Annotated in this window: 49 protein-coding genes and 2 tRNA genes (1 of these 51 running past the window's edge); 27 read left to right on the top strand and 24 right to left on the bottom strand. The window is 43.3% G+C overall.

What is annotated here, in order from left to right:
• The 16 genes from ftsH to LG003_RS06195 form a co-directional block, all read left to right on the top strand.
• Positions 1 to 1,021 carry the 3' portion of an ATP-dependent zinc metalloprotease FtsH gene (ftsH, locus tag LG003_RS06265; RefSeq protein WP_192881002.1) on the top strand. 941 nt of this gene lie to the left of the window's left edge, so the window shows 1,021 of its 1,962 coding nt (coding positions 942-1,962); its start codon lies off the left edge, out of view; its stop codon occupies positions 1,019 to 1,021.
• An 83-nt stretch (positions 1,022 to 1,104) separates the two neighbouring features.
• Positions 1,105 to 1,950, top strand: coding sequence for a dihydropteroate synthase (gene folP, locus LG003_RS06260; RefSeq protein WP_112877188.1), 846 nt, complete (start codon positions 1,105 to 1,107; stop codon positions 1,948 to 1,950).
• Complete coding sequence (gene glmM / locus LG003_RS06255; protein ID WP_262980388.1) at positions 1,947 to 3,284, top strand: phosphoglucosamine mutase; 1,338 nt, start codon at positions 1,947 to 1,949, stop codon at positions 3,282 to 3,284. Before folP ends, glmM begins: the two co-directional genes overlap by 4 nt.
• Before the next feature lie 176 nt (positions 3,285 to 3,460).
• Positions 3,461 to 3,799, top strand: coding sequence for a preprotein translocase subunit SecG (gene secG, locus LG003_RS06250; protein ID WP_112877190.1), 339 nt, complete (start codon positions 3,461 to 3,463; stop codon positions 3,797 to 3,799).
• Positions 3,800 to 3,856: 57 nt separating this feature from the next.
• Positions 3,857 to 3,945 (top strand) — tRNA-Leu (locus tag LG003_RS06245).
• Positions 3,946 to 4,003: 58 nt separating this feature from the next.
• A tRNA-Met gene (locus LG003_RS06240) sits at positions 4,004 to 4,080 on the top strand.
• Between the two features lie 211 nt (positions 4,081 to 4,291).
• Positions 4,292 to 4,744, top strand: a complete 453-nt coding sequence (gene rimP / locus LG003_RS06235) for a ribosome maturation factor RimP (RefSeq protein WP_146747889.1) — start codon at positions 4,292 to 4,294, stop codon at positions 4,742 to 4,744.
• A gap of 21 nt (positions 4,745 to 4,765) precedes the next feature.
• Positions 4,766 to 6,274, top strand: a complete 1,509-nt coding sequence (nusA, locus tag LG003_RS06230; RefSeq protein WP_112877192.1) for a transcription termination factor NusA — start codon at positions 4,766 to 4,768, stop codon at positions 6,272 to 6,274.
• Positions 6,275 to 6,298: 24 nt separating this feature from the next.
• The gene (infB, locus tag LG003_RS06225; protein WP_112877193.1) at positions 6,299 to 9,028 is read left to right on the top strand and encodes a translation initiation factor IF-2; all 2,730 of its coding nucleotides are present in this window, start codon (positions 6,299 to 6,301) and stop codon (positions 9,026 to 9,028) included.
• Positions 9,029 to 9,093: 65 nt separating this feature from the next.
• On the top strand, positions 9,094 to 9,504 hold the full coding sequence (rbfA, locus tag LG003_RS06220) for a 30S ribosome-binding factor RbfA (protein WP_262980387.1): 411 nt from the start codon (positions 9,094 to 9,096) through the stop codon (positions 9,502 to 9,504).
• The gene (truB, locus tag LG003_RS06215) at positions 9,504 to 10,451 is read left to right on the top strand and encodes a tRNA pseudouridine(55) synthase TruB (protein WP_112877194.1); all 948 of its coding nucleotides are present in this window, start codon (positions 9,504 to 9,506) and stop codon (positions 10,449 to 10,451) included. Before rbfA ends, truB begins: the two co-directional genes overlap by 1 nt.
• Before the next feature lie 122 nt (positions 10,452 to 10,573).
• Complete coding sequence (rpsO, locus tag LG003_RS06210; RefSeq protein ID WP_015836102.1) at positions 10,574 to 10,843, top strand: 30S ribosomal protein S15; 270 nt, start codon at positions 10,574 to 10,576, stop codon at positions 10,841 to 10,843.
• Between the two features lie 245 nt (positions 10,844 to 11,088).
• Positions 11,089 to 13,218: a polyribonucleotide nucleotidyltransferase gene (gene pnp, locus LG003_RS06205; RefSeq protein WP_112877195.1), complete on the top strand. Its 2,130-nt coding sequence runs from the start codon at positions 11,089 to 11,091 to the stop codon at positions 13,216 to 13,218.
• A 124-nt stretch (positions 13,219 to 13,342) separates the two neighbouring features.
• Positions 13,343 to 14,227 carry a lipoprotein NlpI gene (nlpI, locus tag LG003_RS06200; RefSeq protein ID WP_112877196.1) on the top strand — a complete coding sequence of 295 codons (885 nt, stop codon included), beginning with the start codon at positions 13,343 to 13,345 and terminating at the stop codon, positions 14,225 to 14,227.
• A 101-nt stretch (positions 14,228 to 14,328) separates the two neighbouring features.
• Positions 14,329 to 14,409, top strand: a complete 81-nt coding sequence (gene yrbN, locus LG003_RS23385; RefSeq protein ID WP_105394837.1) for a protein YrbN — start codon at positions 14,329 to 14,331, stop codon at positions 14,407 to 14,409.
• Entirely contained in the window at positions 14,399 to 16,312 is a 1,914-nt protein-coding gene (locus LG003_RS06195) for a DEAD/DEAH family ATP-dependent RNA helicase (protein ID WP_112877197.1), read from the top strand. The genes yrbN and LG003_RS06195 overlap by 11 nt, the downstream gene beginning before the upstream one ends.
• 139 nt (positions 16,313 to 16,451) lie before the next feature.
• On the opposite strand, the gene LG003_RS06190 is transcribed toward LG003_RS06195, so the two are convergent.
• From LG003_RS06190 to LG003_RS06180, 3 genes are all read right to left on the bottom strand, one after another.
• Positions 16,452 to 18,254: a carbon starvation CstA family protein gene (locus LG003_RS06190; protein ID WP_112877198.1), complete on the bottom strand. Its 1,803-nt coding sequence runs from the start codon at positions 18,252 to 18,254 to the stop codon at positions 16,452 to 16,454.
• A gap of 170 nt (positions 18,255 to 18,424) precedes the next feature.
• Positions 18,425 to 19,141 carry a two-component system response regulator BtsR gene (btsR, locus tag LG003_RS06185; protein WP_112877199.1) on the bottom strand — a complete coding sequence of 239 codons (717 nt, stop codon included), beginning with the start codon at positions 19,139 to 19,141 and terminating at the stop codon, positions 18,425 to 18,427.
• 2 nt (positions 19,142 to 19,143) lie between these two features.
• Positions 19,144 to 20,841: a sensor histidine kinase gene (locus tag LG003_RS06180; RefSeq protein WP_262980386.1), complete on the bottom strand. Its 1,698-nt coding sequence runs from the start codon at positions 20,839 to 20,841 to the stop codon at positions 19,144 to 19,146.
• A 237-nt stretch (positions 20,842 to 21,078) separates the two neighbouring features.
• Between LG003_RS06180 and LG003_RS06175 the strand changes: the two genes are divergently transcribed.
• From LG003_RS06175 to LG003_RS06165, 3 genes are read left to right on the top strand one after another with little or no spacing between them, the layout of a single operon-like run.
• Positions 21,079 to 22,050 carry an HlyD family secretion protein gene (locus LG003_RS06175; protein WP_262980385.1) on the top strand — a complete coding sequence of 324 codons (972 nt, stop codon included), beginning with the start codon at positions 21,079 to 21,081 and terminating at the stop codon, positions 22,048 to 22,050.
• A 7-nt stretch (positions 22,051 to 22,057) separates the two neighbouring features.
• Positions 22,058 to 23,203, top strand: coding sequence for an ABC transporter permease (locus LG003_RS06170; protein WP_112877202.1), 1,146 nt, complete (start codon positions 22,058 to 22,060; stop codon positions 23,201 to 23,203).
• On the top strand, positions 23,203 to 24,318 hold the full coding sequence (locus tag LG003_RS06165; RefSeq protein WP_112877203.1) for an ABC transporter permease: 1,116 nt from the start codon (positions 23,203 to 23,205) through the stop codon (positions 24,316 to 24,318). The genes LG003_RS06170 and LG003_RS06165 overlap by 1 nt, the downstream gene beginning before the upstream one ends.
• A gap of 436 nt (positions 24,319 to 24,754) precedes the next feature.
• On the opposite strand, the gene LG003_RS06160 is transcribed toward LG003_RS06165, so the two are convergent.
• The 7 genes from LG003_RS06160 to LG003_RS06130 form a co-directional block, all read right to left on the bottom strand.
• Entirely contained in the window at positions 24,755 to 25,297 is a 543-nt protein-coding gene (locus tag LG003_RS06160) for a CDP-archaeol synthase (protein WP_262980384.1), read from the bottom strand.
• A complete protein-coding gene (locus LG003_RS06155; RefSeq protein ID WP_262980383.1) occupies positions 25,287 to 25,910 on the bottom strand; it encodes a CDP-alcohol phosphatidyltransferase family protein in 624 nt (207 codons plus the stop codon). Before LG003_RS06155 ends, LG003_RS06160 begins: the two co-directional genes overlap by 11 nt.
• Positions 25,907 to 27,493 carry a fatty acid CoA ligase family protein gene (locus LG003_RS06150; protein WP_112877206.1) on the bottom strand — a complete coding sequence of 529 codons (1,587 nt, stop codon included), beginning with the start codon at positions 27,491 to 27,493 and terminating at the stop codon, positions 25,907 to 25,909. The genes LG003_RS06155 and LG003_RS06150 overlap by 4 nt, the downstream gene beginning before the upstream one ends.
• On the bottom strand, positions 27,490 to 28,545 hold the full coding sequence (locus LG003_RS06145; protein WP_112877207.1) for a hypothetical protein: 1,056 nt from the start codon (positions 28,543 to 28,545) through the stop codon (positions 27,490 to 27,492). Before LG003_RS06145 ends, LG003_RS06150 begins: the two co-directional genes overlap by 4 nt.
• On the bottom strand, positions 28,538 to 31,282 hold the full coding sequence (locus tag LG003_RS06140) for a phosphoenolpyruvate synthase (protein ID WP_262980382.1): 2,745 nt from the start codon (positions 31,280 to 31,282) through the stop codon (positions 28,538 to 28,540). The genes LG003_RS06145 and LG003_RS06140 overlap by 8 nt, the downstream gene beginning before the upstream one ends.
• A gap of 165 nt (positions 31,283 to 31,447) precedes the next feature.
• The gene (locus tag LG003_RS06135) at positions 31,448 to 33,973 is read right to left on the bottom strand and encodes a phosphotransferase (protein WP_262980381.1); all 2,526 of its coding nucleotides are present in this window, start codon (positions 33,971 to 33,973) and stop codon (positions 31,448 to 31,450) included.
• A gap of 20 nt (positions 33,974 to 33,993) precedes the next feature.
• On the bottom strand, positions 33,994 to 34,938 hold the full coding sequence (locus tag LG003_RS06130; protein WP_112877210.1) for a prenyltransferase: 945 nt from the start codon (positions 34,936 to 34,938) through the stop codon (positions 33,994 to 33,996).
• 621 nt (positions 34,939 to 35,559) lie between these two features.
• On the opposite strand from LG003_RS06130, the gene LG003_RS06125 reads away from it, so the two are divergent.
• Positions 35,560 to 35,856, top strand: a complete 297-nt coding sequence (locus LG003_RS06125; RefSeq protein ID WP_112877211.1) for a hypothetical protein — start codon at positions 35,560 to 35,562, stop codon at positions 35,854 to 35,856.
• Entirely contained in the window at positions 35,850 to 36,353 is a 504-nt protein-coding gene (locus LG003_RS06120) for a GNAT family N-acetyltransferase (RefSeq protein WP_112877212.1), read from the top strand. Before LG003_RS06125 ends, LG003_RS06120 begins: the two co-directional genes overlap by 7 nt.
• Here LG003_RS06120 and LG003_RS06115 read toward each other — a convergent pair.
• Positions 36,322 to 36,636 carry a GIY-YIG nuclease family protein gene (locus LG003_RS06115; RefSeq protein ID WP_112877213.1) on the bottom strand — a complete coding sequence of 105 codons (315 nt, stop codon included), beginning with the start codon at positions 36,634 to 36,636 and terminating at the stop codon, positions 36,322 to 36,324. The two genes, LG003_RS06120 and LG003_RS06115, sit on opposite strands and share 32 nt — an antisense overlap.
• A gap of 274 nt (positions 36,637 to 36,910) precedes the next feature.
• On the opposite strand from LG003_RS06115, the gene bhsA reads away from it, so the two are divergent.
• Positions 36,911 to 37,162: a multiple stress resistance protein BhsA gene (gene bhsA, locus LG003_RS06110; protein ID WP_112877214.1), complete on the top strand. Its 252-nt coding sequence runs from the start codon at positions 36,911 to 36,913 to the stop codon at positions 37,160 to 37,162.
• 123 nt (positions 37,163 to 37,285) lie between these two features.
• On the top strand, positions 37,286 to 37,717 hold the full coding sequence (locus tag LG003_RS06105) for a YhbP family protein (protein ID WP_112877215.1): 432 nt from the start codon (positions 37,286 to 37,288) through the stop codon (positions 37,715 to 37,717).
• A 2-nt stretch (positions 37,718 to 37,719) separates the two neighbouring features.
• Here LG003_RS06105 and nrdG read toward each other — a convergent pair whose 3' ends face one another.
• The 4 genes from nrdG to pyrI form a co-directional block, all read right to left on the bottom strand.
• Positions 37,720 to 38,184 carry an anaerobic ribonucleoside-triphosphate reductase-activating protein gene (gene nrdG, locus LG003_RS06100; RefSeq protein ID WP_112877216.1) on the bottom strand — a complete coding sequence of 155 codons (465 nt, stop codon included), beginning with the start codon at positions 38,182 to 38,184 and terminating at the stop codon, positions 37,720 to 37,722.
• A gap of 19 nt (positions 38,185 to 38,203) precedes the next feature.
• The gene (nrdD, locus tag LG003_RS06095; RefSeq protein ID WP_112877217.1) at positions 38,204 to 40,342 is read right to left on the bottom strand and encodes an anaerobic ribonucleoside-triphosphate reductase; all 2,139 of its coding nucleotides are present in this window, start codon (positions 40,340 to 40,342) and stop codon (positions 38,204 to 38,206) included.
• A gap of 250 nt (positions 40,343 to 40,592) precedes the next feature.
• Positions 40,593 to 40,979 carry a 2-iminobutanoate/2-iminopropanoate deaminase gene (gene ridA, locus LG003_RS06090; RefSeq protein ID WP_036810177.1) on the bottom strand — a complete coding sequence of 129 codons (387 nt, stop codon included), beginning with the start codon at positions 40,977 to 40,979 and terminating at the stop codon, positions 40,593 to 40,595.
• A 217-nt stretch (positions 40,980 to 41,196) separates the two neighbouring features.
• Positions 41,197 to 41,661, bottom strand: a complete 465-nt coding sequence (pyrI, locus tag LG003_RS06085; RefSeq protein ID WP_112877234.1) for an aspartate carbamoyltransferase regulatory subunit — start codon at positions 41,659 to 41,661, stop codon at positions 41,197 to 41,199.
• Between the two features lie 614 nt (positions 41,662 to 42,275).
• On the opposite strand from pyrI, the gene LG003_RS23380 reads away from it, so the two are divergent.
• A complete protein-coding gene (locus LG003_RS23380) occupies positions 42,276 to 42,473 on the top strand; it encodes a DUF819 family protein (protein ID WP_205068653.1) in 198 nt (65 codons plus the stop codon).
• 263 nt (positions 42,474 to 42,736) lie between these two features.
• Here the strand turns inward: LG003_RS23380 and pyrB are convergent, their stop codons facing one another.
• Positions 42,737 to 43,660 (bottom strand): aspartate carbamoyltransferase, encoded by a 924-nt coding sequence (pyrB, locus tag LG003_RS06080; RefSeq protein ID WP_112877218.1) that lies wholly within the window; start codon positions 43,658 to 43,660, stop codon positions 42,737 to 42,739.
• Between the two features lie 306 nt (positions 43,661 to 43,966).
• Positions 43,967 to 44,983 carry an ornithine carbamoyltransferase gene (argF, locus tag LG003_RS06075; protein ID WP_112877220.1) on the bottom strand — a complete coding sequence of 339 codons (1,017 nt, stop codon included), beginning with the start codon at positions 44,981 to 44,983 and terminating at the stop codon, positions 43,967 to 43,969.
• A gap of 164 nt (positions 44,984 to 45,147) precedes the next feature.
• On the opposite strand from argF, the gene rraB reads away from it, so the two are divergent.
• Positions 45,148 to 45,555: a ribonuclease E inhibitor RraB gene (gene rraB / locus LG003_RS06070; protein ID WP_011148570.1), complete on the top strand. Its 408-nt coding sequence runs from the start codon at positions 45,148 to 45,150 to the stop codon at positions 45,553 to 45,555.
• A gap of 834 nt (positions 45,556 to 46,389) precedes the next feature.
• Here the strand turns inward: rraB and LG003_RS06065 are convergent.
• From LG003_RS06065 to pepA, 7 genes are all read right to left on the bottom strand, one after another.
• On the bottom strand, positions 46,390 to 47,163 hold the full coding sequence (locus tag LG003_RS06065) for an amino acid ABC transporter substrate-binding protein (protein WP_112877221.1): 774 nt from the start codon (positions 47,161 to 47,163) through the stop codon (positions 46,390 to 46,392).
• An 87-nt stretch (positions 47,164 to 47,250) separates the two neighbouring features.
• Complete coding sequence (locus tag LG003_RS06060; RefSeq protein ID WP_112877222.1) at positions 47,251 to 48,015, bottom strand: amino acid ABC transporter ATP-binding protein; 765 nt, start codon at positions 48,013 to 48,015, stop codon at positions 47,251 to 47,253.
• Positions 47,993 to 48,694 (bottom strand): amino acid ABC transporter permease, encoded by a 702-nt coding sequence (locus tag LG003_RS06055; protein WP_112877223.1) that lies wholly within the window; start codon positions 48,692 to 48,694, stop codon positions 47,993 to 47,995. Before LG003_RS06055 ends, LG003_RS06060 begins: the two co-directional genes overlap by 23 nt.
• Positions 48,695 to 48,965: 271 nt before the next feature.
• Positions 48,966 to 49,739 (bottom strand): amino acid ABC transporter substrate-binding protein, encoded by a 774-nt coding sequence (locus tag LG003_RS06050; RefSeq protein WP_112877224.1) that lies wholly within the window; start codon positions 49,737 to 49,739, stop codon positions 48,966 to 48,968.
• 437 nt (positions 49,740 to 50,176) lie between these two features.
• Positions 50,177 to 53,074, bottom strand: a complete 2,898-nt coding sequence (locus LG003_RS06045; RefSeq protein WP_112877225.1) for a valine--tRNA ligase — start codon at positions 53,072 to 53,074, stop codon at positions 50,177 to 50,179.
• Positions 53,075 to 53,087: 13 nt separating this feature from the next.
• Positions 53,088 to 53,537, bottom strand: a complete 450-nt coding sequence (locus tag LG003_RS06040; protein WP_011148563.1) for a DNA polymerase III subunit chi — start codon at positions 53,535 to 53,537, stop codon at positions 53,088 to 53,090.
• A gap of 66 nt (positions 53,538 to 53,603) precedes the next feature.
• Positions 53,604 to 55,124 (bottom strand): leucyl aminopeptidase, encoded by a 1,521-nt coding sequence (pepA, locus tag LG003_RS06035; RefSeq protein ID WP_112877226.1) that lies wholly within the window; start codon positions 55,122 to 55,124, stop codon positions 53,604 to 53,606.
• 286 nt (positions 55,125 to 55,410) lie between these two features.
• On the opposite strand from pepA, the gene lptF reads away from it, so the two are divergent.
• Both lptF and lptG read left to right on the top strand, forming a co-directional pair.
• Positions 55,411 to 56,511, top strand: coding sequence for an LPS export ABC transporter permease LptF (gene lptF, locus LG003_RS06030; protein WP_011148561.1), 1,101 nt, complete (start codon positions 55,411 to 55,413; stop codon positions 56,509 to 56,511).
• Positions 56,511 to 57,587 carry an LPS export ABC transporter permease LptG gene (lptG, locus tag LG003_RS06025; RefSeq protein WP_262980380.1) on the top strand — a complete coding sequence of 359 codons (1,077 nt, stop codon included), beginning with the start codon at positions 56,511 to 56,513 and terminating at the stop codon, positions 57,585 to 57,587. The genes lptF and lptG overlap by 1 nt, the downstream gene beginning before the upstream one ends.
• Positions 57,588 to 57,671: the final 84 nt, after the last annotated feature.

The following is a 57,671-nucleotide window of genomic DNA, read 5'->3' as shown; positions in this document are numbered from 1 at the left end:
TCGTTTTGACCGTCAGGTTGTTGTTGGTTTGCCAGACGTACGTGGTCGCGAGCAGATTCTGAAGGTTCATATGCGCCGGGTTCCTCTGGATACTGATGTTGATGCTTCTGTCATTGCTCGCGGTACTCCTGGATTCTCTGGTGCTGATTTGGCTAACCTAGTGAACGAAGCTGCTTTGTTTGCTGCCCGTGGTAACAGACGCGTAGTTTCTATGGTTGAATTCGAAAAAGCGAAAGACAAAATCATGATGGGCGCAGAACGCCGCTCTATGGTGATGACGGAAGAGCAAAAAGAATCAACTGCTTATCATGAAGCAGGCCATGCCATTATTGGCCGTCTGGTTCCTGAGCATGATCCTGTTCATAAAGTTACCATTATTCCGCGAGGTCGCGCTTTGGGTGTGACTTTTTTCCTACCGGAAGGCGATCAGATCAGCGCTAGTCGCCAGAAGTTGGAAAGCCAGATTTCAACCTTATATGGAGGTCGTCTGGCGGAAGAGATTATTTATGGCCCAGACAGCGTTTCTACTGGTGCATCTAACGATATCAAAGTGGCGACATCAATTGCCCGTAACATGGTAACTCAGTGGGGGTTCTCGGAAAAACTTGGCCCATTACTCTATGCAGAGGAAGAAGGAGAAGTGTTCCTTGGCCGTTCAGTTGCTAAAGCTAAACACATGTCTGATGAAACTGCTCGTCTTATTGATCAGGAAGTTAAGGCAATTATCGATCATAACTATCAACGTGCTCGTCAGATTCTGATGAACAACCTTGATATTCTGCATTCGATGAAAGATGCATTGATGAAGTACGAGACTATTGATGCTCCCCAGATTGATGACTTAATGAATCGTACAAATGTTCGTCCACCAGCAGGATGGGAAAGTGATAGCGGCAGCAGTAATAGCAGTCGCTCAACAGGTAATACACCTCCTCCACAGGCTGCAAAACCAACTGATGATATCAATACATTGGCGCAAGGTGGTGAGCAAGTAGGGCAGTCAGGAAATAAAGATCAGTAATTGTTCCATTGTTTCGTAGTCTGATTTGATATTCATGAAACCCCAGGTAAGTCCTGGGGTTTTGACATTGAAGGTAACCTAACATGAAACTCAGAGCCAGAGACAATGTTCTCGATCTTTCCCGCCCACAAGTAATGGGTATTTTGAATGTGACTCCAGATTCATTTTCTGATGGTAGGGCTCATAATACTCTGGATATGGCCTTACAACATGCTGAGAAGATGATTAATGAAGGCGCTGCGATCATTGATATCGGTGGGGAATCTACCCGTCCGGGAGCTGATGAAGTTAGTGAACAAGAAGAAGTGGATCGTGTTGTTCCGGTTGTTGAGGCTTTAGCTCAACGATTTAATATCTGGATTTCTGTTGATACCTCGAAAGCATTGGTGATGAGTGAGTCAGCAAAAGCTGGCGCCCATTTGATTAACGATATTCGTGCATTACAAGAGCCTAGTGCTTTGGAAAGCGTAGCTAAATCTGGCTTACCCGTTTGCTTGATGCATATGAAAGGCCAACCACGTACTATGCAGGATGCTCCACATTATGAAAATTTGTTAATAGAAGTGAACCAATTTTTTACTGAGCAAATTAAACGTTGTGTGATGGCAGGGATAACAAAAGATAAACTTGTTCTTGATCCTGGCTTCGGTTTTGGCAAGAACTTGACGCATAATTATCAGTTACTGGCACATTTAAACCAATTTCATCAATTTGGTTTACCTGTGCTAGCAGGAATGTCACGTAAATCTATGATAGGTCAGTTGCTTCATGTGCCGCCACAAGAAAGGGTTATCGGTAGTGTAGCTTGCGCAGTTATCGCTGCTATGCAAGGAGCGCAAATTATCCGGGTACATGATGTCAAAGAAACCGTGCAGGCAATGCACATTGTCGGAGCAACACTTTCAGCGAAGGAAGAAAAGAAATTATGAGTAACCGCAAATATTTTGGTACCGATGGTATCCGTGGCAAAGTGGGCGATAGCCCAATTACGCCAGATTTTGTGTTAAAGCTTGGTTGGGCTGCGGGTAAGGTACTGGCTCGTCATGGTTCTCGTAAGATCATTATCGGTAAAGATACCCGTATTTCTGGCTATATGCTGGAATCTTCTTTAGAAGCAGGTTTAGCTGCGGCTGGTTTATCTGCTTCGTTCACTGGTCCTATGCCAACACCTGCTGTTGCTTATCTGACCCGAACTTTCCGTGCTGAAGCTGGAATTGTTATCTCTGCTTCTCATAATCCTTATTATGATAACGGTATTAAATTCTTCTCTATTGATGGTACGAAACTGCCGGATGATGTGGAAGAAGCGATTGAGGCTGAAATGGAAAAGCCACTGACTTGTGTGGAATCCGCAGAGTTAGGGCGCGCAAATCGTATTGTTGATGCTGCTGGTCGTTATATCGAATTCTGTAAAGGTACATTTCCAAGTGAGCAAAGTCTTAATGGATTGAAAATTGTACTTGATTGCGCTAACGGTGCGACTTACCACATTGCTCCAAATGTACTCAGAGAACTAGGGGCTGATGTTGTGACGATTGGCTGTGAACCAAACGGTATCAATATTAATGAAAAGTGCGGTGCTACCGATGTTCGTTTGTTGCAACAACGTGTTGTAGAAGAGAAAGCAGATGTTGGCTTGGCATTTGATGGTGATGGTGATCGCGTTATTATGGTTGACCATTTGGGACAGAAAGTTGATGGCGACCAGATCCTTTATATTATTGCCCGTGAAGCATTGAGACAAGGACAACTGCGTGGTGGCGTTGTTGGTACGCTGATGAGTAATATGGGATTGGAGTTAGCATTGATGCAGCTTGGTATTCCATTTTTGCGTACTAAAGTGGGTGACCGTTATGTGCTGGAAAAATTGCAGGAAGAAGGCTGGCGTTTAGGGGCCGAAAACTCTGGTCATGTTATCTTACTGGATAAAACAACTACGGGTGACGGCATTGTTGCTGGCCTTCAGATTCTGAGTGCTATGGTACGTAACCATATGAGTTTGCACGATCTGTGTAGTGGTATGAAACTTTTGCCGCAGGTGCTGGTAAATGTTCGTTTCTCCGGTTCACACGATCCACTTAAATCGGAAAGCGTAATGAATACTACTAAATCTGTTGAAGCTGAATTAAATGGCCGTGGACGGGTATTGTTACGTAAATCTGGTACTGAGCCATTGATTCGTGTCATGGTAGAGGGTGAAGATGATGTACAAGTCACTGCTTTGGCCCATCGTATTGCTGATGCAGTGAAACACGCTGGTTAATTTGTTGTTTTTTTCTTCAAGTAATTCTGATTATTGAAATTAACCTTGCGTATCAGATGTGGTTTGGTTAGTATTCAGACCCACTCGGTCAGGTGATTAGCCTGTTTGAGTGGGTGATGCAGTATAAGGTAGCCACGTAAACCGTGGTAAACCCCACGAGGACATAGGTACGACATATGTATGAAGCTCTTTTAGTTGTTTTCTTGCTAGTTGCTATAGGGCTAATTGCCTTGGTTATGCTACAGCAGGGTAAAGGTGCTGATATGGGTGCTTCCTTTGGTGCGGGTGCCTCTGCAACGCTGTTTGGTTCATCGGGCTCTGGTAACTTTATGACTCGTATGACTGCGCTTTTCGCCACTCTGTTTTTTATTATTAGTTTGGTGCTTGGAAATATGACAAGTAACCAAACGGGTGTAAGCAGTAAATGGGAGAACATTGGCGAGCCTGTTAAAGCTGAGAAACCGATGGAGACTCCGACGGCACCGGCAGCACCAAATAGTGATATTCCGCAGTAATCGTCACAAGAAAGAATTGAAATGGGGTTGTTTAATCAGCGATAACCTCATAGTAGTGCCGAGGTGGTGAAATTGGTAGACACGCTACCTTGAGGTGGTAGTGCCCACACTAGGGCTTACGGGTTCAAGTCCCGTCCTCGGTACCATTATTCGGATAGCTTGCGTTTTTGCAGCTATCGGCGTAATATTTGCCACGTTTTCGAACGCGGGATGGAGCAGCATGGTAGCTCGTCGGGCTCATAACCCGAAGGTCGTCGGTTCAAATCCGGCTCCCGCAACCACTTCTTAAATTAAGATGCACCTTTTTGAACGAAATAATTCAGCAATATTTGAAATATTGGTTCTGATTTAAAGGGGCATAAAGTGAGTGGTTGAAGCCACTGGCAGCAAATAGGGTCCAGTTGCATAAAGCCCCGAATTTCGGGGTTTTTTGTTATTTGACAACAGAACTACTGGGCTAATTAGCCCTTTTTTTATGTCTTGGGGGTGGGCTTGTCCACATTAGAGCAAAAATTAACAGCGATGATTTCAGCACCAGTTGAAGCTTTAGGCTTTGAGTTAGTCGGCTTGGAGTTTATTCGTGCACGTGTTTCTACATTGCGGATTTATATTGATAGTGAGAATGGTATCACTGTTGATGATTGTGCTGATGTTAGCCACCAGGTCAGTGCGGTATTGGATGTCGAAGATCCTATCTCAGTGCTTTATAACCTGGAAATTTCTTCACCTGGCTTAGAGCGTCCATTGTTCACGGCTGAACATTACCAGCGTTTTATTGGTGAGGAAGTCAGTCTGGTTTTACGTATAGCAATGCAAAACCGTCGGAAATGGCTGGGCATTATCAAAACTGTCGACGGCGAAATTATCACGGTTACGGTGGATGGAAAAGATGAAGTGTTCGCACTGAGCAACATCCAGAAAGCGAACCTGGTACCCCACTTTTAAAGTTCGGATGAGGCAACTAGGATGAATAAAGAAATTCTGGCTGTTGTGGAAGCGGTTTCCAACGAAAAATCCCTTCCACGCGAAAAGATCTTCGAGGCGCTGGAAACAGCATTGGCCACAGCCACCAAGAAAAAATATGAACAAGATATTGATGTTCGTGTCAGCATTGACCGTAAATCTGGCGATTTTGACACTTTCCGCCGTTGGTTAGTTGTTGAAGAAGTGACTCAGCCGACTCGTGAAATTACGCTGGAAGCGGCTAGATTTGAAGAGCCTGAAATCGATTTGGGTAGCTATACCGAAGATCAAATTGAATCAGTAACGTTTGATCGTATTACAACGCAAACCGCTAAACAGGTTATTGTACAAAAAGTACGTGAGGCTGAGCGCGCTATGGTTGTTGACCAGTTTCGCGAACAGCAAGGTGAGATCATCACCAGTGTAGTTAAGAAAGTCAATCGTGAGAATATCACTCTTGATTTGGGCAATAATGCTGAAGCCGTTATCCTTCGCGAAGATATGTTACCAAGGGAAAATTTCCGCCCAGGTGACCGAGTGCGTGGTGTACTGTATGATGTTCGTCCTGAAGCGCGAGGTGCGCAACTGTTTGTCAGTCGTTCCCGCCCGGAAATGCTGGTTGAACTGTTCCGTATTGAGGTTCCGGAAATTGGTGAGGAGCTAATTGAAATTAAAGCTGCTGCCCGAGATCCGGGCTCTCGCGCTAAGATTGCAGTAAAAACGAATGACAAGCGTATCGATCCGGTAGGTGCTTGCGTTGGCATGCGTGGTGCGCGAGTACAGGCTGTTTCCAGTGAACTGGGCGGCGAACGAATCGATATCGTACTGTGGGATGATAATCCTGTTCAGTTTGTCATTAATGCTATGGCTCCGGCTGATGTTGCATCTATTGTTGTCGACGAAGACAAGTGTACGATGGATGTTGCCGTTGAAAGCAACAACTTAGCGCAGGCTATTGGCCGTAATGGTCAAAATGTGCGTCTGGCTGCGCAGTTGTTGAAAAAACACCGTGGTGATGACAAATGGGAATTAAATGTCATGACTGCTGAAGAGTTACAAGCAAAACATCAGGCAGAAGCTCATGCTTCTATTGATACATTCACTAAGCATCTCGATATTGATGAAGAATTTGCTACCGTTCTAGTCGAAGAAGGGTTCTCAACTCTGGAAGAATTGGCCTATGTACCAATTAAGGAACTTCTGGAAATTGAAGGCCTTGATGAGGAAACTATCGAAGTCCTGCGTGAACGTGCGAAAGCTGCTTTAACTACTCTGGAACTGGCTCAGAAAGAAAGCCTCAGTGATAAACAACCAACTGAAGAGTTGTTAAATCTGACTGGTATGAATCGTACTCTGGCATTTGACCTGGCTGCCCGTGGCATCTATACGCTGGAAGATCTTGCCGAGCAGGGTATCGACGACCTATCTGATATTGAAGGTTTGAATGATGAGAAAACAGGCGAGCTCATCATGGCTGCCCGAAATATCTGTTGGTTTGGCGATGATGCGTAATAAACCGTAGCAGGAAGGAACAGCATGACAGATGTAACCGTAAAATCACTGGCAGAAGAGATACAGACTTCGGTTGATCGCCTGGTACAGCAATTTGCTGATGCAGGGATTAAAAAAACCGAAACTGATTTTGTCTCCCAGAAAGAAAAAGAAGCTTTACTGGCACATTTGAACCGCGAACAAGGTGGTTCAGCTGGTAAACCCGATAAATTAACATTGCAGCGTAAGACACGTAGTACGTTGAATGTTTCAGGCACCGATGGTAAAAGCAAACCGGTAGCCGTTGAGGTCCGCAAAAAGCGTACATATGTGAACCGTGATGCAGTTGAACAGGCTAAAGCGGAAGATCAGGCGAAGCGTGAAGCGGAAGAGCAAGCACGGCGCGAAGCAGAAGAAAAAGCGCAACGCGAAGCTGAAACAGCAGCGAAGAAACTCGCTGAAGAGCAGGCTAAACGTGAGGCAGAAGACAAGGCCAAACGTGAAGCAGCTGAAAAAGCTAAGCGCCCGGCAGCGGAAAATGAAAAAGTGACCAATCAACATACCGAACATAAACAAAAACCAGCACAGACTGATAAAACAACTCAAAGTGAAAAAGCACGCCGTGAAGCAGAAGCTGCCGATCTTAAGCGTAAAGCAGAAGAAGAGATGCGTCGTAAGGTAGAGGAAGAAGCTAAACGCGTTGCTGAGGAAGCTCGTCGTATGGCTGAAGAGAATCAGGATAAGTGGTCAAGTGATTCAGATTCCATTGATAGCGATGATTATCATGTCACTACCTCCCGTCATGCCCGTGCAGCAGAAGACGAAAATGATGCTAAAGTTGAAGGTGATCGTCGTGCCCGCAGTCGTAGTGGTAAGGCTACTCGCCAGAAGAAAAATAATAAACATTCTGAATCTAAAGCAGATCGTGAAGAAGCCCGTGCAGTTGGTCGTACAAAAGGCAAGCAACGTAAAACCAGTACATTGCAACAAAGCTTCAATAAGCCTGTAGCTGCTGTTAACCGTGATGTTGTGATCGGTGAAACTATTACAGTTGCTGAATTGGCGAATAAAATGGCTGTCAAAGGTTCTCAGGTCATCAAAGCCATGATGAAAATGGGTGCAATGGCAACTATCAACCAGGTGATCGATCAGGAAACTGCACAGCTGGTTGCTGAAGAAATGGGTCATAAAGTTATCCTGCGTCGTGAGAATGAGCTGGAAGAAGCGCTGATGAGCGACCGCGATATAGGTGAAGCTGTTGCTGAATCGCGTGCGCCGGTTGTGACCATCATGGGTCACGTTGACCACGGTAAAACTTCTCTGCTGGATTATATTCGTTCTACGAAAGTTGCTTCTGGTGAGGCGGGTGGTATTACTCAGCATATCGGTGCTTACCATGTTGAAACTGAAAGTGGCATGATTACTTTCTTGGATACCCCAGGGCATGCTGCATTTACTTCAATGCGTGCACGCGGTGCAAAAGCTACCGACATCGTGGTCCTGGTTGTTGCTGCTGATGATGGCGTGATGCCTCAGACTATCGAAGCTATTCAGCATGCAAAAGCAGCGAATGTGCCTGTAGTTGTTGCGGTTAACAAGATCGACAAACCAGAAGCTGATCCGGATCGCGTGAAGAGTGAGCTTTCTCAGCACGGTGTTCAGCCTGAAGAATGGGGTGGTGAAACTCAGTTTATCAATGTATCCGCTAAAGCGGGTATTGGTATTGATGAATTGCTGGACGCAATCTTACTTCAAGCTGAAGTTCTTGAACTAAAAGCAGTCCGTTCTGGTATGGCAAGCGGCGTTGTTATCGAATCATTCTTGGATAAAGGCCGTGGTCCGGTCGCGACAGTGCTGGTTCAGGAAGGTACTTTGAACAAAGGTGATATAGTACTTTGTGGCTTTGAATATGGACGAGTTCGGGCAATGCGTGACGAGCTAGGTCGTGAAGTGTTCTCTGCGGGGCCATCTATTCCAGTGGAAATCCTTGGCCTATCCAACGTACCTGCGGCTGGTGATGAAGCAACGGTTGTACGTGATGAGAAGAAAGCTCGTGAAGTTGCTCTGTATCGTCAGGGTAAATTCCGTGAGGTCAAACTGGCTCGCCAGCAGAAATCTAAACTGGAAAACATGTTTGCTAACATGGAAGAAGGTGAAGTTTCTGAATTGAATATTGTTCTGAAATCTGATGTTCAGGGATCATGTGAAGCGATCCGCGAAGCATTGGAACAATTGTCTACTGATGAAGTGAAAGTGAAAATCATCGGCTCTGGCGTAGGTGGTATTACTGAAACTGATGCAACACTGGCTGCTGCTTCTAATGCAATTATTCTAGGCTTCAATGTTCGCGCCGATGCTTCTGCACGCCGAGTTGTTGAAAATGAAAGTTTGGATCTGCGTTATTACTCTGTTATCTATAGCCTGATTGATGAGGTTAAACAGGCAATGAGTGGTATGCTGGCACCTGAATATAAACAGCAGATCATAGGACTAGCAGAAGTTCGTGATGTGTTTAAATCACCGAAATTTGGTGCGATTGCAGGTTGTATGGTGACTGAAGGTACTATTAAACGTAATAATCCAATTCGCGTGTTGCGTGATAACGTAGTGATTTATGAAGGTGAATTGGAATCCCTTCGCCGCTTTAAAGATGACGTTAACGAAGTCCGTAATGGCATGGAATGTGGTATCGGTGTTAAGAACTACAACGATGTTCGTGTTGGTGACATGATCGAAGTATTTGAAGTTATTGAAGTTAAACGATCTATCGCTTAATTCCTACCACTGGTTAATTTCATTATTGGGGGGCTTTTGCCCCCCAAATGTCAGGAGATATAACAATGGCAAGAGAATTCAGTCGTACTCAGCGCGTTGCACAGGAAATGCAAAAAGAGATTGCCATCATTTTACAGCGAGAAGTGAAAGATCCCCGAATCGGTATGGCGACTGTTTCTGGCGTTGAAGTTTCTCGTGATTTGGCTTATGCCAAAGTATTCGTCACTTTTCTGAATGTGTTGACTGAAGAACATGATTCCGATGTGGTAAAGAATGGTATTAAGGCATTGAATGAAGCTTCTGGTTTTATTCGCTCTCTGTTGGGTAAAACAATGCGTTTGCGTGTCGTACCAGAACTGACTTTCTCCTACGATAATTCCCTGGTAGAGGGGATGAGGATGTCCAATCTGGTTACTAATGTTGTAAAGAATGATGAACAGCGCCGGGCTTCTGCGGATCACAAAGAGGAGAAGTAATGGGGCATCGTCGTCGTGGTCGTGATATACATGGTGTGTTGTTACTGGATAAGCCGCAGGATATTTCTTCTAATGATGCGTTACAAAAAGTAAAACGTATTTTCAACGCTAGCAAAGCTGGTCACACTGGCGCGTTGGATCCACTGGCAACCGGTATGCTACCGGTTTGCCTTGGTGAAGCGACGAAGTTTTCCCAGTTCTTACTTGATTCTGACAAGCGTTATCGAGTGATAGCTCGTCTTGGTCAGCGAACTGACACATCTGATTCACACGGGCAAATCATCAGTGAAAGGGCAATCCAGCTAAGTCAGGTTCAACTTGATGCAGCTTTGGATAAATTCCTTGGTGATATCATGCAAATTCCTTCCATGTATTCTGCACTGAAATATCAGGGAAAACCATTGTATGAGTATGCTCGTCAGGGTATTGAGGTAGAACGCGAAGCACGGCCAATTACAGTCTATGAATTACAGTTTATCCGTTGGGAAGATGATGAACTGGAATTGGAAATACACTGTTCGAAAGGCACTTATATTCGCACTATTATTGATGACTTAGGTGAATTATTAGGCTGTGGTGCCCACGTTATTTATTTAAGACGTTTACAGGTAGCGAATTATCCAAATGATCGCATGGTGACACTTGAGCAATTATATGAATTACAACAGCAAGCCAAAGATCAGGAAATACCTGTGGGCGAATTAATTGATTCATTACTATTACCAATGGATAGTGCAATTGCTCATTTCCCAGAGGTTAATTTGATTCCAGTAGTTGCGGCTTATTTTAAACAAGGTCAGGCGGTGCGCAGTGCCAAATCCCCAGCTTTAGTTGAAAGTATGGTACGTGTAACTGAAGGTGATGAACGAAAATTCATTGGCATTGCTGTTATCAATGATGATGGGCTTGTTGCTCCCCGCCGTTTAGTTGTTGAAAGCCGGGATTAGGGTATTTTGGGTTATCTTGCGCTTAACTTATTTGCAGCGTAGAATGACGCAGTTATATGTTGGGTGGCTGAATTAGAGATCGGCACCTGTAATTTTAGTTTATATATTTTTGGAGTTGTAATATGTCTCTAAGTACTGAAGCAAAAGCGCAAATTATTGCTGAATTTGGTCGTGATGCGAATGACAGTGGCTCTAGTGAAGTACAGATTGCTTTGTTAACTGCACAAATTAACCACTTGCAAGGCCATTTTTCAGAGCACAAAAAGGATCACCACAGCCGTCGTGGTCTGCTGCGCATGGTTTCTCAGCGTCGTAAACTTTTGGACTATCTGAAGCGTAAAAATGTAACAAGTTACACTGCGCTGATTGGGCGTCTTGGCCTGCGTCGCTAATCAAGCAAGTTTCAGTGGAAAGGGGCCATATATGGCCCCTTTTCTTCTGAGAAGCCATCATAGATAACAGCACAAAAATGCTGGTGGTGGTTTTTGTTAAGGCTCTTCAGTTACAGAGGTTCGCGCGGCTAATGAGAGTGCTTAAGGGAGTAAGACCTGTCGTTAGTCGCGAGGATGTGGCATGGAGAGATCATTCATTGTTGTCTGCTGAATATAAAAGGCAGTATTAACGAAAGGATATTATTTTGCTGAATCCGATTGTTCGTAAATTTCAATATGGTCAACATACCGTTGCTATCGAAACAGGTATGATGGCCCGCCAGGCCACAGCTGCTGTCATGGTCAATATGGATGACACGGCTGTATTTGTCACTGTTGTTGGCCAAAAGAAAGTAAAAGAAGGTCAGGATTTCTTTCCACTGACTGTTAACTATCAGGAGCGTACTTATGCTGCTGGTCGTGTTCCAGGCAGCTTCTTTCGTCGTGAAGGTCGTCCTGGTGAAGGAGAAACGTTAGTCGCTCGTTTGATTGATCGTCCTCTGCGTCCTCTGTTCCCGGAAGGTTTCCTGAACGAGGTGCAGATTGTAGCAACAGTTGTTTCTGTTAACCCGCAAGTTAACCCAGATATTGTTGCAATGATCGGTGCTTCTGCTGCGTTGGCACTATCTGGTATCCCGTTCAATGGCCCAATTGGCGCTGCTCGTGTTGGTTATATTAATGATCAGTATGTGCTGAACCCAACCAGTGATGAGCTGAAAAATAGCCGTTTGGATCTGGTGGTTTCAGGTACTGCTGGTGCTGTTCTGATGGTTGAGTCTGAAGCAGACATTTTAACTGAAGAGCAAATGTTAGGTGCGGTAGTATTCGGCCATGATCAACAACAGGTGGTTATTGATAACATTAATGCGTTGGCTGCGGAAGCAGGCAAAGAAAAATGGAATTGGGTGCCAGAACCTGTTAATCAAGCGTTGCATGACCGTGTAGCTGAATTGGCAGAAGGCCGTCTGGGTGATGCTTATCGTATCACTGAAAAACAGGAGCGTTATGCTCAGGTTGATGCTATCAAAGAGGAAGTTACGGCAGCGCTGTTGGAACAGGATGAGGCTTTAGAAGAAGCTGAAATCCATGAAATTTTGGGTAGCTTAGAGAAAAAAGTTGTTCGTAGCCGAGTCTTGTGTGGTGAACCACGTATTGATGGTCGTGAAAAAGATATGGTGCGTGCATTGGATGTACGTACTGGTGTTCTGCCCCGAACTCATGGCTCTGCGCTGTTTACCCGTGGTGAAACTCAGGCTTTGGTTACTGCGACTTTGGGTACAGAACGTGATGCACAGATCATTGACGAGTTGATGGGAGAGCGTACAGATCGTTTCCTATTGCACTACAACTTCCCGCCATATTCTGTTGGTGAAACAGGTATGATGGGTTCACCAAAACGTCGTGAAATTGGTCATGGTCGTCTGGCTAAACGTAGTGTGGCGGCAGTTATGCCAAAAGCTAACGAATTCCCATATACCGTTCGGGTTGTTTCTGAAATCACGGAATCAAACGGCTCGTCTTCAATGGCATCTGTTTGTGGGGCATCTCTTGCGTTAATGGACGCGGGTGTGCCGATTAAAGCTGCTGTTGCTGGTATTGCAATGGGGTTAGTGAAAGAAGGCGATAATTTTGTTGTTCTGTCTGACATCTTGGGTGATGAAGATCATTTGGGAGACATGGACTTTAAAGTAGCGGGTAGCTGTGAAGGTATCAGCGCGCTGCAAATGGACATCAAAATTGAAGGCATTACCCGTGAAATTATGCAAATTGCTCTGAATCAGGCAAAAGGTGCGCGTTTGCATATCCTGAGTGTAATGGAACAGGCAATTAACAGCCCACGTAATGATATTTCTGAATTTGCACCACGTATTCATACCATTAAGATCAATCCTGATAAGATCAAAGATGTTATCGGTAAAGGTGGTTCAGTTATCCGTGCACTGACAGAAGAAACTGGTACTACCATTGAGATTGAAGATGATGGCACAGTGAAAATTGCTGCAACTGATGGTGAAAAAGCAAAACATGCCATCAGTCGCATTGAAGAAATCACTGCTGAAATCGAAGTTGCTCGTGTTTACATTGGTAAAGTAACCCGCATCGTTGATTTTGGCGCGTTTGTTGCTATCGGTGGTGGTAAAGAAGGTCTGGTACATATTTCTCAGATTGCTGATAAGCGTGTTGAGAAAGTGGCTGACTATTTGCAGGTTGGTCAGGAAGTCTCAGTTAAAGTTCTGGAAATTGATCGCCAGGGTCGTGTTCGCCTGAGTATTAAAGAAGCGACAGTCGGCGTAATTGCCGAGGATACACCACTGGCTCCACAATCAGCAGAATAAATTTGATGTTATAAACGGCGTCTTGTAAAAAAGCGCCGTTTATAGACTCAGGGCAGGAGGCCCAATAAATGCAATATGGGTGATAGGGCATTCTTAATCAATGTCTGACTTTCGGGAGTAGGAAATGAATCTTTTTCTGCGCTGGTGTTATGCTGTAGCAATACTTCTTTTGGCAGGATGCAGCAGCAAGGATTGGCGTAAAAACGAAGTTTTTGCTATTCCGTTACAACCTTCATTGCAACAAGAAGTCATTCTGGCTCGTATGGAACAGATTCTTGCGAGTCGGTCATTGACAGAAGATGAGTACGCACAGCTTTTATATGAGAGAGGTGTGCTGTATGATAGTCTCGGGCTAAGGGCTTTGGCACGGAATGATTTTTCTGTTGCCTTATCTATTCGGCCTAATATTCCAGAGATTTTTAATTATCTGGGAATTTACTTCACACAGGTTGGCAATTTTGATGCCGCCTATGAAGCGTTTGATTCTGTATTAGAGCTTGATCCAACTTACAATTACGCGCGTCTTAACCGTGGCATCGCGTTGTATTACGGTGGTCGGTATAAGTTAGCGCAGGATGATCTGCAGGCGTTTTATCAAGACGATCCAAATGATCCTTTCCGTTCGTTGTGGTTGTACCTGGTGGAAAAGGAATTTTATCCTAAAGGGGCGATGGTGAACTTGTCGCAACACTACGAAAAAGCGAACCGGGGGCAATGGGGCTGGAATATAGTTGAATTCTATTTAGGCAAAATTAGTGAATATACATTGATGAACCGCTTGAAAGAGAATGCAACGGATAACACTTCGCTCGCTGAGCATCTCAGTGAAACTGACTTCTATTTAGGTAAACATTACCTAAGTCTGGGGGACAAGGATAGCGCATCTGCGTTATTCAAGCTGACGGTAGCTAACAATGCACATAACTTTGTTGAGCACCGCTATGCATTGTTGGAATTGGCGCTGTTAGGCCAGGAACAAGATGACCTATCAGAATCGGACCAGCAATAGCTGACGAACATTTCGAGATTGATTTGCAAAGTCCATCATCTTGACCGATGAGGGCTTATTTGTTCGTTTAATTAAATACTTTGAGCCAGTTCACATTTTAAATGAAAATGACCGAAATTTTTTTCGATGCGTTATGTAGACTGGCCGCCATAACTAATGAGGCACCATTACATGACCACTGAGACTGAAATCTCTTTTGCTGATCTGGGTTTATCAGCACCTATCCTTTCTGCACTGGAAGATCTTGGCTATGAAAAGCCATCTCCAATTCAGCAACAATGTATTCCCCATTTATTAAATGGCCGTGACGTACTAGGTATGGCGCAGACGGGGAGTGGTAAAACAGCGGCATTCAGTTTGCCTTTATTGCATAACATCAATGCTGAGTTGAAAGCTCCGCAGATCCTTGTGTTGGCACCGACCCGTGAACTGGCGGTACAGGTAGCCGAAGCGTGCGCAGATTTTTCTAAACATATGCGTAACGTGAATGTTGTTGCACTGTATGGTGGGCAACGTTATGACGTTCAGTTACGTGCTTTACGTCAAGGGCCACAAATTGTTGTGGGTACACCAGGACGTCTTCTGGACCATCTGAAGCGTGGTACGTTGGATCTGTCTAACCTGAGCGGTTTAGTTTTGGATGAAGCAGACGAAATGCTGCGTATGGGCTTTATCGAAGATGTTGAAAACATCATGAGCCAGATCCCTGCTGAACATCAGACTGCGCTGTTCTCTGCAACTATGCCAGAAGCTATTCGTCGCATTACTCGTCGTTTTATGAACGATCCGCAAGAAGTGCGTATCCAAGCGAGTGTAACGACCCGTCCTGACATCAGCCAGAGCTATTGGTCTGTTTACGGTATGCGTAAAAATGAAGCTTTGGTGCGTTTCCTTGAAGCAGAGGATTTTGATGCCGCGATTATTTTTGTGCGCACCAAAAACGCAACGTTGGAAGTGGCAGAAGCACTGGAGCGTAATGGCTACAACAGTGCGGCGCTAAACGGTGATATGAACCAGGCACTGCGTGAGCAGACATTGGAACGTCTGAAAGATGGCCGTTTGGATATTTTGATTGCAACTGATGTTGCAGCGCGTGGCCTGGATGTTGAACGCATCAGCTTGGTTGTTAACTATGACATTCCAATGGATGCGGAATCTTATGTTCACCGTATTGGCCGTACTGGCCGTGCAGGTCGTGCAGGTCGTGCGCTGTTGTTTGTAGAAAACCGTGAACGTCGCTTGTTACGTAACGTTGAACGTACAATGAAGCTGACTATCCCGGAAGTTGAACTGCCAAATGCTGAATTGCTGAGTCAGCGTCGTCTGGAAAAATTTGCTACTAATGTACAGCAGCAATTGGAAAGTAGCGATCTGGATCAGTACCGTACTCTGTTGTCTAAACTGCAACCTGCAGAAGATTTGGATATAGAAACGCTGGCAGCCGCATTATTGAAAATGGCACAGGGTGAGCGCCCGTTGATTCTGCCTCCGGATCCGGTTCGTCGTCCTCGCCGCGAATTCAACGAACGTGATGATCGTCGTCGTAGTGGCTTTGATGATCGTGGCGAACGTAGTGATCGTCCTCGTCGTGAACGCCGTGATGTCGGTGAAATGGAGTTATACCGTATTGAAGTGGGTCGCGATGATGGTGTTGAAGTTCGTCATATCGTTGGTGCGATTGCTAACGAAGGTGATATCAGCAGCCGTTATATTGGCAACATCAAATTGTTTGCAACGCATTCCACGATTGAATTGCCAAAAGGCATGCCAGGTGATTTGTTATCCCACTTTACCCGTACCCGCATTCTGAATAAGCCAATGAATATGCAGTTAATGGGTGATGCACAGCCATTTGAACGCCGCGAACGTCGTGGTGGTGGGCGTAACGGCAATGGTAACGGTAACGGTAATGGCCCCCGTCGTGATCGTGAGAGTTTCAATGGTGGTGGCCGTCGCTTCAATGGTGAACGCCGCAGTGGTGAAGGTCGTGGTGAAAGCCAAAGCCGTAGCAGTTTCCGTGGTCGTGGTGATGATCATGGTTCATCTGCTCCACGCCGTCGTTATAACAATAGTAACGCACAGTAATCACCTGGACTGATATTTAAATAGTAAAGCGGCTCTTTTTACAGGAGCCGTTTTTGTTGCCAGTTAATTGCTTCAATATTTTTATAATAAAAAAAGCTGCTTTTTATACAAAAGGCAGCTTTTAATATGCAGAAAGAGATCAGTTACTTAATGCTTCAACGGGATTACCTGCACTGCGGGTGCGCCATAGTTTCAGCCATTGCATAATGGAAGAGACCATAATCACAATGCCGAGGATAACCATCACAATGGAGATTGTTCCGTTGAAGATGTTGAAACCTTTTGTTGCGGAGTTGAAGTAAACATTCTTCACCATCCAGTAAGCAGCATAGTTCACAGTAACGTACAGGTAAGCGAGTGGTATCAGGCAGGTCAGCGTATACCAGCGTTTTTCAGACAGACGTAGGATAATTGTTGCACCAATCATCAGGCCGATGGAGGCCATCAGTTGATTGGATACCCCGAATAGTGCCCAGACTGAATTGATATCGCCGGAATTTAGTAAGTAGCCCCACAGTAAACAGGCAACGATACTGCAACCAATGGAACCCGGTAACCAGTCGATACGTTTCAGAGGTGCCCATATATCGCCCAGGAAATCTTGCAGCAGGTAGCGGGCAACACGCGTACCGGAATCAACCGCTGTCAGGATAAATACGGCTTCAAACATGACGACGAACTGGAAAAAGTAGGATGCTAGCTGGCTGAACCAAGGAATGCGGGTGAAGATATCTGCCATACCAACCGCCAATGTGACTGCGCCACCGGTACGGCCATACAGATCCAGACCAATTTCCTGACTCAGTTTTGGTAGATGGATAACATCCATACCCAATGTAGCAAAGACCTCTGGGGAGGAGTTAATAGCGAAATAGTCAGCAGGATATAGGGAAGTGGCAGCGATCAACGCCATGACACCAACGACACATTCTGCCAGCATTGCACCGAAACCCACGGGCAGAATATCACTCCACTTATCGATCTGCTTTGGTGTTGTGCCAGAGCCGATAAATGCATGAAAACCAGAAATAGCGCCACACGCAATGGTGATGGAGATAAACGGCCACACTGGACCGGCCAGTACAGGGCCATTGCCATGAATAAATTCAGTGACTGCCGGGAATTGGATCTCCGGGTTAATAAAGATGACTCCCACAACTAGTGCGCCGAATACACCGATTTTCATAAAACTGGAAAGATAACCACGGGGAGTCAATAACATCCATACAGGCAGAGCGGTGGCAAAAAACGCATAGATTGGCAGTGCCAAGCTGACAGTTGATGTACGCAGACTCAGCCATTCACCGAAAGCAGATGCCTGAATGTAAGGGCCGGCAATCACACAAGCCATAATGGTGATAATACCTACCCAAGTTGCCCCGCGCATATTACCTGTGAAGCGCTCCCATAGACCGACTCCGATTGCGACCGGAATGGTCATAAATACTGCAAATGTTCCCCAGGGATTACGTTCTAGTGCATGAACGACCACCATAGAGAGACCTGCCATAGTAATCGTAATGATGAACAACATCGCAAGGCCGGTGCACCAACCAGCAATTGGACCAAGTTCTGTTTTGGCAACTTCTGACAGGGATTTACCACTATGTTTCATTGAGGCGAATAAAACAACCGTATCATGCACGGCCCCGCCGATAACACAGCCGATTAGTAGCCATAACATACTTGGCAAATAACCGTATTGAGCTGCTAATACAGGGCCAACCAGAGGTCCTGCGGCTGCGATTGCTGCGAAGTGGCTACCAAAATTGACCCATTTTTTCGTGGGTACATAATCTTTACCGTCTTCCAGTAAATGGGAAGGTGTAACCTCGCTGTCATCTGCTTTCAGTACCTTTTTAACGAAGAATACGCCGTACAAGCGGTAGCAGATAACCAGAATACACAACGTTGCAATGACAAATGTGAGAGCGTGTTGCATTTCTCTTCTCCTGAGAGTTATAAATTTTTACTCGTATCTTGTCATAGGTAAAGGAAGCTATAAGGGAGTGTCTAAGTGAGTGGTTGTATGGCGGGTTAAGTGGTCAGATTCAGCAGGTGAGCGGTGAGTAAGAACAGATTAACCCGCTGAAAAGATGATGAGTGTCATGGTTACTTCAATCCTAGTGCCTCTTTCAATGGTTTCAAATAACGGCGGCTGACGGGGATAGTTTTGCCATTGCGTAGAATCAGTTCGGCCTGTCCGTGATCACCAAATAGGATTTCGCGCAGATGGGTCATATTGACCAGATATTGACGATGATTTCTCATCATTGGTGTGCGGGTTTCTAATGTGCGAAGTGTTAGTTCAGTAAATCCTTCCTGCCCATTGGTACACATAACATAAACTCCACTTGGGCGGGAGGCGACATAAAGGATTTCATCCAGCTGCACAAGCCAGATTCGGCTGTGGCCGGTGCATGGGATATATTTCAGCGGCTCTTCTGCTTTCAGGGTGGAAATATCCTGTTTCTGATACCCTTGCCGTAATCGTTGTAAGGTTTTGGTTAGACGGTTTTTTTCCAGTGGTTTTAATAAATAGTCAAATGCGTGCTCTTCAAACGCTTGTATTGCATATTCATCAAATGCGGTCAGGAAAACAATATAGGGACGATGCTCTGGATCGAGCATACCAACCATTTCCAATCCGGTGATGCGTGGCATCTGGATATCCAAAAATACAACATCGGGTTTTAGATGATGTATGGCGCCAATGGCTTCAACGGCATTGGCGCATTCGCCAATAATTTGAATATCATGTTCTTCTTCTAGCAAACAACGTAGGTTTTCTCGCGCAAGCGGTTCGTCATCAACAATTAATATATTCATATTCACACAGTTTTATTAGCCTCTTTAATGAGTGGCAAGTGTAAAATTACGCGGGTAAATTTTTCTGGCAGGCAATCTATTTGCACGCCATAATTTTCACCATAGCGAAGTCGTAGCCGTTTATCTACCAGACTCATTCCTAGTCCATCCCCCATAGAGACCGATTTATAAAGACCAGCATTATCTTCCACTTCCAGTATCAACAATTGATTCTGCTGATGAGCACGAATAGTAACTCTGCCGGTTTCTAATAACTGTGATGTGCCGTGTTTGATCGCATTTTCTACTATTGGCTGGAGAGAAAAAGCGGGTAATTTGGCGTGAATCAGAGATTCCGGCAGTTCAATATTTATTTGCAGATGCTCACGGAAACGCGCCTTCTCAATTTGTAAGTAAGCATTCACATGCTCTATTTCATCAGACAGCGTGACAATCTCTTCTGACCGTTTCAAGTTTTTACGGAAAAAGGTTGAGAGATATTGTACTAATTGACCTGCTTGATAACTGTCCCGTCGGATCACTGCTTGCAGGGTATTTAAGGCATTAAATAAAAAGTGAGGATTCACTTGCGCATGAAGCAGCTTAATTTCTGATTGAAGTAGTGATTGTTTGTTACGTTCATACTGCCCTGCGAGGATTTGGGCGGATAATAAACTGGCAATACCTTCCCCCAAGGGGCGATTGATTGAGCTGAACAGACGGTTTTTGGCTTCATAAAGTTTGATTGCGCCGATAACTTGCTGATTTTCTCCCTGTAGTGGAATAACCAGAGTGGAACCCAATTTGCAGGTTGGATTGATTGAACAACGGTAGGGTATTTCATTGCCATCGGCATAAACCACTTCATTATTTTCAATTGCTCGACGAGATTGTTCTGAAGAAATAGGTGTTCCAGGGAGGTGATGATCTGAACCGATACCAATAAACGCCAGGAGTTTTTCTCTATCTGTAATAGCCACTGCGCCTATTTCCAGTTGTTGATAAATAACTTTCGCTACCTTCATACTGTTATTTTCATTAAATCCTTTTCGCAGAATACCTTCGGTATAGACAGCGATTTTTAGTGCCTGAGCAGAAAATGCACTGGTGTATTTTTCAAATATCGCGCGTCGGTCAAGCAGGATACGTATAAACATTGCTGAGCCGATACTATTGGTGACGATCATGGGGGCGGCGATATTTTTGACCAACGCTAATGCTTCACTGTATGGACGAGAGAGCAGTAGTAAAATGCCCATTTGTATTATTTCAGCACAAAACGTGACGATAGCGGCTGTCCAGGGATTAATCAGTCGGTTTATCTGACCACGTTTCATCAGATAGCTGTGAATAATGCCGCCGATTAAACCTTCAATAATGGTCGATATCATGCAACTGAAAGCGGTCATCCCACCAAGAGAATAGCGGTGCAGTCCACCGGTTAATCCCACCAGTGCGCCGACACCGGGTCCACCCAGAAGTCCGCCAAGGACAGCGCCAATAGCTCGGGTATTGGCAATGGAATCACCTACATGCAGTCCAAAATAAGTTCCCATAATACAGAAAATGGAAAAAGTAACATAACACAGCAACTTATGAGGTAAACGTACAGTCACTTGTAACAGTGGAATAAATAGCGGTGTTTTACTTAGTAGCCAGGCGATAACCAAATAAACACACATCTGTTGTAGTAATAACAATACAAGATTAAATTCGTACATAAACTTTCCGGGAGGATTTATGGATGTTATTAGTTTACAGAAACAGCTAATAATATTATTAAAAGTTTAGTTTAAGTGGGTTAATATTTGACAAGAATCATAAACCACGACACTATTATAAAGCGTTTTCCTTTCTATCAGTGATTATACGCACAAACATATAAGAAATTTTCCGTAGAACAATGCGAAGCTATAGCGTTAGTTTCGAGTCGGGTAATTTTGGATGTGTAAGACATCATGAAAAAAAGAACACTTTTTACGATTTTACTGGTTATTTTGCTCACAGCAATGGCTGTGTTATTTCGTTCCCATAACCAATATTTATTGTTGCAAGGTGAAGTTGATGCACCGGAAGTAATTGTGGCATCTAAAGCTAAGGGACGAGTGATTAAACGTCACGTTGAGCGAGGAGATGATGTTAAGGCAGGGCAGTTACTGATTACACTTGAAAGCCCTGAATTACTGGCCCAGGTTGCTTCATTAGAAGCTGCTCGTGATCAAGCCAAAGCGCAGTTGGAACAATCTCTTCATGGAACACGTGAAGAAAGTATTCGAAATTTGGAAGCGGGTTTGGCACAAGCTCAGGCCGAATATGATAACGCGGTACGTGAATATGATCGTATTCAGAATATAGCATCTAAAGGCTATGTTTCACGGAACGATCTAGATAATGCTCACAGAAGTAGAGATGTTGCCTATCAGAAAATGCAGAGTGCAAAAGCGGTATTGGATGAAGGTATGCATGGTGACAGGATTGAACTGCGTCAGAAATATGCAGCGGCTTTACGTCAGGCTGAACAGCAACTGATTGAGTTACAAACCCAGAGTAATGATTTGCAGGTCAAAGCACCTGTCGCGGGGGAGGTTGGGCCGATTCCGGCAGAAGTTGGTGAATTATTTAGTGCTAATAGCCCCTTAGTGGCATTAATCCGTGTACCAGAAGCTTATTTTATTTATAACCTGCGGGAAGACATTCTGGCAAAGGTGCACAAAGGGGATAAAGTCAAACTTCGTATACCTGCGCTAGGTGATAAAGAGATTGAAGCCGAAGTTCGTTATATCTCTCCAATGGGTGATTACGCGACTAAACGTGCCACTCGTGCCACCGGTGATTTCGATTTAAGAACCTTTGAAGTGCGCTTGTATTCCTTACAGCCTATTGAAGGTTTACGTCCTGGTATGAGTGCATTGTGGCGTTGGGATAAGTAGGTGACTGATGCGGAACAAGGTTGCATGGCGTGGTTTCGAGTGTGCTTTTAGCCAAGAAATCCGGGCTGTGATTCGTAGTCCAGTTTTTCACTGGTTAAGCTGGTTATTCCCGTTGATGCTATTTGTGCTTATCAGTGCTAATTTCTCAGAAGGGACATTGCTCAATCTGCCAGTATCGGTGGTTGATAATGATCAGAGTCCGCTGTCACGTCATCTAATACGTAACCTGAATGCGGCTTCTCATGCGCAGATTAAATCTTATGATGGTGGATTGCAGGAATCTCTTGAACGGCTTGGCAGTGCTAAGGATTACTCCTTACTTTATATCCCGCACGATTTTGAAGCTAATGCACTTACAGGACATCAGCCGACCGTGCGTATGTATTACAACGCGTTGTTTTATGGTGCCGGAAGTTATTCTATTCAAGATCTCAGTGGATTAATGGCAGAGATTAATGCGAAGTACCGTTCTATATTGGCGACAGAAATGGGCCATCAGTTACCTCCATTAGCCAATGTTACGCTCGTTTATGACAGCCTTTTTAATGCCAGCGGTAGTTACATCTATTATCAGCAGTTTGCGGCTACAATCCATTTGTTACAGCTTTTTGTTGTAACCTGCACGATTTATAGCATGGCACGCAGCAAAATGCTGATGACAATGAAACCGTTTACTTTTGCTCTATTGGGAAAACTGGCGCCTTATACCCTGTTTTTTACTTTGTTGTTAATCGTAGAATTGGCGGCTCTGATTGGTATATTTGATGCAAAAGTGAATGGTAACCCAATATATATGGTGATAGTGGGTTTCTTCTATGTTATTGCCGCTCAAAGTATTGGCTTGTTGTTGTTTACTTTCACTAATAGCACACTGACGGCTTACAGTTTAATCGGAGTGCTAGTCAGTATTGCGACAACTTTTTCAGGTATGTCAGTGCCAGAATTATCAATGATATTGCCGGCGCGGATAATTGCCAATATTGAGCCTTTGACGCACGCACTAAATGCGATGTTTGATATTTTTCTGCGTGAGGTTTCTTTACTGGGTATTTTATCTGTTTGTGCTTTATTGCTTATTTATCCGGTCGTTTGCTTTCTGCTAGTGCGAAACCGGTTATTTAAACGGCTTGGCTTGCCACAGGGTGATGAATAATGCAGATGTATTGGCAAACTTTTCGCCGGGTATTAATGGGAATGTTGGAAAAGCCCATGTGGATGTTGATGCTAGTTTCCTTGTGTATGATGAGTTTGGTATATGTCCGGCCAACAGTATGGGATCTACCGGTTGCCGTGATCGACCAAGATCACAGTCCTGCTAGTCGTGCTTTGATACGCCAGCTTAATTCTACGGCTAAAATTGCTGTCCACAGTTATGACAATCTGGCTGATGCTCGTCACGATCTACTGCTACGTGAAATTTTTGCGATTATTATCATCCCGGCGGACTTGGAGAAAAATATCCTTAATGGAAAAAATATCACCTTTCCGATTTATGGCGATGCAACCAGTCGTCTTGCTAATGGACAAATTCAACAAGAATTGACTTCTGCTCACCGGCAATTGCTAAACGAATATAACAGCAAATTATTATTGAAATATGGTTTTAGTCCTGAACAGACAAAATTATTATTAATGCCGATTCGTAGTGAAACTATTGGATTATTTAACCCTGGTGTCAGTTTTGCCGCAATTGTTTTTCCCGGTTTATTAGTGATGTTATTACAACACTCGCTATTGATATCTTGTGTGCGGGTCAGTATTACGATACGTGGTACACCGAAAGGTAAACCACCATTGCCTGTCTATTTGGGAGCGCTGTCGGCGCTATTACCGATTTGGCTTTTTCTCTCCATCATCTTTTTTGTGCTTTGGCCGTGGGTATTGGGATATCGGCAGGAAGCATCTATTCCTTTGCTATTAATGCTGACTTTTCTGTTTATGTTGGCAGTGCTTGGATTAGGGAAATTAGTGACAGAATGTATGCGCAGTGTAGAGATGATCTATTTGACGATCGCTTTACTTACAACGCCTGTGTTCTATATTTCCGGCACCATTTGGCCGGTACAGGCAATGCCTGATTGGGTAAGAGCAATCTCTTCGGCTTTACCGTCTACTTGGGCAACAAAAGCGATTGCTGGTGTTAACCAGATGGGGTTGCCATTACAGGGTGTATTGGGAGATATTGCTATGATGTTGGTCCTTGGTGTGATTTATACCCTGCTAGGGATTCTTATCGGTATGGTGCGTCAGAGGAATTTAGGAAAATAACCTATTATTTATGTAGGTTATTCAAATGATGATTTATACCCGTCATCTTTCAAGTTGCCTCTTTGTTGGCTGCACTCACTCACCCCGGTCACATCGTTATCTATGCTCCCGGGGATTCGCTCCCTTGCCGCCGCGATGCATCTTGAAATCCATAGGGTATATGCTTTCTGGTAATCTGATTAGATTCCATCAAGATATCTATAAATTGCGTTTTGTCGATAGTTTCTTTCTATTAGGCTTCGAGGTTACATTTTCCAGATTTTTATAAAAATTTCACCATTAACTCCTTTATTCAATATCTACTTTGATAGCTGACTATCTGGGAATGCTATAGAATGCGTGTTCCGTTGGTGATGATACTTAAGATCTGCTTGTTCTAAGAGGCTTCCGTTAAAGGAAGCCATTTTCCTGCAATATTTCTATTTGATTTTCTCGCTTAGAATCTCGTTTTTTTCAGCGAAAGCAAAAATAATGTATTTTTAATAACAAAGGCACTGATTAAAAAACAGAAGAAAAAGAAAAGCGCATCGATATAAGTAAGATTAAGATAAATAAAATAGACTATTGTGACGCCAATAGCGGAATCAAGTTGATCGAATAAAATAAACAATCGCTTATTTTGCTCTGGGTGTTGTCCCGGTGGTGCGCCGAGTTTCCTTTTTAGCCAGGAGTTTGGCAATTCGAAAAGAACATAGCCGAAACCCGCCAGAAAACCGGTAAGTAAACAGGAGGAAATAGTCTGGGGAATAATCGAGTCTTGGATTCCGGTGCCGAGAACTAACCACAATAGCGAAAATAGCGCGGTAATAATGGGTACAACAATAAAACCGCGCCAGGTCTTGTTACGGCCGAAATAACGTTGGTGTACTGGGATTGCCAAGCAGGCAAAATAGTTTTTCGTCACAATCACCATATGTAAACAACCACCAAGGATGACGGGGAGCAGTAGAATCCATCCGTGGTAAAAACTATTGAGCATAAAGACTCCAGAAATGAAGACCGGTAAATAAAGCAAACCCTGCAAGTGTTGTACTGATGATAGTATTGAGACTCTTGAACTTATAAAACGGGCGATCCCATAGCATGGCGATACTGAATGTAAGGAGCGCTAATGTCAGTAAGAGATGGCTTAACCATTGCTCGACTACCAAGCTTACCAAAGCATAACCACTGATAATAAATAAGCTCCAGAATACCGGCATACCGAGATAGGAGAGCTGGTTTTCGTTCTGAATATTACCGACTTCATTAAATACAGATAATCTCAGGCAACCGCTAATGATCATTAAGATAATAAACAGGGAATACCAAGATTGATAACCGGAAAGGTAGAGGATAATGGCTGGAGAGATCAAGTAAATAAGTTGATCCATAAATCCATCAAGATAACGACCGAATGGGCGCACAATATTTAAGTGTCTGGCTAGCATGCCATCAAGCGCGTCGCCAAGCATGGCAAGATACAAAAACGCAATGGCTAAGTAATACCAATGTTGTAATGCGGCTGCTACGGCAAGCGCGCTAAAGACCGCCCCAACGATAGTAATATAGTCTGCTCTGTTTAGATGAATGATGAAATGATTATTATTCATAATTTTTCCTTGTGTGGAACGGAAGATAATTGGCCTTTACCGAGCATATTGATCAGCGCGATGCGGTTTATTTTGCTGTTATGACGAATGTCAACAGGGATAGGATTAGCACAATAAATACGAGTAACCTGCGTGAGATCCAGCTCGTCTAAAATAGCGGGTAAATCTGTCGGTAGTGTGGCGCTTTCCAGTATCAGGGCAGCTCCACCTAAAGGATGTAACACGAATGCGCTTTGAGTGATCCCAGGCAGTTCATTGATCCTTTTTTCCAGTACGTAGGGATGGATGATATGACCATCATCTAACACCACTTTATCTTTTACCCGTCCAAGTAGCCAGAGCTGTCCTGTCGTATCCAGATAGCCGACGTCACCGGTACAGTGCCAAATGCTTCCCTGTTTACGTGGGAGTTTGTTTTCTTTCGTTGCTTGAGGATTATCAATATAGTCTTTGAGCACATGTGGCCCGGCAACCAAGATTTCACCGACATTACCGGCAGCTAGTGGGGTAATTTGTTGGGGGTTAGCCGTTATTTCCCGGATACATATTTCTGCTTGTGTAACCGGTTTTCCAACCAAATAACCATCATGAGCTGCCCAGTGGTTTAATTGAGTCGTCATTTCGACGGTACTGATCGGTTCAACCTCGGTGGAACCATAGACCACTAAATGCTGAGCATGTGGAAAGACTGTCAGGCAGTTTTCAAGCAGAGCCTTATTGGCAGGCGCACCACCTACGATGACTGTTCGCACGTTAGGGAATGACAACCCTTTGCTCTTAGCATAACTGGTGACTTTGTTCATGTAGGCGGGAGCACCGCTGAGGCATGTAACACCTTTGTCTTGCACTTGCTTGACGATCTTCTGCGGATCGACGGTTGCGGGATGGGCAAAGTCAAAATCAGGCAGGATACTGCTGTTGCCGCAGCATAATGAGTGCAGCACCATAACGGGGAAACTGTGTAGATCTATCTCATTCTTTCCTTCGGCAAAAAGTGCTGTTATGGCATAAAGTTGTGCTAGCAAGCTGTCATGAGTGCGGTTTGCGCCTTTGGGTGTGCCGGTAGAACCCGAGGTAAAGGTAATTAACCCAGTTGTATACGACGGTAAATCTCGGCAGATAAAGCTACTCAGTGGTAAATGTTGATTGGGTGTTTCCAGCACTTTCATGCCCAAGATACGTTGTCCGATGACAAAACGTCGCAGTCGCCACAGTTCAGGGATCAGAAACCAGAATTTTCCTAACGTAGGTTGAGTGATCACCGCCGATAATTTACTGTGGCGCAGTATCTCTCTCAGTTGCTTTTTGGCAAGCCCGCGCTCAAGCATAACGGGAACTAGCCCTAGCCCCAGAATGGCGATAAGCAATGGATAAAGTACTAAGCTTGGTTGGATAATCACTAACAAGCGATCGCCAGCGACGAACCCAGCTTGAGTTAACTGATACTGAAAATGGGAGGCATGAGAAAAAAATTCCTGAAAGCTTAAACCTCTACCATGATCCAGTGAATGTGGTGCTTGCAGCGCTAAATGCTCAGGGTGCTTTTGGGCTGCATCGACAATGGGCTGACAAATATTTGTCATGCGATCCTCCTGTAATAAAGCGCGTATTGATGTTTGGTGGCAGCCGGTGTGTTGAAAAGCCGTCCTGCGGTCTTGAGCGAGGTATTATCTTCACGCATTAGGGCTCCTCCCAGACGAGGATGAATACGTTTGGCGCTCTGTTCAAATGAGCAGTACAGCGTGTTGTACAGCCGACTGCCCCGGTATTGCGGTGCGACTGCCACAGTTTTTAACAGCCCGATGGCGGGCTGACCTTTTTGCAGGACTGACAGACTCAAAATTAACCCGGCAATTTCGCCATTAGGAGTTTTAGCTAGAAATGATGCAGGGTAACGGCAAAAAGGTTTAATAAACTCCTCACCACAGTGCTGTTGAAATGCTGACCAAGATGGAGTGGTATAAGCGAAATTCTCACCAAACACCGAGTCGATAAAAGAATAAAGTTTAACTTGCTCTTGCATCCATAATTCTGGTGTTAATGGTAATAATGTTGCTTGAATATCAGGAAGTTTTTGCGCGCGTTGATGAGCTTGTTGAAAGTTGACTGCTATTGCTTGGGTATCGTCGAATATCGAGGTATAGCGATAACGGATATCAAACCCTAACTCTTTTAACAAAAGGTGATAGTAAGGAGGGTTATAAGGCTCATGCTCAAAGGGAGGCACATCAAAATGATCAAGTCGAACACGGTAGTGTCCGAAAGTTGAAAAGTTAATCGGCCCGTAGAGATTGCACGCACCATTTTCCTTGGCCCATTGTTCTAGAGCGCTAAACAACATGGTGTTGCTTGCTATGTCATTATCAGTTTCCCAAAAGCCGAAAAATGCAGCAGATCGGCCATCAACTCTATGAGGTACTAAAAAGCCGACAAGACGAGCTTTCCCTGGAATGCAGCCAATCCAGGCTTTACTGTGATTAAACCAAGAATTCTTCGGGCTGAACTGCTGTTGTACTTTTTCCCGGTCTTCACCAGGCCATAGCGGCCAATCGCGATAAATACTGGGCGGAAGGTCAAGAAAACCTTCAGGTAGTGGATTGGCTGGAGACCACTCTCCCATGAAGATATTAGACATGTTTACTCCTTGATGTCAGCTCTTCTACAGTGGTGTCGTGCAAGCGGACAACAGTCCCAGTTGCTCCATCCATGTGTACCCGATCGCCATCTTTCAAAATTTGTGTGACGGCGGGAATGCCGACGATGGCGGGGATCCCCAGTTCACGAGCAACAACGGCGGAATGTGAAAGTGTGGAACCGCGCTCGATTAGTAATCCGCCTGCTGTAGGGAATAACGGCGCCCAACCGGGATCGGTGCGTACAGTACACAGGATCTGCCCTGCCAGCGACATTTCATCTTGTGGGTTTTTAATTAATCGGATAGTTGTTTCAACTTGCCCTGGGTAGCAACCTATGCCCTGTAGCATGCTGCTATCGGTTGGGGCTTGTTGTTCCTGATAGGGATAGCTGTAATCTTGCTGTTGATACAGTGAGCCTCTAATGAAAAAGTGATGAGCTGGTTCATCCTCTGTTTCGTAGTTGGCATATTCTTGCTTGCGTATAGCAACTAAAGGCTCAAGTTGGGTCTGTATTGCTGTTCCTTCGTAGCCGCTGTAGATCTCCTCTAACGTGAGATAAAAAATATCGCGGGGTTCAGCGAGTATCCCTTCTAATGCATATGCCTGACCAAGTTGTAGGAAGATATCTCGATACAGCCCAAACATACGAGTTCGGGTGAAACGCATATTTTCCCGGTGACGTATCGCTTGACGTAATTTCTGCAAATTCTTTTTAAAGGCGTTCATACGCTTGGAGCCAAGTCGCTCCTGTATTTGCTGAAATGCGGTATTTTCGGCCTGAGTACGCAACTTTCTTTCCCGGCTGGATAACGTCTCTGGTGTGAGGGTATCGATAGCAAGGTAGTTTTTTAGTATCAGAAATAAAAAACTGGGATCTTGTTTTAGTGTGATGGTTTCCAGCTTCAATTCACCCATCGTACGATCGCCATATTTTTTAATATAATCAATGCACTGCTGGTGGAATGATTCATCGAGTGGGCGTATTTGGGTCAGCAGGGTACGCGCATCACCGAGGGTCAACAGGTTGCATAACTCAGGGTGCTGGCGTGCATATTGGCACATTTTTAATAGCACTTTGGTCGGCTGGGTACTTTCGATATCTTCATCCCCAGAAAGAAGATCACCTAATAATGCAGATGAGTTTTCAATACTGGCAGCAATTAGCCCTCGATGTACCCGGCCATTAAACATCATCACGTAGAAATCGTTTAAGATCGGCGTCGTCCAGCGTTGTAGCAGATGTTCATCCAGATATTTTAATTTTTCGATCAGTTGGCCGCTGTTGCAAGTATGCAACTCTGATTGTTTTATGGCGGCGGCATGCCATTTAAACTGCTCTAAGAATAGTTCTACCCGTTGATCCATAGTCCTAAAGGCATATAGCAAGCGTAGGAGTGCCCACCCCATTTTTGGCAGTTTCTTTATTTTATCGCCCAGTGAAAGTGTCTTATCCTCAATAAAATCAACCGGGTCTTCCAGCCCCATCATTCTTTCCATATCTTTTTTATTGGTTTGGAAAGAGGGAAGTAATAGTAGTCCTTTGTACCAATTATTGATGTTGTAATAGATCCTACCTTTAACTAAGCCGAGCATATTTTCCAACATGGAACGATGCTGATTAACCTGTTTATCTGAGCAACCTAAAGCACGTATTGTCTGTTCATAAACGGTGGCATAACCTGCCCGGGCAAAAGAGAAAGTCAGTGGTGTTGTTATTCCACAATAAGATTCCTGAATATTGGAATTATCGAAAATAATATGACGTTCGCTTTTATCATCCAGACGTGGCAATCGGGTTATTGGCCGGGTCTGTAGAATAAAGATTTGATGGTTTTGAATCGTCCATTCGATATCTTGTGGACACCCTCGAGCTGCCGCAATTTCTTTGCCAATATCTCGTAATGCATAGATTTTATTATCGAGTAAGGTCGGTTCCCACTGTTTTTCTTTCGCGACGGGTATTGTTACTGTACCGCTGCCGTTGGTGGTATTGAAAACAGTTGCTGTCTCTTTTTGTGTGATATGACGTTCGATCTCAGGTGTGGTGAGATGAACTGAAAATTCATCGGTATCGCATTCGCCGGAAACTACACCTTCTCCGGTGCCCCAGGCGGATGAGATTAGGCAATGTTGCCTGCTACCCGTAACAGGGTGTGCAGTAAACATGACACCAGAAACCTCACCGGCAACCATGTTCTGAATGATGACAGCACTACTGATATTGCCCATCGGTAGCCGTTTGTGTAGGCGATATTGTAATGCACGCGTGTTAAAAGCTGAGGCCATCACGGCACGTAAGCTGTTGGCAAGCGCTGATTTACCCCGCTGAAATAGGTAGCTGTCCATCTGCCCGGCGAAAGAAGCATTGGCGGCATCCTCACCAATGGCTGATGAGCGAACAGCGAAAAATTCATCTGGGTGATTCTCTGACAAGAGAGCTAATTCTTCTTCTAATTTAGTAGGTAATGGAATCGACTGTAGCCACTGACGCAATGGCGCAGCAATAGCGTCGAGTTTTTCCTGGCTGATATCATGTGGTACGGTAGCCAACTGCTCTATGATGTTGCTTGCAAACGTATCGTTGATGAGTAGGCTATTAAGTACCTCGCTGCTGATGACCCAATAATTAGGTACAGGAAAACCGTTTTGCGTAAGCCATAATAAATTAGCTGCTTTTCCACCTAAGGAATGTTCCGCCAATTCAATAGCGTTATCTTGCGTGTAGAGATATTTCATATTGTTCCACCAATACAGCAATAGTATACCTTGCTTACATCATGCTCTTATTTGTATGTAATATTGTTGGCGTTAATAGATCAATAAGATATGAATGTATTACAAGCTATTGCTGCACCCTTATTTTAGAGGAAGAGTAAATTAAATAGTTTATTCGGTTGATTATTAATTCCGTGTTAATGAAATAAGCCAGCGGAGCGTTTTCATTGTGCGCTCCATAAATGGGTAGCCAACAACATTGTGTGCCATCATATAAAACGGAATCCTTCTTATCCATAAATCATGCAGCGCTAATTCATAGCCACGATGCCAAATTATTGGATCGAGGGAGATCCCCGATTTTTGCTCAAGTTCAACCCGGTGCAGTTCAATATAATAAGCCACCTTATCTGCATCACTTTGTGGGTCTAAGCTAAAGGCCAGAAGTTCTGCCAAATCGCGTTGTGGTAGATGCACAGTAGACAACTCCCAATCCCAAGCGCATAAACGTAACCCAGTTTCCTGTTGCCGGAAGGCAATATTGCGTGGGTTGAAATCACCGTGGATCAATGTCCTAGGCATCTGTTCGATCTCTTTCCACCAGGTGGAGGCATTGTCTACCCAGTGCTGGAAATCTTTATGTTCTTCGGTAGTGAACAACTCAGGGAACGTTTGGTGGATAAAATTGCCCAGTTTTTGCCACAGGGGCTTCATTTGCGAAACCGTATCGGCATTCGGAATTTGCAGTTGTGGGAATTTCCACGTGAGCTCTTCTTCTTGTCCCAACCAGATAGCGTGAATATCGGCTACGCCTCGGATGGCGGCTTCAAGGTGGCACTGCTCCCAAGGTGTTTCCAGATTAATGTTGTTCATTAACACCATATCGTGGAGCAATTCTTCAATCAGGGCATAAGTTCCGGTTGCTTCGTTTTCAATTACACCATAGACAACTGGAATATAGCGCATCAACCGTGGATCTTGCTGATTCATAATAGCCAGCTCACGGCTATGGCTTTGGTTAAATTCAAGCTGATGTGCAAAATTTTGGAAAACGGCAAACAACTCGGAAGAGCAGTGTTTGGCAATATCCAATACCATCTCGACGACCTCTGTCCCCAAAGGTTTCAGTTTCAGCATTACGGGTAAATTATGCTGTGCGGATGTCGTAATGGAAAAAGGAAATAAGCCAATTAAACGTTCCGCATAATTCGAGCTCAGATGCGTCAGCATGCTGTGTTCATCACTGCCAGAAAATTTAGGATTGATCGTGGTTAAATGGGCCCCTTGTAACACAGGGTTAAAATCTGCTTGCTGGAAGAAGGAGAGATCAAGTTCCTGTGGGGTGTGTGCAGTGATATTGTTAGTGGTGACAGGGCGATAGCGGCCAAGTCTTTCATGTGATTGAGCGAATTCATCCGCAGCAATAGCTGACAGTGTTGAAATATCAAGGGCCAGACAATAGCTGGCGATGATCTCCGCCAGGCGGGCGGTGCCATTTTCATCGGTGCAGCCCAACATGTTCAGACATTCACGTTGGTGTGGTAAATAAGTTCCGCCACCGATAGTACCGATGATCAGAGAAGGCAGTGTAATACTGCAATAGACGCGGTTATCGGCAGTTAATGTCATGTGCAGGTGGGCGACTGACGATTCATGTACACAGGCAATATCCTGCCCTAGAGCGGTAAACATCCCGGCAATCACATTTGCGGCATTAATATTCATGCCGATCATCCCTGAGGCAATAGCTCCTTCGCAGACATGATGATAAGCCGTGACAAGTTGTTGTGGTGTGACTCGCAAGATTTGCTGACAGGATTCAGCATCTAAATAAACCTCAGCCACTACACGAGTTCCACGACCTTCGATGAAAGGTTGATAAGACACCTTTTTATCACTAGATGTATTACCATCGATCATAAAGTGACGTAGAGGTATAAACGCCATTTTGGCTAATTGTTGTTGGATCCATTGACATGCATACCAAGTGCAAATGGTGGTCATGTTTTGACCTGCCGCAGCGGCTGTATTGTAGATAAATTGCAAATGGACGCTGCGACCGATGATATGTGGATTTATTTCCAACAATTGCGCATGTTTGGAATGGCGTCCTATTTCATACCGTAATTCGCTGATATGTTCTTTGATCCAATCACTGAACATAATGCTATGCGAGACGCTATGAAATTCAAAACGAGGGGCTCGTATCATGCGTTGACCGAGTACACGCGCGGTCGTCCCCCCTGATTGCGTAATAACGGAAGAACCACGGGATACCGAAGCAATCAAAGCGCCCTCTGTGGTAGCAAGTGGAGCGTAATATACCCCTTGAGCGTATTGTCCCTTTATCAAGAGAGGGCCGGCTATCCCCACAGGGATTTCTATTGAACCAATAAATCCCTCAATGGTTTTTGTCAGTTTGGTCGCATCCAGATGAGTATCTGCCACGTGTTCCAATGCATGCCCGGTATGTTTTGCCAAATAATCCAGACGCTTTTGTCGCGCTTCCTCGGTATAGGTGTAGAGGTGGCGGCGGGGCAATAGTTTTACTTGGGTTGTATCTGTACGGACGGCAGATGCTTCTTGGTGTTTTTTGATGCTGAATATGTCACGTGACAATTCTAGAATAGAACCTCGCGCACAGTTTTCTATGTGATCAGTGGTATTATCTGATGCATCACTTACATATGATTGGATATTCTTTTGCAACATAACTATATTTCCTTTAATGCCTAAGCAAACCCAAGCTTTATTAAGATGCTAGCAGTGCAAACTGAATAACCTAGCACCATGAATATTCCCACGACAGCTTCATCGCGTTTGCGATTCTTGATGGTGGGGCTATAGAGGAATTTGCCTAATTGCCATAGACACAACACATAACAAACGACCAAGATAATTAACGCCCATAACGCTATACCATCAGTGGTGATATTGATTAGCCAAATCTGTAACGCCAACATTACAGTGAGCAATGCCGCGATAATAGCAACGGCTCCTTTTCTGCCGAAAATAGATGAATAGGTCGGTATTTCCAGACGTTCTTCATCTGGGCCTTTGCACTTGCGTGTAATTTCAAAACTGAATCCAGAAAAGAAGCACAACCCCATTAAAACCCATATTGGAAAAGTGAATGTGAGGTTAGGACTGGCGATATTGCCTAACCACCAGATAATGAGAGGCATTACCAGCATATGGGAAATGGCATACCAAGTAAGGTGTTGGTTTAGCCATTCACCGATAAAGAATTCTTTTCCCATAAGACAGGTCCAGATAAAGACTAACAGCCAGGCAAAAGTAACTGAGCCAATTCCCCGATCTAGAAATAGACTTCCACCTAATTGTAATGCGATACAACAGATACCAAGTACCCGTAGATTTTTCAGCGTAATAATACCGCGTTGTAAAATCCGTTGTGGATGATGTTCACAATCCAGTTGGTAATCTTTATGCTCATCGAATATCCGTAATAGTAAAAAATAGGAGAAGGACATCAGGCAACCGAGAAGGATCTCCCATGACAAAACTGGCTTTTCCCCTATTGAATAAAAAGCTACGGAATAGCTGATGATATAAAAGATAAAGAAAAGCGGCGCATTTTGTAGCGGGAAACGCTCATCCATCCATAGCTTTATCCTCTTACCAATGAATTTTGAATAAATATCTTGGCTTTCCATACACCTTTCCTATTTATTGTATAAGGATTAAACTATATACGTTTGTGACAATTCAGCCCAAGGATAATCAATCCAGAAGCAAATCTTAATAAATCCTATGCGTGCTTTTTAGCATTATCTCTCTCAATAATTTAAGAAATACGTATGGACTGATGCCATACATTAAGCCAAAAGTTTGCAATCGGCTATAATCAGTATGTGTAAATTTTAATTTCAGCATGCAACTTATGTTTACATTTTTTTCTATAACTGTATGTTTATGAGATGCTTTTGTTTCCATTTGGATTAAGGAGTCATGGGCTTTAATATCATATTTCAGACAGATATAGATAAGTTCTTCTCCGTTATCGACGACAACTTTGTTCCGTAAATAAATTTTTTGTGGGGGCAAAGTTACTACATATAAAATACCGGAATAAAGTAATAAATGATTAGTAATTGTAATTGAATTAGTGATGGGATGTTTTGATTTAGCGCAGTTTATAGTCAGATATTACCCTAATAGTTAAAAGGTAAAATTTACAGTTAGGTCTGTATTGGATTCTTGATGTAGGATCGGGCGAATGCCGATATATTTTGGCTAGATAGCTACGTTACTTTATCAAGTAAGGAGTCTGAGCTGTGTTAGGAAAAATCCACAATCTTACTCTGCACTGGTTTATTACTGTCCGTGATAGTCATTTAGTTGTCAACCAGTATAAGCAGGAAGAGGTTAGTTTCAGCGACGAAGCCAATTATCTGGTTCTAAGAGTTATTCGTACAGAATTAGGGTTGTGTGTTAAAAATTTGGTAGATACGATAGCGTTGAAGTTCATGCTTGCTGTTCTTTGTGCGGGTTTGTTCCAATTGGCTGAGTGTATAGAAGCGAGTTTGCCGGAGGGCGTGGATCAGCACGATCTTGCGCGATTATCATGTTGATCAGAGTAGAAATTCCTGTAGATGCAGCGGGAATAGATCAGTTATTACGGAAATCTTTTGATACCCCGGCAGAAGCGGAATTGGTCCAACAATTGCGGGAAGATGGATTATTGACGTTAGGGGTGGTTGCTACTGATGACGAAGGCCAGGTAATCGGTTACGTGGCTTTTAGTCCGGTGGATATTAATGGTGAAGATCACCAATGGGTTGGTCTGGCACCGTTAGCGGTTGCTGAAGAATATCGTCGGCAGGGGATTGGTGAAAAGCTGGTGTATGAAGGTTTGGATAGCCTGAATGAATTTGGTTATGGTGTCGTCGTTGTTTTAGGTGATCCACACTACTATCGCCGGTTTGGTTTTACGCTTGCCAGTGAGCATCAGTTGCATTGCCAGTGGCCAACGTGTGAATCTTATTTTCAGCTATATGAATTAGCTGATAGTTCTTTGGCTGACCATAAGGGATTGGTTACTTACTCCCCACACTTTGACCGTTTTTAATTGATGCTAAATATTCTGCTATACAGACGGGCTGGCAAATAACCAGCCTCTCTTTTTGCTGTTTACTTAATTGTTTTACTTGATATTCTAGCTGTGAGGCATTGGAGCGGTCTCCGGCATGACTACTGAAAACTAGCTGTAACGGTCCTTTCCCCCTCAGTGATTTGGCTCCTTTCCCGTTTTTATGTTGTGTAAAACGGCGGTGAATATTTGTTGTTATCCCGGTATAAAGCATTCCTGATTTTGTTTTCAGTAAGTAAAGAACCCATTGATTTTCAGCCATATAATTTTTTTCTGAATTTTCTATTTTTGATATTTATATTTTACTCGAACGTTTTTCTATATCATTTTTCTGAATAATTTAGTTTAAGTTATTACAATATAACAGTTTTATAAAACCTGTTACATATCAATTTGCTATACGTCGCATTATTTGTTCAAAAAAATTGAAACAAAATAGCAATAATTGCTAATTTTTATTCCGGCCTTTAGAGCATACTATGATCCACATCACAGAGAGTAACTCATTCCACTAAAAATTGATCAAGGATCATAATATGAAAAACGTAAAATATATCGCTATTGCTTTAGCTTTAAGTGCTATCTCTTTTGGTAGTATGGCGGCAACAGAAGTTCAAACTTCTTCTTCCCCTAAAATTGGTGTAGTTTCTGTAACGGGGGCTGATACTTTGGAAACCCTAAGTACCGAATTGTCCAAAAAAGCTGACAAAGCAGGCGCATCTTCTTTCCGCATTATCTCTGCCAGCGGTAAGAATCAATTATCAGGTGTTGCTGAGATCTATAACTAATTTATAGTAGAGCATACTGAACCCTGTCCCTGTCAGGAGATATCAGAACACGCCGTAGGATGATGTTTATCCCGGCGTGGTTCTGGGCTTCTAGGCAGATACAATCCTGCTATTGGAGAGAGAGTGAACGTTACTGAAAACTTTCAGATTATCCACAGATACCTCGCAAGACAGCATGTCCTAACGCTTTGTACAGCAACCGGTGATGATATTTGGTGCGCAAATTGTTTCTATGTTTTCAATGCCGATGAAATAGCCTTCTGGTTTATGACTGAACGTCATACTCGCCACGGTGAAATGATACAGGTAAATCCACAGGTTGCAGGTACTATTGCCGGGCAGATTCGTAATATTGCACAGATAAAAGGTATTCAGTTCAAAGGAGAAGTCATTCGTCTTGAGGGTGAAAAAGATAAAGCGGCCAGAGCACGTTATTGCCGCCGTTTTCCTGTGGCAATTGCTGTTAAAACACCTATTTGGCAACTGAATCTCAATGAAATAAAGATGACTGATAATACGCTTGGATTTGGTAAAAAAATCTGCTGGCAGCGATAAAATTATCTTAATCTATGAATAATCTGGTTATAGCTACCACGCCATAGTAAACCGGGTTCATAAAGATCTTGTATAAACTTGCCATCCACTAGCACATTAATATAGCTGGTAATTTCCCGTTGAATTTCGCTAAGTTCTTTTAGCCGATAACCCGTCCAAAGCCAAATATCCTTGTCTGGGCACTCTGCTTTAACCCGTTTTACCAATTTCAGGATTGCGGGTGTGTTGTGTGGATGTAGGGGATCTCCACCAGATAAAGATAGTCCTTGTCGTTTAATGCGTTTGTCCTGTAAATCAAAAATTACACGGTCTTCCATTTTCTGAGTAAATGGTTGGCCGGAGTTCACCCGCCAGGTACTTTTGTTATAACAACCGGGGCATTGATGTTCGCACCCCGCGACAAATAGTGTGCAGCGTGTTCCGGGGCCGTTGACCACATCAACAGAGTAGTATTGGTGGTAATTCACGTTGTCAGCCTGCCTTAAATTAGCCTAATTGCCCATTTGTCAGATGTTTTACTCTGCGTTTCACTTCTTCCTGTTTGCCTGCATTGAATGGGCGGGCATCGGGGCTTCCCAGATAACCACAGACTCGGCGGATGACTGATACTCTGGAAGGTTCATGATTGCCACAACGTGGACAGGTAAACCCTTTACTGGTGCAGGAGAATTCACCGGTGAATCCACAGTCATAGCATTTGTCGATGGGGGTATTGGTACCGTAATAAGGGACACGTGAGTAGCTGTAATCCCAGACATTTTCCAGTGCTTTTAGATTATGTTGCAAATTAGGATATTCGCCGTAACAGATAAAACCGCCATTTGTTAGTGGTGGATAAGGGGCTTCAAAATCCAATTTGTCATAAGGATTGACCTTCTTTTCAACGTCAAGATGGAAGCTGTTGGTGTAATAACCTTTGTCTGTCACTCCTTCAATCACTCCAAACTCAGCGGTGTCAAGGCGGCAGAAACGGTCACATAGATTTTCACTTGGTGTGCTGTATAAACTGAAACCGTAACCTGTCTCTTTTTTCCATTGATCAGTGGCTTTTCGCAGATGATCAACAATTGAGAGTGCTTTTACACGTAATTGTTGATCATCAAATAGATGAACTTGATTGCCATACAATGCGTTAATGGTCTCATGAATACCAATATAGCCCAGAGAGATAGAAGCCCGGCCATGCTTAAAGATTTCAGCGATATTATCATCGGCTTTTAAACGAACCCCACAGGCCCCTTCCATATAAAGGATTGGTGCAACTTGTGCTTTGACACCTTCCAAGCGGGTAATACGGGTCATTAGTGCTTGCTTTGCCAGTGCCAGACGTTTGTCTAGTAATTGCCAGAAATGTTTTTCATCTCCTTTGGCTTCGATAGCTATCCGAGGCAGGTTCAAACTGATAACCCCTAAGTTATTGCGTCCTTCATGAATTTGTTCCCCCTTTTCCTCATAAACACCGAGGAAACTGCGGCAACCCATCGGGGTTTTAAAAGAGCCGGTGACCTTAACCACTTGATCATAGTTAAGAATATCTGGGTACATTCGCTTACTGGCACATTTGAGAGCCAGTTGCTTGATATCGTAGTTAGGATCACCGAGTTTGTGATTTAGGCCATCACGGATAGCAAATACCAGTTTGGGGAACACTGCTGTTTTGTGGTTCTTACCCAAACCAGCAATGCGGTTACACAGAATAGATTGTTGGATTAGACGGGATTCTTTTGATGTACCCAGACCAAAGCCAAAAGTGACAAAAGGAGTTTGTCCGTTGGCGGTATGCAGTGTATTAACTTCATATTCCAGTGATTGAAAAGCGTCATAACACTCTTTTTCTGTTCGTACTTCGGCATAAGATTTTTTATTGGTGATATCCCACTGTTCGGCAATGGCCAAGTGTTTTTCATAGCTGGCTTTAACGAAGGGGGCCAATACTTCATCTATACGATTGATGGTGGTACCGCCATAAATATGGTTGGCAACCTGAGCGATAATTTGAGCCGTTACCGCTGTTGCGGTTGAAATGGATTTTGGTGGTTCTATTTCGGCATTACCCATTTTGAACCCACTGGTTAGCATGCCTTTTAGGTCGATTAGCATACAGTTAAACATTGGGAAAAAGGGGGAATAATCGAGATCATGATAGTGGATTTCGCCTCTTTCGTGAGCCAATACCACATTACGCGGCAGAATATATTGTTTGGCATAATTTTTAGCAACAATCCCGGCCAGCAGATCCCGTTGAGTTGGAATCACTTTGCTGTCTTTATTGGCGTTCTCATTGAGCAGGGAAGCGTTACTCTGTTCAACTAAGCCACGGATTTCTTGATTAAGTCGGCTGTGTAATTCTCGGACAGTATCTCTGTCGTGACGATATTGAATATAGCGATGGGCAAGGTGCTTACGGTTGTCTGCTATCAATTGCTTTTCTATTGCGTTCTGAATATCTTGTACATCAACTTGCCTGTAGTTAGCCATTGATTGCGTTATTGTGGATGCAACTTGGATACAATACTCATCATCTGTCATGTCAACGGCAGAAGTGGCCCGTTTTACGGCATCTCTGATACGTGTTTCATCAAATGGTACTTGGCGACCATCCCGTTTTATCACAACAGTTTTCACAATATGACTCCTTGAGAATATTATCCAAAAGGGCAAACTATTCTCGTTTTGATATCTAGCTTAAAGATAGATGTTGCTATATATAGTTTTATTTTTATATTTAAACACAATATATAGTGATTTTGGGTGGGATAATCACGATCTCATTTGATCTAAAACAAAGAATGGAGACTTAATATTTAAGGTCTAGTGAGAAGTACAACCCCTTGGTCAGTAACTAACCAAGGGGTTGTAGAAAACAGGGCAGGGATTATTTACGAATCGCGATAGCTTCGATTTCGATTTTAACGTCTTTTGGCAGACGGGCTACTTCAACACAAGAACGCGCCGGGAAAGATGCATTGTGTTCTTTGAAGAATGCTTCATAAGTTGCGTTAACGGTACCGAAGTCATTCAGGTCTTTAACGAAGACAGTTGTTTTAACAATGTCACCTACAGTGAGACCGGCTTTCTCAACGATAGCTTTAACATTTTCCAGTGATTGACGCGCTTGAGCGGCGATATCTTCTGCGACATCACCTGTTTCTGGGTTGACTGGGATCTGGCCGGAAGTGATGACCATATTGCCTAGATCAACACCCTGAACATATGGACCAATTGCAGCAGGGGCTTTATTGGTATTAATCTCGTATGACATAGGTTCTCCTGTTAATGTGATAACTATACCCGTTATCTTTCAAGTTGCCTCTTTGTTGGCTGCACTCACTCACCCCGGTCACATAGTTTGCTATGCTCCCGGGGATTCGCTCCCTTGCCGTCGCGATGCATCTTGAAATCCATAGGGTATAAAATGAATATTTCATCAAGGTACTATTATAGTGTCCGCTTCTGCCTCAGCAACTGACATAGGGAGTTTAATCGTTGAGTATTACGACATTGCGATCAAACTCTTTCTCGCAGTATTTGCAGGTTAGCACCACATCTTCCGCTGTTACTTTAACTCGAAAACTACTTTCTACGGGCTCATTGTGGCTGATACAGTTGCTGTTAGGGCAGATTAATACGCTGTCGATACGCTCAGGCAAGTTAATGGGAAGTTTCTTCACAACCTCGTAGTCTTCAATACAGTTCACCGTTGCATTTGGCGCATACATAGCAAGCTGGTTAGCTTGTTGTTCTGTCAGGAATGTATTTTCGATTTTGATGAGATCTTTTTTACCTAGTCGATTAGAAGGCAAATTCAGGCCGATGGTAATGCGTTGATCGGTTTCAGTTAGCTTAAATAGAGAGAGTAGTTTGAAGCCGACCTGAGCAGGGATATGGTCAATCACTGTACCGCATCTAATAGCTTCGACTTGTAGTTTATGATCTTGGGTCATAGTGTTTTGTATGAATACATTGTAGTGACCACTTTCTGTATTCATCCTCCAGATATATTGTTAAGAATCGACACGTCTTCTATTTTAGGTGGTGTCATCCTGTTTATCCAGATGAAACGTAGATAAATCAATATTATCTTACTGTTGTTATTCCATATATTTAGCTTTAATCGTCATTGTTATAATAATATTATATTGAGTTTATTTATTTTGGTTATTTTGTTTGAATTATTTTTCTTATTGAATGCTATTGTTTTCAAATTAAAAGATAATTTAATATCTTAAGATTAATGGTTGACAATAGATTGATTTTAAAAAATTTAATTAATGTTTGTTGGTAATGTAAAGGTTAATAGATTATTTATGTCAGAAGTTTAGTTTTAAATTAATATGTTTTTCCATTAAATTACTATTAATAATGTGATTTGTTCGATTAGATAAAATGAAGAATAAAACTTTAAAGTATTTAAATAGTGAGAGAGTAAATATATTGTTTACAATTTCTATTGAAAAATATCTTGGTTGGAGAATTATTAATAGAACTTTAATAAATGATTTCGATGAACCTTTAGACATTTGGTTTTGGTAAGTTATTTAAATTTAACCTTGAGGAAATTATACTTGCATGTAATGCAAATATTGGTGGCCCAACAACTGCCGCAGCGTTAGCGATTAGTAGAGGTTGGATAGGATTAGTTGGGCCTATTATGGTTATTGGAACGGTAGGATATGTGATTCAACTATATTGGGACGATTGTTTATTCTGTTGTTACAGAGATTTTGTGAAATTAATCATAATATTCTTAGGTTAATATTAAAAAATTATAATTTTGTTTTCCCTCCTTTGTTGTCAAAGGAGGGAGCCGGGCAGTGTGTAGACAAAAGTGACGGTTTTTGTGTGCACTTTACTGCCCGGGGATACTGTCTTGCTCACTGGATGGGCAAGACGTATTTTGGCATCACATTGAGTTTGTCTTCGATACCGAAAATGGTAAACAGACTGATTAATCGCTATCCCAGAAGAAAATAATAACCCATTATATTCATGGATAAAGCAGTACTTTCTCTGCTTTAATCATTCATTTAAAACTAAAGATAATAGAGCCTGACGAGCATAAATACCATTCTCAGCCTGTTGGAAATAATAAGCATAAGGCGTTTTATCTACATCGACAGTAATTTCATCAATACGTGGCAATGGATGCAGAACTTTAAGGTTATCTTTCGCTCCGATCAGATCGGAAGCGCGCAGAACAAATTGTGCTTTTACGTTGGCATATTCGGATGGATCAAGACGCTCTTTCTGTACACGAGTCATATAAAGAATATCTAGCTCTGGTAATACTTCTTCAATATTAGCGTGTTGGCTGTAGGTCGCACCTCTTTCATTTAGCATATGAAGAATATGGTTTGGCATGGCCAACGCTTCCGGGGCGATAAAATAAAAGTGATTGCCATTAAATTTCGCCAGCGCTTGTGATAGCGAATGGACCGTGCGGCCATATTTTAGATCACCAACCATAGCGATATTCAGACTATCCAGCCGTTGCTGAGTTTCCTGAATAGTGAACAGATCCAGCAAGGTTTGAGTCGGATGTTGGTTAGCGCCGTCACCGGCATTGATAATCGGAGTGTCACCGGAAAATTCAGAAGCCAGACGTGGGGCACCTTCCTGTGGATGGCGTATCACGATAGCGTCAACATATTGGCTGATAACGGAAATAGTATCGGCTAGCGTTTCACCTTTCTTACCCAGAGAGGTGTTACTGCTGTCTGAGAAACCGACAACTGAAGCGCCAAGGCGGTGGATTGCTGTTTCAAAAGAGAGGCGAGTACGGGTGGAGGCTTCGAAGAAACAACTGGCGATAACCTTGGGTTTCAGCAATTCAGGTTGTGGTCTGGCTTTCAGTGCAGCAGCAGTCTGCAACACCAATTCCAGATCTTCGCGGCTCAGATCATTTATTGAGATGATATGTTTGCGATATAACGTATTAGCCATTTTTCACTCTCCTCTAATGCTGACATCCGGGGTGGCGATCATGAATTGATTACCGGGCAAAAAAAAGCCCCTCATTGAGGGGCGTTAAGTGATTGGTTTAGCAACGGGAAAACAATGACGGCTGGCTGCCTTTCTTCAGGCAGTTGTGCTTGATGACAAAAATAAGCGCTGTCTTTCATGATTTCTCCCGGCAAATTGTGGCGCATTATACTCGTGAAAAATCCTACAGCAAGCATTTGACCGAAGAAAAATAATGTTGTCAGGATCATATCTTTAAAGACATAATCCTGAGCATATTCCAACTAATTAAATTTTAAGATCATTTGCTAATGTTGCTACCATTACCGCTTTAATGGTATGCAGGCGATTTTCTCCTTGATCAAACACAATACTGTGCTCTGATTCAAAAACTTCATTGGTAACTTCCAACCCTCCATACATATTAAATTCAGCAGCGAGTTGCTTGCCTAATACCGTTTCTTCATCATGAAATGCTGGCAGGCAATGCAGGAATTTTACCTGTGGATTGCCTGTCATGTTTACTACATCCATATTTACTTGATAAGGTTTTAATAGGTTAATGCGTTGTTGCCAAACTTCTTTTGGTTCGCCCATAGAAACCCAGACATCGGTATAAAGAAAATCAGTATTTTTAACCCCTTCGGCGATATTTTCCGTCAGAGTAATTTGGCCTCCTGTTTTTTCAGCCAGTTTCTGACATTCAGTAACCAGTGCGGCATTGGGCCAGTACTTTTCAGGGGCAATCAACCGAACATCCATGCCCGTTAGTGCCGCGGCTTCTAGCATGGTATTACCCATATTATTACGGGCATCCCCTAAGTAGGCGAATTTGATTTCTGACAACGGTTTTTCTGGTTGATGTTCCTGAATAGTTAGCAGATCTGCTAGTAGTTGAGTAGGGTGAAATTCATCTGTTAGCCCATTCCATACCGGAACACCTGCATATTTTGCCAGTGATTCAACGATTGTCTGGGCATAGCCGCGATATTGAATACCATCATACATACGGCCAAGTATACGGGCGGTATCTTTGATCGATTCTTTATGGCCAATCTGGTTGCCACTGGAACCGAGGTAGGTGATATTTGCTCCTTGATCGTAAGCTGCCACTTCAAATGAACAGCGGGTACGGGTGGAATCTTTTTCAAAAATCAGCACAATATTTTTGCCTGTTAACAGGGCTTTTTCTGTACCAGATTTTTTAGTCGATTTTAATTCAGCAGCTAGCTTTAGCAAGGCATGAATTTCTGCTGAGGAAAAATCAAGTAGCCTTAGAAAATGACGCTGATGGAACGGATTCATTGTTTGGTGTCTCCGTATTTATTGTTTGCATTTAAATTCAATCTATATCTATAAAAATGCAATTTCAACTCCGTATTAGATTTCTTTGATGTAAACAGTGGTTAGCCCGCCTGTGGTGTGGGAGAATGAGTATTGGGACGGCCAACTGCTTGAGGATATTAGGTATGGCAAATCAAAGAGACTTAGAAGAACAACGCGAAGAAACGCGGCTTATTATTGAAGAATTACTGGAAGATGGTAGTGATCCAGATGCACTTTATGCCATTGAGCATCACTTTTCTGCTGAGGATTTTAGTCTGTTGGAAAAGGCTGCGGTTGAAGCCTTTAAACTGGGTTATGAAGTGACTGATGCGGAAGAATTGGAAGTCGAAGATGGTACTATTCTGATGTGTTGTGATGTTATCAGTGAGTGTGGATTGAATGCAGAACTGATTGATGCCCAGGTTGAACAGTTAGTGAATCTGGCTGAAAAAATTGGCATTAATTATGACGGTTGGGGCACTTACTTCGAAGATCCTGATGAGCAAGATGAAGATGATTTGCCGGAGCAGGGTGAGAGTAGACTTCATTAGTATAATTAGTATGTTAAGAATCCTGTGTTAGCTCTGGTCGTGACTGATGCATGTGATTCAAAACAAAATAGTCCTTATCTGCTTTGGCGAATAAGGACTATTGCATTTTAACCGACTATCTTATCAAACCATGTTCCCTGACTTTTGAAAGAATAGTTCCTCTCCTAATTTGGTTTGCCTCGGTGTAATTATGACATTGGAAAAATATTATTCTTTTGTATATTCTCCTTATTTGATAGTAAATAAGGTTGTTTTACTATTATGATTCCGTTCTGACAGCAGGATAATGGTGATTTCTATTACCCTAAATTTTCTTACATAAAATAAATTTTAGATAATCATTTTTATCATTTATAGTCCAGATGCTGGTAAATGGGGTAAAAAGTATTAATTTAATCGGAAATGGATATGATTGATTATTAGGATGTATTCATATAATTAACATGGTTTTTACTCTATATTATCAACTTAATATAAAGGTCTTATATATTGATCTTAATTATGTCAATAAAATAATGTTAATTTAGAGAAGGTATTTAAAATGGCTAATGTAAGTAATATTAGGGAAATTATTAATATACCCAAAAGAAAATCTATGTTGTGGTAGGTGATATTTGGGTACCGTGGATTGGGCGTCAGGATGAAAGCAAAAAGGCTATACCCTATGGATTTCAAGATGCATCGCGACGGCAAGGGAGTGAATCCCCGGGAGCATAGGTAACGATGTGACTGGGGTGAGCGAGTGCAGCCAACAAAGAGGCAACTTGAAAGATAACGGGTATATACAAATTATTAAGAGAAAACCACCTCTAGCAAGCAGAGGTGGTTATTTTCTTATTTGGAAACATCAGTACCGAAATATTGAGTGGAAATGCGTAAATAGGTGCCATCGGCTTTGATATCGGCTAGTGCCTTATCGATAGCGGCTTGTAATTCTGGCTCGCCTTTACGAATTAGCACACCGACTGGATCGCCATTGGGTTCGGACGCGACAACTTTTACCGGTGCATTGGGTTTGTGTTTCCTAAAATCGAGATAGGACAGATTATCGTTGATAGTGGCATCGGCTCTGCCCGTAGCAACCAAATCGATTGCCTGATTAAATCCTTCGGTAGGGACGATTTCCGCACCGAAATGTTTTGCTAACTGGGCGTAATTACTGGTTAAGCTATGGCTTGAGGTTTTACCTTTCAGATCGCTGAACGTTTTTATACTGTCATTATTTTGCCGGGTGATAAGTACGGCTTTAGATATGATATACGGGTTGGAAAAGTCATATTTCTTTTTGCGTTCTGGTGTGATAGCGACCTGATTGAGTACCGCGTCATAGCGTTTGGCATCAAGCCCGGCAATAAGCCCATCCCACTTGCCTTCGGTAAACTGGGCTTTGACATTCAGACGTCGTGCGATTTCGCGGCCAATATCAATATCAAATCCAGTTAAGGCTCCGGAAGCATCGTGATAAGTAAATGGTGGATAGGTTCCTTCGGTAGCGATTTTGAATACGCCTGCTGATTTAATGTTATCAAGGCCAGATTCTGCATTAGCAGAATATGCAATACCGAATTGAATGACACCCGCTAATAATGCGGTAAGCAACATTTTCATTTTCTTTCTCCAAACTGTTAAGAAATCTATTTGATGGTAATGAACTGATTCTCAGATCAATTACGGCAAGGTTATTTTAACGGTGGGTTATATCTCCCAATCCGGTAAAGTATTGGTTAAGGTTGAAACAAATTCCACAGTACGTTGTTTAAGGGCGCGAGTGAAAATCGTTTTCGACGTTCCCGATTCGACGATTTCCCCGGATTCTAAAAATATGACGTCGTGGGCAAGATTTGCTGCCAAACGCAGATCATGGGTAGCCATTAACATTGTAGTTCCCTCTTTGGCCAACTGCTTTAATACGGCAACAACTTCCTGTGATAATTCAGGATCAAGTGCGGAAGTTGGCTCGTCGCATAATAACACTTTGGGTGAAGGTGCCAGTGCTCTGGCAATCGCTACGCGCTGTTGCTGACCACCGGATAGTGTGGTTGGAAAGACATCGGCCTTGTGTGACATGTCAACCTTTTCCAGTAGTTCAAGTGCTCGTTGTTTGGCCTGTTCACGTGACCATTTCTGAACCCAGATTAACCCTTCCATGATGTTTTCAATGACGGTGAGGTGAGGGAAAAGCTGAAAGTTTTGAAACACCATGCCGGTTTGTTGGCGGATCCGTTGTATATCCTTGTGAGTAATCCGCCCTTTGCCGGTGAAGGTCATGCTTTCATTGCCGATTTGGAGCTTTCCGGCCTGGGGAGTTTCTAATAAGTTGATGCAGCGTAATAGCGTGCTTTTGCCACTTCCGGACGGGCCAATCAGTGCGGTCAGGCTGCCTTCCTCAATGGTAAGATCGATTTTTTTCAGGACTTTTTGCCCGTCAAAACTTTTTTCAATGCCGGAGAGTTGAATCATCTTTTAATTCCTGTGTGTCACTCTTTTGCGAAAACTTCTTTTCCAGACGGGCTTGTAGTGATGACAATACTGAACTGATTATCAGATAAAGTATTGCTGCCTCAGTATAAAGAATGAGAGGTTGATAAGTCACCGCTGCAATGCGTTGTGCAGCAAGGAAAAGCTCCGGTACGGTAATGACTGAGGCTAGTGAAGTATCTTTCACCAGTGAAATAAATGTGTTTGAGAGTGGTGGGATAGCGATTCTTGCGGCTTGAGGTAGAATGATCCGACGCAATGATTGTGTCCAGCTCATGCCGATAGAATAAGCCGCTTCCCACTGCCCTTTTGGTACAGACAATAAAGTGGCGCGAATTATCTCAGAGGTATAGGCGCCAATATTTAACGTGAAACCAATCACTGCCGAGGTAAATGCGCCTAACGTAATGCCAATGCTAGGTAAGGCATAAAAAATCAGAAACAGTTGTACCAGCAACGGTGTGCCGCGGATCAGCCATACATAGAATTTGGCGACAGCAATAAGTGGTTTCGGCCCATAAAGCCGGATGAGCGCAACAATAAAACCCAGTATGATACCGAGAGTAAAGGTAATAAGAGTTAGTGGAATAGTGAAAGTAAAGCCCGCATAAAGCATAGGCCAAAAAGAATCGAGTACTAGATTAAACCAGGAGGGCTCCATATATTTTCCCTATTGTGTGTAATATAACGATATATTTATATGTGATTTTTTTAAATATCATATTGCAAGCTGTCAATTTATATATATAAAATAAAGTTATATCATATGGTTATTTTGGATATATAAAAAAATTATATAAATTAATATATATAATATTTGGCTAAAATATTTTCTGATTACTCAATTCAACACGGTTGATGATAAAGTTCCCTGGTTAGAGTTTGTATTCAACTTTTAGGGAACTGTCTATCTGAATAAGATAATCTTTCACTTATTTGGGAAGATTATCGCCAAAATATTGAGCCCAGATACGCTGGTAAGTGCCATCGGTTTTGATGTCAGTTATTGCTTTATCAATAGCAACTTTTAGTTCTGACTCGCCCTTGCGGAGCAAAACCGCTGTTTGATCTGCATTGGGGGTTGCTGCAACAATTTTTACTGGTGCGTTTGGCTTATGCTTCTTATAGTCCAGATAAGATAGGCTATCATTAATAGTGGCATCGGCTCTGCCGGTACTAACCAGTTCGATTTCTTGACTAAATCCATTAGTGCCGATAATTTCTGCGCCATTATCTCTGGCTATTTGAGCAAAGTTGTTGGTTAGAGTATGTGCTGAGGTTTTGCCTTTTAAATCGCTGAATTTTTTTATGTTATTATTATCTTTATTAATGATAAGTACCGCTTGCGATGTGATATAGGGGATGGAGAAGTCATATTTTTTCTTGCGCTCAGGTGTAATTGCAATTTGATTAATTACTGCATCAGAACGTCCGGCATCCAGCCCGGCAATAAGTCCGTCCCATTTTCCTTCAATAAATGTTGGTTTGACATTCAATCGGTGTGCAATTTCACGGCCAATGTCGACATCGAAGCCAGTTAAAGTACCCGAAGCATCGCGATAAGTGAATGGTGGATAAGCGCCTTCCGTTGCTATTCTGAGTGTGCCGGTGGATTTAATCTTATCAAGGGTTGTTTCTGCATTAGCTGAATATACGAGACTGAATTGGATAGTGCTTGCCAATAATAGGGTAAGGATTGTTTTCATTTTGTTTCTCCGGGTTGTTATAAATTAGTGAATTAATTTATTACTACCTTAATAATTCCCGCTGAAATAAATTATTTATAACAATAAATAATTGAGTATTTAATTGAACTAGAATTGCATTATTGGTTTCCTTTTTACTTGTAATAATGTATTTATATGATTTTACTCTCTGTATAATATGCTAAATATAATGATTTATATATAAAATAAAATTATATCATATTGTCATTTAAGATATGTAAATTTAAAAATGAATAAAATAAATATTAACTTATGTTAAGGAGATAGGTGTTGTTATTTTCAATATTTTTGATGATGTTTATATAGAATGAGTTGAATTTATATTTTATTATTAATTTTATCGTTTACTATTTAAATTAAAAAGCCACTGCAATTCATTGTCAGTGGCTTTGGTGAGAATTTACTTTTTGAAAATATTACAACGCGGCAATTGTTTCTTTCTGAGCCAGCAGCTTCTCTTTGGATGTATTGCAGCTTGCCAGACGTTCACGCTCTTTGGCTACAACGGCTTCGGGCGCACGGCTAACGAAGCCTTCATTTGACAGCTTACTTTCAATGGCGCCAATCTCTTTATCCAGCTTCTCAATCTCTTTATTTAAGCGGCTTAGTTCAGCTTCTTTATCGACTAAGCCAGCCATTGGGATTAATACTTCTGCACCATTAATCAATTTAGTGACAGAAATCGGTGCTTCTTCATCCGTAGACAGAAGAGTCACAGAAGATAAGCGGCCCATTGCCTGAATAAAATTCAGATTTTCTGCTACACGGCGTTGTGCGCCAGCATCGGCATTACGCAGCAGAACTTCCAGTGGCTTACCCGGTGCGATATTCATTTCAGCACGGATATTACGTACTGCAATAATCGCTTCCTTAATCCATTCCAGATCGGTCAGTGCCAGTTCATCAGTTTTTTCTTGAGCAAATTCTGGGAACGGTTGCAGCATAATGGTATCTGCCTCAATTCCCTTCACCATTTTCACTCGCTGCCAGATGGTTTCGGTGATAAATGGAATAATCGGGTGAGCCAGGCGCAATAATCCTTCCAGAACTTCAATCAGCGTATGACGGGCACCACGAACTTCCGCTTCTGAACCTTTGTTAATTGCCGGTTTAGAGAGCTCCAGATACCAGTCGCAGAACTGGTTCCAAGTGAATTCATAAAGAATATTGGCCGCTATATCGAAACGATAGGTATCCAGTGCTTCACGGTAGGCTTTTACTGTCTGGTTAAATTCAGCCAGAATCCAACGATCAGCCAACGATAGCGCCATTTCGCCGCCATGTTGGCCGCAATCCTGGCCTTCTGTATTCATCAGAACAAAGCGGCTGGCGTTCCATAATTTGTTGCAGAAATTACGGTAACCTTGCAGGCGTTTCATATCCCAGTTGATATCACGACCTGTTGAGGCCAGCGCTGCTAACGTAAAGCGCAGGGCATCGGTACCATGCGCTTCAATACCAGCCGGGAACTGTTTTTCGGTACGTTTGCGGATTTTTTCAGCCAACTGGGGCTGCATCATATTGCCGGTGCGTTTTTCCAGCAGTTCTTCCAGAGAAATACCGTCAACCATGTCCAGTGGGTCAATAACATTTCCTTTGGATTTGGACATTTTCTGACCTTCGTCATCCCGTATAAGACCGGTCATGTAAACAGTCTTAAAGGGAACCTGAGGTTTGCCATTTTCATCTTTGATGAAATGCATGGTCATCATGATCATACGGGCAATCCAGAAAAAGATGATATCAAAGCCACTCACCAACACATCGGTTGGGTGGAAAGTTTTCAGCGCGTCAGTTTGTTCTGGCCAACCAAGGGTAGAGAAAGTCCATAAACCGGAAGAGAACCAGGTATCCAGTACATCTTCATCTTGGTTTAAAGAGATATCTGTGCCCAGATTATTTTCACGACGCACTTCTTCTTCACTGCGGCCAACATAGACATTACCGTTGGCGTCATACCATGCCGGGATGCGGTGGCCCCACCATAATTGGCGAGAGATACACCAATCCTGAATATCGCGCATCCAGGAGTAATACATATTTTCATATTGCTTAGGTACAAACTGGATATCACCATTTTCAACGGCTTCGATAGCCACTTTCGCCAGAGGCGCAGTACGGACATACCATTGATCAGTCAGCATGGGTTCAATAACCACACCGCCGCGATCGCCATATGGAACGGTTAGATCATGAGCTTTAATTTCAACCAGCAGGCCCAGTCTTTCGAACTCTGCCACGATAGCTTTACGGGCAGCAAAACGCTCTATGCCTTGATATTCAGCCGGAATATCAGAGCCGTAAATATCAGAAATCTCACCATGAGTATCGAAAACTTCTGCTTTATAGCGGATGTTGCCATCAAGAGTCATGATATTGATCATCGGCAGGGCATGGCGCTTACCGACTTCATAGTCATTGAAGTCATGGGCAGGTGTAATTTTTACGCAACCGGTACCTTTTTCCATATCCGCATGTTCATCACCGATAATAGGAATGCGGCGGTTAATCAATGGCAGAATAATTTCTTTGCCGATTAAATCCTTATAGCGCGGATCTTCTGGGTTAACTGCTACGCCGGTATCGCCTAACATAGTTTCAGGCCGGGTAGTTGCAACGATCAGGTAATCTTTCCCTTCTGCGGTTGTGACACCATCGGCCAGTGGATAACGTAGATGCCACATAGAACCCTTAACTTCACGGTTCTCAACTTCCAGATCGGAAATTGCAGTGTGCAATTTCGGGTCCCAGTTAACCAAACGTTTACCGCGATAAATGAGATTTTCTTGATACAAACGGACAAAGGCTTCTTTTACGGCGTTGGATAGACCTTCATCCATAGTGAAACGCTCGCGCTCCCAGTCAACGGAGTTGCCCAGACGACGCATCTGATTGGTAATCGTGCCGCCGGATTCTGCTTTCCACTGCCAAATCTTATCGATAAATGCATCACGGCCATAATCGTGACGGGTTTTGCCTTCTTCTGTTGCGATCTTGCGCTCAACCACCATTTGAGTAGCAATACCTGCGTGGTCAGTACCGGACTGCCATAAAGTATTTTTACCCTGCATTCGTTGATAACGGATCATGGTATCCATAATGGTTTGCTGAAACGCATGACCCATATGCAGGCTGCCGGTCACGTTTGGTGGCGGGATAACAATACAGAAACTCTCACGGCGGGTATCGCCGTTAGGCTTGAAGTAACCACTTTTCTCCCAATGGTTATAAAGAGGCTGCTCAATTTCTTTAGGATTGTATGTTTTATCGAGAGATGGCTCGGCTTGCGTTTGAATTGCGGGTGTTTTTTCCATTTTATCTTGATACTTAGTATGTTGGCGGCGTTGCCATGGTCAAATTAAAGCCGACGCTGCGATATGATTTATATCGTTCACGCGCCAACTGTTTCAAATTTTCATCTATAGGAACGAAGTCTATCACTTCATGGAAAGCGGTGGCAAAGTCTGCAAATTGTGGCAACAGATTTATTAGGATATCACGGGGAGCGTTTCCCCGTTTTTGCGGCCAACATAACTCAACTGGTGCGCCATATCTTGGCCCTTCACCCGCCAGATTATGTGGGACGAACTGATGAGGCTCCCGTTGCCATAAGGCTTCATCTAACTTTTCTGCCTGTTGCTGATTTTCACAGGCAATTAGCACCCGTTTTCCTGCTCGCCATTGGTCAGCCGCAAATTGGCATGCCAGCCATTCGTGAGCTTGCAAATCTGCTTGAGGTGATGGCTGTTCCAGTAAATAAAACGTGGCACTTTTCATAATGTCTCTGTTACGGAGAAAGGGCATTGTCAAATGCCCTTTTGATAAACTAAGAGAGGAATCAAATCAATCGTCGTTATTGATACCGGTACTTCCTGCCCGATTTAACAGGAATTGTGACAGTAGTGCAACCGGGCGACCTGTTGCACCTTTTGCTTTACCTGAACGCCAGGCCGTACCCGCGATATCCAGATGTGCCCAGTGATATTTTGTTGCGAAGCGGGACAGGAAACAGGCGGCGGTAATCGCACCACCCGCACTGCCACCGGTATTCGCCAGATCGGCAAAGTTAGAATCGATTTGTTCGAGAAACTCGTCAGTCATTGGTAGGCGCCATGCGCGATCACCGGATTGTTCTGAAGCATTGAGTAACTCATGGGCCAGGGGATTATGGTTGGATAGCAATCCACTGTAATGATTACCAAGAGCTGTTATGCAAGCACCGGTCAGTGTAGCGATATCAATGACCAATTCTGGATCAAAACGTTCAACGTAAGTTAACGCATCGCACAGAACCAGACGGCCTTCGGCATCGGTATTGAGCACTTCGACAGTCTGGCCAGATAGGGTGGTTAAAATATCTCCAGGCCGGTAAGCGCGCCCTCCTGGCATATTCTCACAGCCTGCTATGACACCGATGACATTGAGCGGTAATTGTAGCTCAGAAACCACACGCATCACGCCATAAACTGTTGCAGCCCCACACATATCGTATTTCATCTCATCCATGCCACCCGCAGATTTGATTGAAATACCGCCGGAGTCAAAAGTCAGCCCCTTGCCAACCAAGATGATGGGTTTGGCATTTTTATCAGGACTGCCTTTATATTCCATGACTGACATCAGAGATTCATTCTGAGAACCTTGACCAACCGCCAGATAGGCATTCATGCCTAGCTCTTTCATCTGCTCTTCACCAATCACTTTTGTTGTAATATGGCTATTGGCAGAATCTGCGAGCTGGCGTGCCTGAGAAGCCAGATAAGCTGCATTACAGATATTGGGAGGCATATTACCAAGATCTTTGGCCGCTTTGATACCGGCAGCAATGGCAAGGCCGTGCTGGATTGCACGTTCACCGCTGGTTAGCTCCCGACGGGTCGGAACATTGAAAACCATTTTACGCAGTGGGCGGCGCAACTCATTTTTATTACTTTTTAGCTGGTTGAAAACATAGAGAGATTCTTTTGCTGTTTCTACCGCTTGGCGCACTTTCCAATAATTATTGCGGCCTTTAACATGCAATTCTGTTAAGAAGCAAACAGCTTCCATTGACCCCGTTTCATTGAGGGTATTGATAGTTTTCTGAATAATCTGTTTATACTGGCGTTCATCCAATTCGCGCTCTTTACCACAGCCGATAAGCAGAATACGTTCAGATAACACGTTGGGAACATGATGCAGCAACAGTGATTGACCAACTTTGCCTTCTAGTTCACCGCGGCGCAGTAATGCACTGATGTAACCGTCACTTATTTTATCAAGTTGTTCAGCGATAGAGGAAAGGCGGCGAGGTTCGAAAACGCCGACAATGATACATGCACTACGTTGTTTTTCCGGGCTACCGCTTTTTACACTAAACTCCATGCGTTCTCCTGAATCTTAAAGACAAAGATGGATGCTATCGCTAAAATATAGCGCTTCGCATTAATCTACCCCATAGAAAATTAACTATTTATGTTAAGCTAAACGCACTATTTGTTATTATTTAGCTAACTATATAAGTATGTTCTGACTGGGAACCTGAATATGGAATGCTTCGATATCATTTTAGCAGTGAGGAAGCCAAACTGATGCACATAATAAATGGTATATATACAATGAAGTTAGCGATTTTCCTGCAAAAAGACAAGTTTTCACAGGCGTAATAAGCGTGATCATCATTAGATATCTGGTACGGGAAACCCTGAAAAGCCAAGTTGCGATACTCTTTATCCTTTTACTGATCTTTTTCTGTCAGAGATTAGTTGAAATTTTGGGTGCCGCAGTGGAAGGAAACGTCCCGGCAAATTTAGTTTTATCCTTGTTAGGATTAGGTGTGCCTGAAATGGCACAGTTGATTTTGCCCCTGAGTCTGTTTCTTGGGGTGTTGATGACTTTCAGTAAACTCTATACTGAAAGTGAAATTACTGTTATGCATGCGTGTGGTTTGGGCAAGCGTGTGCTGGTGGTTTCGGCGCTTATTCTGGCGTTGTTAACTTCCGCGTTAGCGGCAGTGAATGTCATTTGGGTCATGCCGTGGTCCTCGAAATATCAAGAACAGGTGGTGGCTGATGCTAAAGCTAACCCAAGTTTAGCAGCGATCATGGAAGGGAGGTTCAAACCTTCCGAGGATGGTAATCTGGTGCTCTATATTGGCAACGTGCACGGCAATAAATTTGAAAACGTATTCCTTGCCCAACTTCGCCCCGTTGATAACCAGCGTCCTTCTGTGGTGATCTCTAATGGCGGGCATATGGTGGAGCGACCTGATGGCAAACAGGTGGTCGTCCTTAATCATGGTACGCGTTACGAAGGCACTGCAATGCTGCGTGATTTTAGGATCACTGAGTTCCGTGATTATCAAGCGATTATCGGGCATCAGACTTCAATCGTAGATAATAATAAAGTTGAACAGAAGTCTATTATCCAGTTATGGCAGGATAATGATAAGGACTCCCGCGCTGAGTTCCATTGGCGTTTGACTTTGGTGCTCTCGGTACTGATTATGGCTATGATGGTTGTACCGTTAAGTGTGGTGAACCCACGTCAAGGGCGAGTGTTAAGCATGTTGCCCGCAATGTTGCTTTATCTAATTTTCTTCTTATTGCAAAGCTCTCTGCGTTCTAACGGTAGTAAAGGCAAATTGGACCCGATGATTTGGATGTGGCTGACTAATGGGACTTATTTGATGTTGGCGCTGGTTCTCAATATTTGGGATACGTTGCCGGTGCGTAGGATCCGGGCTCGTTTCAACGGCAGAGGAGTAGCCTGATGTTTGGTGTATTGGATCGTTATATCGGTCGGACTATTCTACAGACTATTCTGATGACGCTGTTTATGCTGGTATCACTCTCCGGTATTATTAAGTTTGTTGAGCAGTTAAGAAAAGTGGGGCAGGGGGAATATACTACTATTTCTGCTGGTCTTTATGTTTTGTTAAGTGTGCCGAAAGATATTCAGATATTCTTCCCGATGGCAGCTTTGCTTGGCGCCTTACTGGGGCTTGGTACGCTGGCAACCCGTAGTGAGTTGGTGGTTATGCAAGCTTCTGGATTTACCCGTATGCAGATTGCTGGCTCAGTAATGAAAACGGCTATTCCGTTGGTGATCCTGACTATGGTTATCGGAGAGTGGGGCGCGCCACAAGGTGAGCAAATGGCGCGTAATTACCGGGCTCAGAAGATGCTTGGTAGTTCTCTGGTTTCAACAAATAAAGGTATGTGGACGATAGATGGGGCCGATTTTATCTACATCCAGCGGATTGTGAGTGATACGGAGATTAAAGGCGTCAATATCTATCATTTTAGTGATGATAAAAAACTACTCTCTGTAAAGTATGCAGCCAGTGCGGTTTATGATAAGGATAACGACTTGTGGAAGCTTTCTCAGGTGGAAGAATCTGATCTGACAGACAGCAAAAAAATCACCGGATCACAACGTATTTCTGCTGACTGGAAAATTCTCCTAACGCCAGAACAGTTGAATGTGGTAGCACTTGAGCCTGAAGCGCTTTCCATCAGTGGCTTATATCAGTACATCAAGTACCTTAAGCAGAGTGAACAGGAATCAGGTCGTTATCAACTGAATATGTGGAAAAAAATATTTGCGCCGCTTTCAGTTGCAGTGATGATGTTAATGGCACTCTCTTTTATCTTCGGACCACTGCGCAGTGTGCCGATGGGAGTAAGGATGGTAACAGGGATCAGCTTTGGCTTCCTATTTTATGTACTTAATGAGATCTTTGGTCCACTGAGCTTGGTGTACAGCGTGCCAGCGGTTTTGGCGGCACTGTTACCAAGCCTATTGTTCCTTACTGTGAGTATTTATTTACTCCTTAAGAGACAGTAGTTTTTAGAAATCGAGGAACTATACCCAATGGATTTCAAGATGCATCGCGACGGCAAGGGAGTGAATCCCCGGGAGCATAGGTAA

Source organism: Photorhabdus kleinii, from assembly GCF_025384885.1.
Classification (GTDB): domain Bacteria; phylum Pseudomonadota; class Gammaproteobacteria; order Enterobacterales; family Enterobacteriaceae; genus Photorhabdus; species Photorhabdus kayaii.
Note: the sequence above shows the minus strand (reverse complement) of the source record. Positions and strands in the feature narration are given on the sequence as shown.

Excerpts from the sequence above, each read along its gene's own strand:
- folP (WP_112877188.1), top strand. The coding sequence starts at position 1,105 with ATGAAACTCAGAGCCAGAGACAATGTTCTCGATCTTTCCCGCCCACAA.
- glmM (WP_262980388.1), top strand. The coding sequence starts at position 1,947 with ATGAGTAACCGCAAATATTTTGGTACCGATGGTATCCGTGGCAAAGTG.
- secG (WP_112877190.1), top strand. The coding sequence starts at position 3,461 with ATGTATGAAGCTCTTTTAGTTGTTTTCTTGCTAGTTGCTATAGGGCTA.
- nusA (WP_112877192.1), top strand. The coding sequence starts at position 4,766 with ATGAATAAAGAAATTCTGGCTGTTGTGGAAGCGGTTTCCAACGAAAAA.
- infB (WP_112877193.1), top strand. The coding sequence starts at position 6,299 with ATGACAGATGTAACCGTAAAATCACTGGCAGAAGAGATACAGACTTCG.
- rbfA (WP_262980387.1), top strand. The coding sequence starts at position 9,094 with ATGGCAAGAGAATTCAGTCGTACTCAGCGCGTTGCACAGGAAATGCAA.
- truB (WP_112877194.1), top strand. The coding sequence starts at position 9,504 with ATGGGGCATCGTCGTCGTGGTCGTGATATACATGGTGTGTTGTTACTG.
- rpsO (WP_015836102.1), top strand. The coding sequence starts at position 10,574 with ATGTCTCTAAGTACTGAAGCAAAAGCGCAAATTATTGCTGAATTTGGT.
- nlpI (WP_112877196.1), top strand. The coding sequence starts at position 13,343 with ATGAATCTTTTTCTGCGCTGGTGTTATGCTGTAGCAATACTTCTTTTG.
- yrbN (WP_105394837.1), top strand. The coding sequence starts at position 14,329 with ATGAAAATGACCGAAATTTTTTTCGATGCGTTATGTAGACTGGCCGCC.
- LG003_RS06195 (WP_112877197.1), top strand. The coding sequence starts at position 14,399 with ATGACCACTGAGACTGAAATCTCTTTTGCTGATCTGGGTTTATCAGCA.
- LG003_RS06190 (WP_112877198.1), bottom strand. The coding sequence starts at position 18,254 with ATGCAACACGCTCTCACATTTGTCATTGCAACGTTGTGTATTCTGGTT.
- btsR (WP_112877199.1), bottom strand. The coding sequence starts at position 19,141 with ATGAATATATTAATTGTTGATGACGAACCGCTTGCGCGAGAAAACCTA.
- LG003_RS06180 (WP_262980386.1), bottom strand. The coding sequence starts at position 20,841 with ATGTACGAATTTAATCTTGTATTGTTATTACTACAACAGATGTGTGTT.
- LG003_RS06175 (WP_262980385.1), top strand. The coding sequence starts at position 21,079 with ATGAAAAAAAGAACACTTTTTACGATTTTACTGGTTATTTTGCTCACA.
- LG003_RS06170 (WP_112877202.1), top strand. The coding sequence starts at position 22,058 with ATGCGGAACAAGGTTGCATGGCGTGGTTTCGAGTGTGCTTTTAGCCAA.
- LG003_RS06165 (WP_112877203.1), top strand. The coding sequence starts at position 23,203 with ATGCAGATGTATTGGCAAACTTTTCGCCGGGTATTAATGGGAATGTTG.
- LG003_RS06160 (WP_262980384.1), bottom strand. The coding sequence starts at position 25,297 with ATGCTCAATAGTTTTTACCACGGATGGATTCTACTGCTCCCCGTCATC.
- LG003_RS06155 (WP_262980383.1), bottom strand. The coding sequence starts at position 25,910 with ATGAATAATAATCATTTCATCATTCATCTAAACAGAGCAGACTATATT.
- LG003_RS06150 (WP_112877206.1), bottom strand. The coding sequence starts at position 27,493 with ATGACAAATATTTGTCAGCCCATTGTCGATGCAGCCCAAAAGCACCCT.
- LG003_RS06145 (WP_112877207.1), bottom strand. The coding sequence starts at position 28,545 with ATGTCTAATATCTTCATGGGAGAGTGGTCTCCAGCCAATCCACTACCT.
- LG003_RS06140 (WP_262980382.1), bottom strand. The coding sequence starts at position 31,282 with ATGAAATATCTCTACACGCAAGATAACGCTATTGAATTGGCGGAACAT.
- LG003_RS06135 (WP_262980381.1), bottom strand. The coding sequence starts at position 33,973 with ATGTTGCAAAAGAATATCCAATCATATGTAAGTGATGCATCAGATAAT.
- LG003_RS06130 (WP_112877210.1), bottom strand. The coding sequence starts at position 34,938 with ATGGAAAGCCAAGATATTTATTCAAAATTCATTGGTAAGAGGATAAAG.
- LG003_RS06120 (WP_112877212.1), top strand. The coding sequence starts at position 35,850 with ATGTTGATCAGAGTAGAAATTCCTGTAGATGCAGCGGGAATAGATCAG.
- LG003_RS06115 (WP_112877213.1), bottom strand. The coding sequence starts at position 36,636 with ATGGCTGAAAATCAATGGGTTCTTTACTTACTGAAAACAAAATCAGGA.
- bhsA (WP_112877214.1), top strand. The coding sequence starts at position 36,911 with ATGAAAAACGTAAAATATATCGCTATTGCTTTAGCTTTAAGTGCTATC.
- ridA (WP_036810177.1), bottom strand. The coding sequence starts at position 40,979 with ATGTCATACGAGATTAATACCAATAAAGCCCCTGCTGCAATTGGTCCA.
- pyrI (WP_112877234.1), bottom strand. The coding sequence starts at position 41,661 with ATGACCCAAGATCATAAACTACAAGTCGAAGCTATTAGATGCGGTACA.
- pyrB (WP_112877218.1), bottom strand. The coding sequence starts at position 43,660 with ATGGCTAATACGTTATATCGCAAACATATCATCTCAATAAATGATCTG.
- argF (WP_112877220.1), bottom strand. The coding sequence starts at position 44,983 with ATGAATCCGTTCCATCAGCGTCATTTTCTAAGGCTACTTGATTTTTCC.
- rraB (WP_011148570.1), top strand. The coding sequence starts at position 45,148 with ATGGCAAATCAAAGAGACTTAGAAGAACAACGCGAAGAAACGCGGCTT.
- LG003_RS06065 (WP_112877221.1), bottom strand. The coding sequence starts at position 47,163 with ATGAAAATGTTGCTTACCGCATTATTAGCGGGTGTCATTCAATTCGGT.
- LG003_RS06060 (WP_112877222.1), bottom strand. The coding sequence starts at position 48,015 with ATGATTCAACTCTCCGGCATTGAAAAAAGTTTTGACGGGCAAAAAGTC.
- LG003_RS06055 (WP_112877223.1), bottom strand. The coding sequence starts at position 48,694 with ATGGAGCCCTCCTGGTTTAATCTAGTACTCGATTCTTTTTGGCCTATG.
- LG003_RS06050 (WP_112877224.1), bottom strand. The coding sequence starts at position 49,739 with ATGAAAACAATCCTTACCCTATTATTGGCAAGCACTATCCAATTCAGT.
- LG003_RS06045 (WP_112877225.1), bottom strand. The coding sequence starts at position 53,074 with ATGGAAAAAACACCCGCAATTCAAACGCAAGCCGAGCCATCTCTCGAT.
- LG003_RS06040 (WP_011148563.1), bottom strand. The coding sequence starts at position 53,537 with ATGAAAAGTGCCACGTTTTATTTACTGGAACAGCCATCACCTCAAGCA.
- pepA (WP_112877226.1), bottom strand. The coding sequence starts at position 55,124 with ATGGAGTTTAGTGTAAAAAGCGGTAGCCCGGAAAAACAACGTAGTGCA.
- lptG (WP_262980380.1), top strand. The coding sequence starts at position 56,511 with ATGTTTGGTGTATTGGATCGTTATATCGGTCGGACTATTCTACAGACT.